The following is a 56,028-nucleotide window of genomic DNA, read 5'->3' as shown; positions in this document are numbered from 1 at the left end:
CCGCGAATGCCGCTGCGCCGGTCATCAGGTCGAATTCGAGCAGCACGTCGCCGAGCGCGCCGAGCGCCATGACGCCCGCAAACAACCGGCCGTCGGTGCCGCGGGCGGCCATCGCGGCGGCGATCGCCAGAATCGTTACGCACGCGCCTTTCAGGGCGACGTGGAGCGCGAAGGGCAGCCCCGCGGTCATCGCGAAAAAGTAGATCGCCGCAGCGATTGCGGCGAGACTTGCGGGAAGCGCGATGCGTTGAGCCATGGCAGGATCACCCCCGAGGATCGAGTCGTGATAATGACTTAGCAGATAATCGAAAGTCGGCACGCCTGAACGAGGTTCAAGCGCGGTTCACCATGTCTGCGCTATCCATGTGTCGCATGAAGGGTTGACGCAGGCCGTCACGAACGCGACATGCTGCGGCGGCATATCCGCTTTTCCGGGCTACCCGGAGACTGCACTGGGGAGATTGTACGGATGAAAATGGTTTCACGCACGGTGCTCGGTTTCGCGCTGGCGCTCGGCGTTGCGAGCGGCGCCATGGTTGCGCCCGCAGTCGCCAAGGACAAGAAGGAAGCCGCGCCCGAGCAGCGCAAGTTCAAGTTCTCCAAGAAGGCCCAGAAGGCGCTTGGCGAGGCGCAGACCGCGCAGCAGGCGGGCGACAACGATGCGGCGCTCGTGAAGATTCGCGAAGCGGAGTCCTTGGCGGAAACGGCCGACGACAAGTACATGGCGAACGCGCTGAAAATCAACGTGGCGCTTGCGAAACAGGACAATGCGCTGCTTGGCGAGGGTCTTCAGGGCTCGATCGACAGCGGCAGCACCACGCCTGAGGAAAAACTGAAGTTCCAGCGCAGTCTCGCGGCGCTTGCCGTTCAGCGGAACGACGTGCCCGGCGCCATCAAGGTCTATGAGCAGATGGCCGCCGAAAATCCCGGCGATGCCGATATCGTCGTCGGACTGGGCGAGATGTACAATCGCGCCGGACGCACGCCGGAAGCCGTCGCGACGATCGACAAGGCGATCAAGGCAAAACAGTCGACAGGCCAGCAGGTTGAAGAATCCTGGTACAAGCGCGCGCTCGCGCTCGCTTACGACGGCAAACTCGCGAACCAGGTGACGCCGGCGTCGCTCGCGCTCGTCCAGGCCTATCCGTCGACCACGAACTGGCGCGATGTGCTCGTGATCTTCCGCGAAACCTCGGGTCTCGACGATCAGGGCAACCTCGATGTGATGCGCCTGATGCTCGATACCAATTCGCTGACCGGAGAGCGGGACTACTTCGAATATGCCGAAACCGCCGACAAGCGCGGTCTCGCGGGCGAAGCCAAGACCGTGATCGACGCCGGAACGGCGAAGGGCGCGCTTTCGTCGAGCAAGCCCTACGTGAAGGAACTCGTGAGCATCGTCACACCCAAGGTGAAGAGCGACCGCGCGTCGCTGCCGGGCCTCGAAAAGGAAGCGCGCGCCGACAAGACCGGTCGCCTCGCAAAGGCGACGGCAGACGGCTACCTCGGCTACGGCGAGAACGCCAAGGCGATCGAACTGTACCAGCTCGCGCTGCAAAAGGGCGGCGTCGACGCGCCGGAAGTGAACACCCGCATCGGCATTGCGCTTGCGCGCAGCGGCGACAAGGCGGGCGCGCAGGGGGCATTCAACGCGATCCAGGGCGGCAAGCGCGCTGAAATCGCCAAGTTCTGGCTCGCGCACCTGAACAGCAAGGGCGCCGCGCAGACGGCTTCGACCACGACCGGCAACTAAGTCGGATCGAATGTCTTGAAAGGGCGGTGCTTCGGCGCCGCCCTTTTTGTTTGCGGCTATTTCAGACGCTGCGATGTTAAGAAGTTATTTCCGATGTGAAAGTATATTGCGGCTGATTTTTAGGGGGAACTGGCCGTGGCTTTCAGACTGGCGCTCGATCCGGGCGAGAAATTTGCCATCAACGGCGCCGTCATCATCAACGGCGACAGGCACACCGTGCTGATGGTCGAAAATCAGGCCGCCGTCCTTCGCGACAGCGATGTCATCCGCGAGGATGAAGCGCGCACGCCCGCCACACGTCTGTATTTCGTCTGCATGCTGTCGTATCTCGATGCCGACGCGGCGGATACGCACTATCCGCGGTTCAGCGAGCATATGGATGCGTTCATGGCGGTGGTGGAAAACCCCCGCGTACGCCTTGTCTGCGCGCAGGTCAGCCTGGCGATGATGAACCGCGAATACTACCGGGCGCTCTCGGGCTGCCGCGAACTCATGGAATATGAAACGCTGATCCTCGGCGAAATCGACGTCGATCGCCGCCTGCAAAACCGGGCCTGAAGCCCAATTTCCGTCCTTGGCAGGCAAGGGTTTGGCCACTAGCGTTCCGGCGCATGCTGAACCACCGATCGTTCCTGCCGCTTTTCACCCTCCTTTCGCTTGCCGCGTGTGCGACCGCGCCGCAGCGGGAACGCGCCGTCACGCCCGAAGGCATCGCCGCGCACGTCGCTGAACTCGCGTCGGATGCGTATGAAGGGCGGGCGCCGGGCACGGCGGGGGAGGAGAAAACCCTCGCCTACATCGAAGCCGCGTATCGCCGCATCGGGCTGCAATCGATTTCCGGAGACGGTTATCGCTTGGCTGTGCCGCTGCTGAAGTCGGAGGCTGCGGGCGGGACCATCACTGCGGGTTCGCTCAGCATGGCAAGCGGCCGGACGATTGCGATCCGCGCCCCTTCCGCCGAGGTCAGCCGCATCGCGAAGGGCGACGTCGTCTTTGCGGGCTATGGCGTTTCGCTTCCCGAGCAGGGGCGCGACGATTTCGCAGGTGTCGATTTCAACGGCAGGATCGCGATGGTCCTCGCCGGGCTGCCGGAGGGAACCACGGAGCCGTCCGAGGCGCTCCGCCGGCAGGGCGCGCGCGCGGCGAAGCTGGCGAACGCGGCGCGCGCCGGGGCGGCCGGGGTCATCCTCCTCTACGACCTTCCCTCCGAAGACGAGGTATGGCGCGGCGCGCTTGCCGCGACGGCGCGCACCGAAATGCAGATCGAAGGGCAGGCGGCAGCGCCGTCCATTCTCCATGCCGTTGCCGGTCGCGAGGCCGGAACCGCGCTCGCGCGCGCGCTCGGCACCGATCTTGCCGCCCTCGGAACCCGGGCGGCGGCCCCCGGCTTCAAGCCCGAAGTTCTCGCCTCCGCCACGCTCACCGCCGAAAGCCGCCTGACCCGCTTCATCTCCTACAACCTCGCCGGAGTGGTCCGTGGCAGCAAGCATCCCGCCGACTACATCGTCTACATCGCCCACTGGGATCACCTCGGCCGCTGCGGAACCGGAGCAGATACGATCTGCAACGGCGCAATCGACAACGCGAGCGGCGTCGGCGGTCTCATTGAACTTGCCGAAGCCTTCGCGAACGGAAAGCGCCCCGAACGCTCCGTGCTGTTCCTCGCCGCCACCGCCGAGGAAAGCGGTCTTCTCGGCGGCAGACATTTTGCCGCTTCGGGGCCCATTGATGCCGACCGGATGGTCGCCGCGTTCGGGCTTGATACCATTGCCGCCAACGGTCTTTCCGAAGAGCTTGTCATTCTCGGGCAGGGCCTCACCAGTCTCGACGGCTTGCTGGCCGGTGCCGCCCGCGCGCAGGGGCGCCGTATCGTTGCGATGCCGGACGCGCAGAGTTTTTACACGCGCTCAGACCATTTCGCTTTCGCCGAAGCGGGCGTCCCCGCAGTGATCGCAACGGGTGTTTTCACAGGCAGCGGCTTTGGCGAGTACATGGGAAAGCACTATCATCAGCCTTCCGACGAGGCCTCGCTTCCCATCGATTACCGGGGCGCGGCGGCGGACGTGAACCTCCTGCTTGCCGTGGGTCAGGGTCTTGCGAACAGCGGTGAATGGCCCACATGGACGAAATCGTCGCCCTATCAGCGGCAGCCGTAGCAATTCCCGGGAACCGGTGGCATAAGCCCCGCCACCTCGAAAATCGGTAACAAGGAAAACGGCATGGACATCCGGCTCGGACTCACTTTCGATGATGTCCTGCTGGTGCCCGGCGAGTCCGAGGTGCTGCCGAGCGAGGCGGAGCTTTCCACGCGTGTAACGCGCGAAATTTCCCTGAACATTCCGATACTTTCGTCGGCAATGGATACCGTGACGGAGGCCGACATGGCGATCGTCATGGCCCAGGTCGGCGGTCTCGGGGTGCTGCACCGCAACCTCAGCATCGAGGAACAGACACAGGCCGTGCGTCAGGTGAAGCGCTTCGAATCGGGCATGGTGGTGAACCCGGTAACGATGCACGCGGACGAGACGCTCGGCGAAGCGCTCGACCTGATGAAGCGCCACCGGATCAGCGGCATTCCGGTCGTCGAGCGCAGCGTCAGCGGTCAGCCCGGCCGGCTGATCGGCATCGTCACCAACCGCGACGTCCGCTTTGCCGAACATCCCGAGCAGCCGATCAGCGAACTGATGACGAAGGAGAATCTCGCCACGGTTCGCCCGGGCGTGACGCACGAGGAAGCCCAGCGGCTCCTTCACCAGCGCCGGATCGAAAAGCTCCTCGTCGTCGACGACGACTATCGCTGCATCGGCCTTATCACGGTGAAGGACATCGAGAAGGCCGTGACCTTCCCCACCGCGACCAAGGATGCGGCGGGTCGCCTCCGCGTTGCGGCGGCAACGACCACCGGCGATGCCGGTTTCGAGCGTACCGAGGCGCTGATCGCCGCTGAATGCGACCTCATCGTCGTGGACACGGCGCACGGCCATTCGGTGCGCGTTGCCGAAGCGGTGAGCCGCATTCGCAAACTTTCGAACACCGTCCAGATCATCGCGGGCAACGTCGCGACGGCGGAAGCCACGCGCGCGCTGATCGATGCGGGCGCGGACGGCATCAAGGTCGGCATCGGGCCGGGGTCGATCTGCACCACGCGCGTTGTCGCGGGCGTCGGCGTACCGCAGTTCACCGCGATTCAGGACGCTGCCGAGGAAGCCATGAAATCCGGTATCCCGGTGATCGCTGATGGCGGCCTCCGCACCTCGGGCGATATCGCCAAGGCGATCGCGGCAGGCGCATCGGCCGTGATGGTCGGTTCGCTTCTGGCCGGCACGCAGGAAGCGCCGGGAGAGACGTTCCTCTATCAGGGCCGAAGCTACAAGGCGTATCGCGGCATGGGCTCGGTCGCCGCGATGGCGCGCGGCTCGGCGGATCGCTATTTCCAGCAGGATATCAAGGACCAGATGAAGCTGGTGCCCGAAGGTATCGAGGGGCAGGTGCCCTACAAGGGGCCGGCAAAGGATATCATCCACCAGCTCGCGGGCGGTCTCAAGGCGGCGATGGGGTACACCGGCGCCCGCACGATCTCGGATCTTCAAAAGCGCGCGCGCTTCGTCCGCATCACCAACGCGGGCCTTCGCGAAAGTCACGTCCACGACGTGACGATCACACGCGAAGCACCCAATTATCCGACACGTTAAGGCATGACGCCCGCCGCGCGTGTGGAGGCGGCGGTCGCGCTGCTGGACGAGATCATCGAGGCGGCGGCAGGCGGCGGCGCGGCGGCGGATACCCTCATCCAGCGCTATTTCAAGACACGGCGCTACGCGGGCTCCAAGGATCGCCGCGCGGTTCGCGATCTCGTTTACGGTGTGATCCGCGCCTTGGGGGAACGACCGGCAAACGGCCGCGCCGCCATGATCGGTTATGCGCGCGCTCAGGCGCCGGAACTGCTGGCGCTGTTCGGCACGGATGCGCGCGGACCGGCGGCCCTGGTCGAAGGCGAGCCTGAAGCGGCGCCGGGGTCGGCTCCGAAGTGGCTCACCGCGAAGTTCGCGGCCGAATACGCCGATGCGGGCGGTCTGCTCGCGGCGCTTGCCGGGCGCGCGCCGCTCGATCTTCGGGCCAACCGGCTGAAGACGACGCGAGAGGCTGTGTTGCCGCAGATACCGGGCGCCGTGCCGACGCCCCACGCGCCCGACGGCATCCGCCTCGCAGAGAGTGTCAACGTCGAAGACCTGCCCGTTTACAACGATGGTCGCGTCGAGGTGCAGGATGAAGGCAGCCAGCTCATCGCGGCCGCGTGCCGCGCACGGCCCGGCATGGTGGTCATCGATCTCTGCGCGGGTGCGGGCGGCAAGACGCTGGCGCTCGCTGCGGACATGGCCAGCAGCGGTCGCCTCGTCGCCTGCGACACGGATCGGCAGCGGCTCTCGCGCCTTGGTCCGCGCGCCGGGCGGGCGGGGGCTGTCATCGAGACACGCCTGCTCGATGGAGGGCGGGAGGAACAGGTGCTCGCCGACCTGATCGGCACGGCCGACGTGGTGCTCATCGACGCTCCGTGCAGCGGTACGGGAACGTGGCGTCGCAATCCCGAGGCACGCTGGCGGCTTACCCCCCAGCGCATTGCCCGGCTCACGGCACTGCAGGCACATCTCATCGATATCGGTGTGCGCCTGCTCAGGCCCGGCGGCAGGCTTGTTTACGCCGTGTGCTCGCTGCTTCCCGAAGAAGGGAGACTTCAGGCCGATGCTGCGGCGCAGAGACACCCGGAACTGATACCGGATGCCGGGGGCGCACAAATTCTGCGTCCCGATCGAGAGGAAACCGACGGTTTCTTCATCGCAGGTTATGAAAAGCCGTGCTAAAGCGTGCCTCAAGGGGAGAGACGTTGAGGGAAGTGTTCATGCAGTCCAAGATCATGCTTGCCGGAATTGCTGTCGCCATCGCCACGGCGTCGAGCGTCGCTTACTGCAAGACGGCAGAACCAAGCATCGCCCCGCTTTCGATGCAACTGACCCGCAGCGGTGAAACGCTCCTCAACGGCCACAAGGCGCAGGCTGCCATCGACCAGTTCGAAACCGCGCTTGCGGTCGATCCCCGGAACACGCGCGCCTATATCGGCATCGCGCGTTCCTACGATCAGATGGGTTTGCCCGGCCGGGCCGTGAAATTCTACCGCGAGGCGCTGGCGATCGATCCCAACGACCTGACCGCGCTTTCGGAGCAGGGCGAGGCGTATATGGCGCGCGGCGCCGTTGCGCTCGCGAAGGACAATCTGGAGCGTATCCGCAAACTTTGCCAGAGCGAATGCCAGAACGCGGTGACGCTTGCCGCCACGATCGAAAAGGGCCCTCCCGCTCTGGTGACTGCGGCGACGGAAAAGCCCGCGACGCCCAAGATCAACTAAGCGGGGTCCAGCAGCGCGCGAGCGTTACGAATTCATCGATGGACAAGGTTTCCGCGCGCCGGGCGCCGTCGATACCGCTTGCCGCGAGGGCTTCAAGGCCGCGGGGCAGCGCCTTCAGGCTGGCGCGCAGCATCTTGCGGCGTTGACCGAACGCCGCCGCCGTCACCCGCTCCACCGCGCTCACCGGCACATCTGCGGGCGCTTCGGCTGGCACGATGTGCACCACTGCTGAATCCACCTTTGGCGGGGGAATGAAGGCGCGCGGCGGCAGGGACAGGGCGATACGCGGCCGCGCCCGCCACTGCGCGAGGACCGCCAGGCGCCCGTATGCGTCGGTGTTCGGCGCCGCGACGATGCGCTCGGCGACCTCTTTCTGGAACATCAGGCTCAGGCTCCGCCACCAGGGCGTCCACGGATCGGCCGTCAGCCAGCGGATGAGAAGCGCGGTCCCGACGTTATAGGGCAGGTTCGCAACGATGTGGGCCGGGCCGCCGAGCACAGCGGGTTCGTCGATCCGCATGGCATCGCCTTCGATCACCGAAAGACGCCCCTCTGCCGCCTCGGCGAGTTCGGCGAGCGCCGGCAGGCACCGGCTGTCCATCTCGACTGCCGTCACCCGGGCGCCCGTGCGCAGCAGCGCCCGCGTCAGTCCGCCGGGGCCGGGGCCGACCTCATAGACACGCTCTCCGGCCAGCACGCCGGGAACGCGGGCGATCTTGTCGAGCAGGTTCGCATCGAACAGGAAATTCTGGCCGAACGCCTTCTTCGCCGAAAGGCCGTGCCGCGCGATCACCTCGCGCAGCGGCGGCAGCGCGGCGAGGCCGGGCGGCAGCGTGTCAGTCAATCGCGCGGTGGGCGGCGCATTCGTACGCCGTCCTGATCGCGGCGGCCATCGCGTGGTGGCTTGCGATGCCTTTTCCGGCGATGTTGAACGCGGTGCCGTGGTCCGGCGCGGTGCGGACGATCGGCAGGCCGAGCGTCAGGTTCACGCCTTCATCGAAGTGCAGGGTCTTCAGCGGCACCAGCGCCTGATCGTGATACATGCAGAGCGCGGCGTCATAGGTCTTGCGGGCCTGTTCGTGGAACATCGCGTCGGCGGAAAACGGTCCGAACGCGTCGATGCCTTCGGCCTGAAGTTCCGCGATCGCGGGGGCGATCACATCGATCTCCTCGCGGCCCAGAAGCCCGCTTTCGCCCGCGTGAGGATTGAGCCCGGCAACGGCAATGCGCGGGTTCTTGATACCGAAATTCCGCGTAAGGCCCTTCGCCGCAGCCCGTCCCCGGCTGACGATCAGGTCGGTCGTCAGGCGCTGCGGCACATCGGCGAGCGCCACATGGATGGTGACCGGCACGGTGCGCAGCGTCGGGCCGACAAGCATCATCGCAAGGTTCGCCGCGAACACGCCGCAGCGTTCACCGATGAATTCGGTTTGTCCCGGATGCGTGAAGCCGATCGCCTGAAGCTGCGCCTTGGAGACCGGACCGGTCGCCAGCGCGCCCGCCGCGCCGCTGCGCGTAAGCCCTGTTGCAATCTCCAGCGCGTCGAGCGCGCACCGCGCGCCGATCAGCGTCGGCTTGCCGGGTTCCACGATCTCGCTGTCGGCCACTTCGATGAGAGGCAGCGCATCGCCGCAGGTATGGACATCGTCGGGATGCTCGATCTGGCAGACCGGCCCTTTCCAGACCCCCGCAAGGGAATCGCGGTTGCCGACCCCGAAAAAGCGCGGAAGACCAAGGGCTTCGCGCTGTTCCCAGCACCGCCCGATAATTTCCGGGCCGACACCAGCGGGGTCGCCAAGCGTGACGGCGATGGGTTGGATCATCGCGCCGGGATCACCGGTAGTCGATAACAGCGTCGCGGCGAAGGTCGCGCAGATAGCGCCGGGCTGCCATGGCGACCTTGCTCTCTTCCATCTGGGCGTACAACTGATCGAACGACGGCGCGCCCGCGGCGGGCGGGTCTTCGCGTCCGCAGAGGACCAGAACGCGGATGCCGTCCTCGCGCGTGCCGAAGGGCGGCGTGCTCTGGCCGATCTGCAGAGGTTCCATGATCTGCTGAAGCTGCGGGGGCAGATCGCCGAGCTTGACCTGATCGTTCGCGACGACGTTGCCGCCGAAGCTCTCGGCAAGCGTCTCCGCGCCGCCGCAGCCGCCCATGCTCTGCGTGCCGGCCTGCAGCCGCTGCACGATCGCGGTGGCCTGCTGCTGCGTGGTGTCGGCAGGCATCGGTATGGTGATCTGCTTCACCGCCAGAAGCGCGTCCTTCGGGTCGGCGGCCAGAACCTGCCGCTTGTCGACGAGCGCGATGACCGCGAAACCGCCGGAAATCTGGATCGGATTGGAAATTTCACCGCGCGGCAGGCTTTCGACGACGGGGGCCAGTTCGGGGGAAAGCTGCGCAGGGCGCACCCAGCCGAGATCGCCGCCCACTGCGGCGGTCGAGGCTTCCGAAAACTGCCGGGCATAGGCGACGAACGAACCGCCCTGTCGCACCTGCTCGACGATCCGCTGTGCGTTCTCGCGCACCTGCTCGGCGTTTTCCGTCGTCGCCGTCAGGAAAATTTCCGCGATGCGGTATTCCTCTGTGCCCTTGGCGGCGTTCAGACGGTCGATCAGCGCCTGCACCTCGTCGTCGCCGACGTTCACGAACGGCTCGACCCGGCGGCGGAGCAGGCGGCTCCACGCGAGTTCGGCGTGAATCTGCTGCTTCAGCGAATTCTGTGACGTGGAGCGTGCTTTCAGGAATTCGTCGAACTGATCGCTGCTCATGCGGAAGTTGGAAGCGACGCGCGTGAACGCCTGGTTCACTTCCTCCTGAACGATCGTGACTTCCTGCGCGGTGGCTTCCTGAATCTGGAGCTTTTCGTCGATCAGGTTGCGCACCACCTGAAGCCGCAGGCGCGTGCGCTCGTCTTCGGAGACCTCGCCCTGATTGGCGGCAAGCACCAGATTGAGCCGCTGGTCGATGTCGGTGTCGGTGATGACATCGCCGTTGACGATAGCGGTCGCCTTGCGGACAGTCGGATCCACGGGCTGGCCGAGAATCTCGATATCCGGATCGGAGAGGCCGGCGAGCGGCGAATTCTGGGCCAGCGATGACCCTGCAGCAAGAACTGCAACACCGGCACCAAGCCAGCGCAGCGTCGAAAACCTCATCAATCTCTCCCCCGACCCGGCGGTGCCGAAGCGGTCTTGTGGCCTCTCAGGTCATGCCGCCTAGCACGCGCGGACATGAATGTCAGCGTATCCTTTACGCTCTTGGCAACCGCTAGTCCCTTGCGGCTGAACACGCGATTAGCGGCCAAGGTTTTTGAGGCTGATCGAGAAGAGGAAGGCGTTGCCGCGCCGGAAATCGCGGTCCTCCACATAGTCGCGCCGCCATGTGACGCCGAATTCGAAGCAGTCGTCCTGATACGCGATGCCGAGCCGGTGGCGCACCATCTCGAAACCGTCGGACTCGTTCAGCGGGTCTTCGGCGCGCGATGTGAGGTCGACGATCACCGACCCGATCACCGACCAGTAGCGCGCGAAGCTGATGCGGCCGCCCGCGCGCACTTCCTCGCGGTCCTCCAGATCCTCGATATTGATATCGCGGTCGAGCTTCACGTACCCGACGGTCGCATAGGTGCGCTTGTTGCCCACCGTCACGTCGATCTCGTTGCGGCGCAGCCTCAGGCTGCTCTTGTCGAGGCGGAACCTGTGCGTAACATCAAAGCTGCTGCCGACGCGCACCGTGTTGCGGCCGACGAAGTCGGAGAAGTGCCCGGAAAGGCCGGTGCCCTGCGGAAATGCGCCGGGCGCCTTGTCGAACCGGTAGCTCTGCCCGAACTCGCTTTCGATCTGCCAGCGCGGACGATCGAGCCGCCAGGTCGCGCCGTAGGTAACGCGCTGTCCGCCTTCCCATCGGTCCGAGCCCGGAAAGCGGTTCAGATCGAAAAGGTTCGTGTCGTCCAGATCGACGGCGCGGGAATCCTCGTTGGGGATGTTGTCGTTGACGTCGCTCGGTGACACGGAAAATTGCACGCGCGGCGTCAGCGTCTGGGTGCCGCCGAAGGCGGGGCCCGCCAGTGGCCATTCGATGTCGAGCGCGGCGGCGGGCAGGATGCGCCCCTCCCATCCGTCGCGCCCTGCGTAGATCGGAAGTTCGGCAAGGGCGCTGTCCGTGATGTGATACATGTCGCCGCGAACGAGGCCGGTCGCCGTCACGCGCTGGCCCCACGGGGTGATGAGGCTGCGCTTCCATTCGGCGGAGGCGGAGGCGCGCTGCGTGTCCATGCCGTCGGTGCGCGTGATCGCCGCCGTGTCCGCCGCCAGCTTCAGCCGTCCGCCGGCGATGGTGTCGCCCGGCGACCACATGTAGGTGATCAGCGGCAGCGCGATCGGCGTCAGGCCCGCCACATCCGTCTGCCGCAGCCCCTGGAACGCCCAGCCTTCGACCGCGAAATAGCTTTCCACGCCGAAGCGTTCGAGCTGGTAGAAATTCCTCAGCGTATCGTCGCGGGAGACGTCGTAGCGGCGCAGGAACGTGTCGTCGGTGGCGAGGCGAAGGCCGAACGTCGATCGCCAGTTGCGGCCGTGCTGAAGGCGGCCGCTGCCGTAAATGTAGCCGCGAAATTTTTTGTTCGGGATGCCCGTTCCGTCGGGGTCGGGAAAATCCAGCTCGGAGGAGTACGTGCCGATACCGCCGAAACGCAGCGGGCCCGATGCCGTCTGGTGCCGGTAGTCGAGGGACAGCGCCGGGTTGACCTCGGTGTAGATGATCGGCGCGATGGTAAGGTCGTTGCTGTCCGACAGGCGGAGGAAATAGGGCAGTTCCAGCGAAACGCCGAGCGAGCGGTCGATGGTGACGGACGGCACCAGAATGCCGGTCGCGTTGCGGCCCGGCCCGTCGGGGTGCGACAGGCTCGGCGAATAAAAGATGGGGATGCCCAGGAATTCGAGGCTGGCATCCTTGTAATACACACGCTTGCGGTCGGGATCGTGCCGCACGCGCAGCGCCTTCACCTGCCACAGCGGCTCCTTGGGGCAGCCGTCCGTGCCGACGATATCGCACGGCGAATAGACTGCGCGGTTCACCGTGGTGCGGCCGTCCTCGCGAATGCCGTCGCGCGCGGCAAGCCGTCCGCCGTCCTGCAGCACGAGCAGGATGTTCTCGACCGCGCCGTCGCGCAGCGATTCGTCGAGTTCCACGCGCCCGCCGAAAGCCTCGTTGCCGTCGGGGTCGATCACCTTCACCGCGCCGCGCGCCTCGACCTTGCCGGTCCTGCGATCGTATTCGACCTCGTTGGCGGTCAGACGGTAGCCGTCCCGCGTCACGACCACGTTGCCGCGCGCCGTCACCAGTTGCGTCTCGTCTTCGTAAGCCATCGTGTCTGCGGCGAACTCGATCGCATCGCCGGCTTCCAGCGCCGGGCCGCCGTCGACGGCGGGGGCAGGGGTGGGGGCAGGGGCGGCGGCAGGGTCGGTCTGCGCCAGCGCAGGCACAGCACAACCGGCAAGCGCGGAGGACAGGAAAAAGACGGCAAGGCGACGGGACAAGAAAGCGCTCTCCGAACGGGCGGACAGCGCCTCTTACCCGCGCCGCACCCGCGGCGGCAAGCAGGGTGCTTCGATACGCCGTGAATTGCCGTCAGCCTGCCGGGCGGCTAGAACGCGCGAAATGCCTTTTCTTCCGGGAGAGTTCTTCTGATGCGCATCGAGTTCGGGGTTACGTCGCACACGCCGGGGACCGGTCTTGTGGTCTTCGCGGCGAAGGACGCGGTGCTGTCGGGCGCGGCGCAGGTGCTCGATCAGGCGCTCGGCGGCGCGATCACCAACGCGATGAAGTGGGCGCGATTCGAAGGCGATGTCGCGCAGATCATCGAGCTGCTGGCGCCTTCGGGGACGGACGCGTCGCGCGTGCTCGTGATCGGCACGGGCAAGCCCGGCCACGCCGACGCCGCCGTGTTCGAACGGATCGGCGGCGCACTCACCGCGCGGCTGCTCGCGGCGGAAACGAAGATCACCGTTGATTTCGGCGGCCTGTCGGATCTTGCGATCGATACGCCCAAGGCGGCCGCGCACCTTGCGCTCGGCGCGTCGCTGCGCGCGTGGCGGTTCGACAAGTACCGCACGAAGCTGCCCGAAAAGCAGAAGCCGACGCTTGCCGACATCGCGATCGCCAATGCCGGCAGCGCCGGGCAGGAATGGGTGCGGCTGGAACCGCTCGTGGAGGCTGTCGGCTTCGCCCGCGGTCTCGTCGCCGAGCCGGGCAACGTGATTTATCCCGAAAGTTTCGTGGAGCGGTGCCGTCCGCTCGCCGATCTCGGCGTCAGGATCGAGGTGCTCGACGAGAACGAGATGCGCGCTGCGGGCATGGGCGCGCTGCTCGGCGTCGCGCAGGGCTCGGCCAAGCCGCCGCGCCTGCTCGTGATGGAGTGGGACGGCACCGGCGGCAAGGCGAAGACCTCCACGGTGCTGGTGGGCAAGGGCGTTACCTTCGACACCGGCGGCATTTCCATCAAGCCTGCGGGCGGCATGGAAGACATGAAGTGGGATATGGGCGGCGCGGGCGCCGTTGCGGGCGCGATGAAGGCGTTGGCGCTGCGCCGCGCCAAGGCGCGCGTCGTCGGCATCTGCGGCCTTGTGGAAAACATGCCCGACGGCAACGCCCAGCGCCCCGGCGACGTCGTGACGACGATGTCGGGCCAGACGGTCGAGGTCATCAACACCGACGCCGAAGGCCGCCTGGTGCTCTGCGATGCGATCACCTGGGCGCAGAAGCGCTTCAATCCCGAGGTCATCGTCGATCTCGCGACGCTGACCGGCGCCATCATCATCAGCCTCGGCCACGAATATGCGGGCTTGTTCTCGAACAGCGACGAGCTTGCGAAGCAGCTGGTCAGCGCGGGCATCGCGACGGGCGACAAGCTGTGGCGTTTCCCGCTCGGCAGCGCCTACGACAAGATGATCGATTCGCCGATCGCCGATATGAAGAACGTCGGTACGCGCGACGGCGGCTCGATCACGGCGGCGCAGTTCATCGGCCGCTTCGTGAACGACGGCGTGAAGTGGGCGCATCTCGATATCGCGGGCATGGCGTGGTCCTCCAAGGCTGCCGCGACATGGGAGAAAGGCGCGACCGGATACGGCGTGCGCCTGCTCGACCGTTTCATCGAGGATACGCTGGAAGCGTGATCGGGGCGGCGCCAACGTCGGTCGGCTTCTATCACTGCACGCGCTCGCGGCCGTTCGACGTCGTGCCCGTTCTTGCGGGCAAGGCGGTCGAGGCCGGGCACCGCGTGCTCATCCATTCCGCCGACAGCGGCGAACTCGATGCGCTCGACAGCCACCTGTGGACCTACGATCCCGGCAGCTTCCTGCCGCACGGGCGCGACAATCCGGCGGCCCAGCCCATTTTCCTGACGGACGATTTCGCGCCCGCGAACGGCGCCGACCTGCTCATCTCGCTCGGCGGCAAGCTGCCCGGCGACCCTGCGGCATTCGCGCGCGTGCTTTACCTCTTCGACGGCAACGACGAAGATTCGCTCGCCGCAGCCCGCGCGCACTGGCGCGCCTTGAAGGCGCGCGAGGGGGTCGAGCCGGTCTATTGGACGCAGGGCGAGAAGGGCGGTTGGCAGAAAGCCGGGTAAGCGCGGCTTGCATTCGCACCTGTGCCCGGATATTGGGCGCGCAACTTCCTGAAGCCATACACACGCCCTATCTGGAGACCCTTCATGGCGCTGCAGCGTACCTTTTCGATCATCAAGCCCGACGCGACGCGTCGCAACCTCACCGGCGCCGTCACGAAGATGCTGGAAGAGGCAGGCCTTCGCGTCGTCGCCTCGAAGCGCATCCACATGACGAAGGAGCAGGCCGAGGGCTTCTACGGCGTGCACCGCGAGCGTCCGTTTTTCGGCGATCTGGTCTCGTTCATGATGTCCGGCCCTGTCGTCGTGCAGGTTCTCGAAGGCGAAGATGCCGTCGCGAAGAACCGCGAAGTCATGGGCGCCACCAACCCGGCGAACGCCGAGGAAGGCACGATTCGCAAGGCGCTTGCCGAATCGATCGAGGCGAACACGGTGCACGGCTCCGACAGCCTTGAAAACGCGAAGATCGAGATCGACTTCTTCTTCAAGCCTGAAGAAATTGTCGGCTGACCCTCAGGGCTTCCAAAGCCCGTCGAGTTCCGAAAGGCCGTCCTCCTGGGCGGCCTTTCTTCGTATCAGGCCTCTCAGCTTGAGCGTGCGGCCCAGAATGGCGCGGGATTGGATGTGGTACACGATATCGTAGATCGCCGTTTCGGTGCGCGGTCCGTCGGCCGCTTCGCACCGGCTGGTGATCGCGACCGGCAAACGGCCGTCGCGCACATCCTTGTCCAGCGCCTTCAGCAGCGCGCTTTCGAACCAGTCCGCTTCGATGCGGTGTTTGAGCACGGTGCTTTCCGGCCCCACGCCGAGGGCTGCGGGAAAGCGGATGTCCGTGCTTTGCAGCGCGCAGTCCGCCGCCTTGAAGTCGAGCCCGGCGCCGCCGGCGTCGGTTGCGATCAGCCCTATCGATTTCGGCGTCGGGGCCTTTTCCGCGCTCCGCTCGGCCTCGGCGGATTTCCGCTCGTCGTAGTTGTTCCACAGCGTCAGCGCCGAGATCACGACCGCGACGACGGCGACGGTCTCGCCGAGCGAAAGCCAGCGCCGCCGGATGCGGGCGCTTTCGGCGGCTTTCTCGGACGGTGCTTCCGGGATCTCCGGCAGATCAGAAGGCATCGGCGAGCTTCCGCGGCGCAGACATGCGCCAGCTTTTCACGAGCCAGTCGTTCACATGGTCCCAATCGGGCGCGCCCTGGTCGAGCCGCAGACCGATCCAGCCGTAGGGGCCGAGATAGGGCGGCCGATAATAAAGCGCAGGGTCGGCCTCGATCAGCATCGCCTGCTCTTCAAGCCCGCTCGTTTTCACGAGCAGCGCAGTGATGCCGCAGCCGTGGTGATCGTCGCTGAAATAGGCGAAGAACTTGCCCTTCTCGACATAGAATCCCGGCGCGCCGTGCGACAGCTTTTCAGCGGCTGCGGGCAGGGCGAGCGCCCGCTCCCGGACCTTTTCAAGCAGATTTTCTGGATCGGATGACATCGGCGGCACATTTCGCAAGCGCTGCGGGGTACAGGCGATGTTCCTCTTTCAGGACACGCTCTGCAAGCGTTTCCGGCGTGTCGCCGGGAAGGATCGGCACGCGCGCCTGCGCCACCACGGGGCCGTCGTCCAGCTCCGGCGTCACGACATGTACAGAGCAGCCCGCTTCGCTGTCCCCGGCCTCGATCGCGCGCGCGTGGGTGTCGAGCCCTTTATATTTGGGCAGCAGCGACGGGTGGATGTTGAGAATGCGACCCTTCCACCCATCGACGAATTCGCTCGAAAGCAGCCGCATGTAGCCCGCAAGCGCGACCATCTCGACGTTCGCCCCGCGCAGCGCCGCATCGATCAGCCTGTCGAATTCGGCGCGTTTCATGCCGCGATGATCGTGCGCCCAGATGGCAATGCCCTTGCTGTCGGCGAAGGCGAGGCCGGCGGCGTCCGGGTTGTTGGAGGCGACGAGCACGACCTCGAAGGGGCAGTCCGGCGCCTCCGTGGCGGCAAGGATGGAGGCCATGTTGCTGCCGCGGCCGGAGATCATCACCCCGACGCGGAGTTTAGGCGACATGCACGGCTTCCCACGCCTCGCGGCTGCCCCATGTTTCCGCGTTGCCGACGACGGTGCAGCCCGTGTCGCCCGCATCGATCGCGCCGATCACGTGGGCGGTTTCTCCCGAAGCGGCGAGGGCGGCGAGCGTGGCTTCCACGTCGCCCGGCGCCACCACGGCGACCATGCCGAGGCCGCAGTTGAAGGTCCGCGCCATCTCCCCGGCGGCGATGTTGCCTTCGCGCTGGAGCCACGCGAACGCGCTCGGCAGCGCCCAGGCGCCGCTGTCGATGCGCGCGTGCGCGCCCTTGGGCAGCACGCGCGGCACGTTTTCAAGGAGCCCGCCGCCGGTGATGTGTGCAAGCGCCTTGATGCGCCCCGCACGGATTTCGGGAAGCAACGCCTTCACGTAGATGCGCGTCGGCGTCAGCAGCGCCTCGCCCAGAGAGCGTGCGGTGTCGAAGGGGGCAGGGCCGTCAAGCGCGTGCCCCTTGTCGGCAACGATGCGGCGCACGAGCGAATAGCCGTTCGAATGAAAACCCGATGACGCGATGCCGATCAGCACGTCACCCACCGCGACATGTTCGCCGGTCAGCTGCTGGCCGCGCTCGACGGCGCCCACCGAAAAGCCCGCGAGATCATAGTCGCCCGCGCCGTACATGCCCGGCATTTCAGCGGTCTCGCCGCCGACAAGCGCGCAGCCCGCGATGCGGCAGCCTTCGGCGATCCCCGCGACGACAGCCGAGGCGACGCCCTGTTCGAGCTTTCCGGTCGCGAAATAGTCGAGGAAAAACAACGGCTCAGCGCCCTGAACGACAAGATCGTTCACGCACATGGCGACAAGGTCGATGCCGACCGTATCGTGCTTGCCCGTGTCGATGGCGAGCTTCAACTTGGTGCCGACACCGTCTGTGGCCGCGACGAGCAGCGGATCGTTGAACCCGGCGGCCTTCGGATCGAAGAACGCGCCGAAGCCGCCGATTTCGGCGTCCGCGCCGGGGCGCGCCGTCGCCTTCACCAGCGAAGAGATCGCCTTCACGAAGGTGTTTCCGGCGGCGATGGAGACGCCTGCGTCGGCGTAGCTGTACGATTTGCCCGTGGTCATCGCGCGGCCATAGCGCCGAAGCGAGAAATATTCGACTCCCAATTCGCGCCGCGTTTGGCATAGAGGCGCCGTGACCTTCAAACGCAAGCTCAACGGATGGATGGCGGCGGCGCTTGTGGCGCTCGCTGCGGCTGTCGCCGTGCCGCTGCTCGCGCAGGATGCCGATCGCCCTGAACCACCCGCCGAAGCCCCCGCCGCGGGCGGCAGCGCGTTCCTCGTCAGCGACATCGATGTGGATGTGGTGGCCGGTTCGGCCGAAGCCGCGCGTGTCGCCGCGTTCCGCGAGGCGGCGCGGCAGGCATGGCCGCAGCTTTACGCGCGGATGACCGGCATTGCGGCGTCGGGCGCGCCCAAGCTGCCCGACAGCGCGATCGAGGCGATGGTGAGCGGCATCGAGGTGCAGGCAGAGCGTTTTTCCGACACGCGCTACGTCGGCAAACTCGGCGTCGTGTTCGACCGGGTTCGCGCCGGGGAGCGGCTTCCCGCGAACGCCCGCGTCCTGCAATCCGCGCCGATGCTGCTGCTGCCCGTGCTTGCGGACGGCGGCGTCACCTCGGTTTACGAGGGCCGCTCGCCGTGGCTGCAGGCGTGGTCGCGCTTCGGCACGGATTCGAGCCCGATTTCCTATGTCCGCGCGGGCGGCAACGCGTCCGATGCGCTGCTGCTCACCGGCTGGCAGGCGCGCCGCGACAATCGCGGCCTGTGGCGTTCGATCCTGTCGCGCTACGGCGCGGAGAACCTGCTGGTGGCGGAAGCCTGGCTCGATCGCACGTATCCGGGCGGGCCGATCGTCGGCACCTTCGTTGCGCGTCACGGGCCGGATTCGGATGTGCTGACGCGCTTTCGCCTGCGGGCCGGGGCGGCGGGCGAACTCGATGCGATGCTCGACACCGCCGTGCGCCGGATCGATTCCGCTTATGCGCGCGCGCTTCAATCGGGTGTGCTGCGGGCGGATCCGACCCTCACACTGGCGCTCGAACCGATTTCCGTCTCTCCGCAGCTTGATGCGGCCGACACGCTGGGGTCGATGGGCACCACGGTCAGCGTCGCCACGCCCGACGCGGCGAGCTGGAACGCGATCGAGGCGGCGCTCGGCAGCGTGGCGGAGGTGGACAGCCTCACTCTGATGGAGCTTTCGATCGGCGGAATGTCGCAGGTCCGCATCGGCCACGTCGCGGATTACGCGATGCTGCGTTATGCGCTCGATCAGCGCGGCTGGCGGCTTGACGGCAACCGGCTTCGGCCACGCGCGGAGGGCGAGGCGGCCCTGCCGCGCCCGGTGGTGACGCTGCCGTCGCTGCCCGTGGCGGACGACGCCGTCACCGAAAGCGAAGGCCCGCGCGATCTTATGCCCGTGCCGGAGGATCCGCAGTGAGCGACGGCGCCGCCCTCGCCGGTCGGCGGCGTATCCCGATCCGCTGGATTTTCGTCGCGGCGATCATCCTGTGGTTTGCCTATGCGACGCGCGGCGTGCTGGGCCCGTTCATTGCCGGGCTGGTCATCGCGTACCTGCTCGATCCCGTGGCGGACCGGCTGGAAGCGCGCGGCGTGCCGCGATGGGGCGCGGCGGCGCTGATCCTCGTGGCGTTCTTCGCCGTCTTTGCGCTGCTCATCCTCGCGATGGCGCCGCTCGTGGCGGGCCAGTTCCAGCAACTTGTCCAAAACCTTCCGCAACTCATTCGATCGCTTGAACCTTTGGTCGAACGCCTTTCAGAGGCGGCGGGCGATGTCGTCGCGCTCGAAACGCTTACGAACGATCTGATGCACCGCGTCGCGGCGTGGCTCAGCACGCTTGCGAGCAGTGTCCTCAGCGGCGGGCTTGCCGTCTTCAACCTGCTGGCGCTGTTCGTGATGATGCCCGTTGTCGCCTTCTATGCACTGCGCGATTACGATGTGCTGACGACGCGCATCAATGCGTGGTGGCCCCCGCGTTACGCGCCGACCATCAGCCGCCTGCTCGGCGAATCGGATGCCGCGCTGGCGGGTTTCGTGCGCGGACAGTCGCTGGTCTGCCTGTCGCTCGCGGTCTTTTATTCGGTCGGCTGGAGTCTCATCGGGCTCAACTATGCGCTCGTGCTCGGCATGCTTGCGGGCCTGCTGGGCTTCGTCCCGTATCTCGGCGTTGTCATCTCGGTGGGTCTCGGCCTTCTCGTCGGGCTGGGTCAATGGGGCCCGGACGTGCTCAATCTGGGGCTGATCGTCGGCATCTTTTTCGTGGGCCAGATTCTCGAAAGCATGGTGCTCACGCCCAATCTCATCGGCAATCGCATCGGGCTTCATCCGCTCTGGGTGCTATTTGCCGTGTTTGCGGGCGGAGAGCTTCTGGGCATCCTCGGCGTGTTTCTTGCCGTGCCGGTTGCCGCCGTGCTCGGCGTGGTCATGCGCTGGCTGCTCGGCGAGTATCTGAAGAGCCCGCTCTTCACGGACGACGATCCCCCGCCTGAGGACGTGACCGTTTCTCCATGAGCCAGTTCGCGCTGCCGCTCGATTACCGGTCAGCCGACGGGGAAGCGGATTTCTACATTTCGGAGGCGAATGCCGAAGCGGTCGCCATGCTCGACCGCTGGCCGGACTGGCCCTCGCGCAGCCTCGTGCTCGTCGGCCCGGAAGGCGCGGGCAAGAGCCACTTGCTGCGGCTGTTCGCGAGCCGCCGCCCCGGCGCCGCGCAGCTTTTCGATGATGCCGACGCGCCCGGTCGCGATGAAGCCGCGATGTTCCACGCCTGGAACGCCGCGCAGTCGGGCGGCCCGGCGCTGCTTGTCGCGGCAAGGACATCGCCGGGCGAATGGGGTATCGGGCTGGCCGATCTCGGCTCCCGCCTCGGCGCGGCCGGCGCGGTCCGCATCGCTGCGCCCGATGATGCGCTGCTTGCGGAAATCGTTGCAAAATCTTTTCGCGAACGTGGCCTGCGCGTTTCACCAATTGTCATAGAGTATATGATACAGCGGATCGAACGCAGCTTTGCCGCCGCCGCAACCGCTGTCGCCGCGATCGACGCCGCCGCTCTTGCGGGGCGGCGCGCCGTGACCGTGCCGCTGGTGCGCGAGGCGATGCGACTGGGTGATACGGCGGACGGAAACAAGCGTGGCGAGACGGAACGGCATCAAGAACATCGGGAACGGTAACGCGCGGTATTTCAATCGGGAGCTTTCGTGGCTGGCCTTTAACGCCCGTGTGCTCGAAGAGGCCGAGAACCCGCGCCATCCGCTGCTTGAGCGCCTGCGCTTTCTGTCGATTTCGGGCGCCAATCTCGATGAGTTCTACATGGTCCGCGTGGCGGGCCTGCACGGGCAGGTCGAGGAAGGTGTCGAACTGATCAGTCCGGACGGCGCAACCCCCGCACAGCAGCTTGCCGCCGTCACCGAGCGCGCCGAGGCGCTGATGCGGCAGCAGCAGGACGTGTGGCGCGCGCTTTCCGAGGAGCTTGCCGGTGCGGGCTTTCACGTTCTGAAGGGGCCGGAGCTTTCCGCCGACGAGGAACGCTGGCTGGAAACCTATTTCCGCGAACAGATTTTCCCCGTGCTGACGCCGCAGGCGATCGACCCCGCGCATCCGTTTCCGTTCATTCCCAACCGCGGCCTCGCGCTGACCATGGAACTCAGCCGCGAAGCGGACGGCGAGGAGATGCTCGCGCTGGTGATGATACCCGCGCCCCTCGCGCGCTTCGTGCGCCTGCCGGGGTCCCAGTCACGCTACATTTCGCTCGAAAATGTCGTGCGCATCTTCGCGGACGACCTCTTCCCCCATTTCAGGATCATCGGCGACGGCGTGTTCCGCGTCATCCGCGACAGCGATATCGAGGTGGAGGAGGAAGCCGAGGATCTCGTGCGTTTCTTCCAGACCGCGATCGAGCGCCGCCGCCGGGGGCGCGTCATCCGGCTGAAGATCGAGGAGGGGACGCCGCCGCGTCTCAATCAGATGGTCCGGCACGCGCTCCACATCGATAGAAAGGGCGTAACGCCGGTCACCGGCATGATCGGCATCGCCGACCTCGCGCAGCTCGTCGAGGAAGACCGTCCCGACCTGAAGTTCGAGCCCTACTCGCCGCGCTTTCCCGAGCGTATCCGCGAATACGGCGGCGATTGCTTCGCGGCGATTCGCGCCAAGGATATCGTCGTCCATCACCCCTACGAGAGTTTCGATGTCGTGCTCGCCTTTCTCAGGCAGGCGGCGGAGGATCCCGACGTCGTGGCGATCAAGCAGACGCTCTACCGCGCGGGCAAGCAGTCCGCCGTCGTGCGCGCGCTCGTCGACGCGGCGGAGGCGGGAAAGTCCGTCACGGCGGTCGTCGAGCTCAAGGCCCGCTTCGACGAGGAACAGAACCTCGTCTGGGCCGCCGCGCTGGAACGCGCCGGCGTGCAGGTCGTCTACGGCTTCATCGACTGGAAGACGCACGCCAAGATCTCGCTCGTGGTCCGTCGGGAAAACGGCAGTCTTCGCACCTATTGCCACCTCGGCACGGGCAATTATCACCCGGTGACGGCGCGCATCTACACCGATCTCAGCTTCTTCACCGCCGATCCCAAACTCGGCCGCGACGCCGCACAGATCTTCAACTACGTGACCAGCTATGTGGAGCCCCGCGGGCTGGAGGCGATGACGATCTCGCCCTCTGGCATGCGGCAGAAGCTCACGGCGCTGATCGATGCGGAAATCGCCAATGCGGAGGCGGGGCGGCCGAGCGGCATCTGGGCAAAGATGAACTCGCTCGCGGATCCCGCGATCATCGACAAGCTCTACGAGGCGAGCGGGGCGGGCGTCCCCATCGAACTCGTGATCCGGGGCATCTGCTGCCTGCGCCCGGGTGTGCGCGGGCTTTCGGAAAATATCCGTGTCCGCTCGATCGTGGGCCGCTTTCTCGAACACAGCCGCATCGTCGCGTTCGCGAACGGCAGCGCGCTGCCTTCGCGCAAGGCGCTGCTGTTCACCTCTTCGGCGGACTGGATGCCGCGCAATTTCGACCGCCGCGTCGAGTTGCTCGTCCCGATCGAGAATTCGACGGTTCACGCGCAGATTCTCGGTCAGGTCATGCTCGCGAACCTCAAGGATACCGAGCAGACGTGGGAACTTCACCCCGATGGGACATATGAACGCATCTCGCCGCCGGGCGAATCGTTCAACCTGCACCGTTATTTCATGACGAATCCGTCGCTTTCGGGCCGCGGCGCCGCCATCAAGGCGGCAGCGCCGGTGCCCCGGCTCTATCTTTCCGATCCCGACGCGGACGTTCCGGCGGCCCCCGCCGAATAGACTCGCGGGGAGCCAGCCGTTATTGCCGGGCGCATGACGGTGACAGGGGCAAGTGAATGGCGCTGAGCGCGACGAACGACCTCCGCCGGGCCGGGGATATTCCGGTCAGTGCCGTCATCGACATCGGTTCGAACTCGATTCGCCTGGTCGCCTTTCGCGGCGACCGGCGCACGCCGCTGGTGCTGTTCAACGAAAAGGTCATGGCCGGGCTCGGCAGGGGCGTTGCCGATACCGGCGCGATCACGCCCGAGGGGTTTGAAACGGCGCGCGCGGCGCTCACCCGCTTCCGCCTGCTGTGCGACGACATGAATGTCGTGCAGATGTACGCCTTCGCCACGGCGGCGGTGCGCGATGCCGCGAATCGCGATGCTTTCCTCGATATGGCGAAGAGGCGCTGCGCGCTCGACGTGCGCGTGCTCAGCGGCACGGAGGAGGCCCGGCTGGCCGCGTACGGCGTCATCGCAGGCATCCCCGACGCCGACGGCGTGGTCGGTGATCTCGGCGGCGGCAGCCTGGAACTCGTTCGCGTGAAGAAGGGCAAGCCGCACAGCCATCTCTCGCTGCCGATCGGCGCACTGAAGCTCGCGGCGGCCCGCAAGGTCGGCGGCCGGTCGCTGGCCGGGCTCGTGAAAACCGCGCTCGCCGAGGTGAAGTGGGCGGGGCAGGGGAAGGGGCTTCCCTTCTACATGGTGGGCGGCTCATGGCGCGCGCTGGCGCAGCTTCACATGCACCTCACCGATTATCCGCTGCCCGTTGTCCATCAATATGCGATGGATGTGGGCGCGATCGATCACATGGCGCGCGCGCTGCTGAACCTCAGCCCGAAGCGCCTCCGCGCGATCCCGCGCCTGTCTTCGGCGCGTATTCCCCAGCTTCCCGGCGCCGCGCTGCTGCTGCGCGCCGTGGTGAAGCGGCTCGGCAGCAGCGGCGTCATCGCGTCGTCCTACGGCATTCGCGAGGGCATTCTTTATGCCGATCTTCCCAAGGCGGTTCAGCGCGAAGACCCGCTGGTCTCCGCGGCCAGACAGGAAGGCGCCATCCAGGGGCGCTTCCCGCTCCACGCCGAAGCGCTGATGGGGTGGATGAACGGCCTGTTCGCGCCGGAAACGGCGGAGCATACGCGCCTGCGTCTCGTCGCCTGCATACTTGCCGATGCGGCGTGGCGTGCGCACCCGGATTTCCGCGCGGAGCGGGGCCTGGAACTGGCGCTTCACGGCAACTGGGTCGGCATAGACGGGCGCGAGCGCGCCGTGCTCGGCGCCGCGCTGTTCGCGGCCTACGGAGGCTCGGCGAACGATCCGGCCATCACGGATCTGCTGCGTCTCGCGACGCGCGAGGAACTCATGCGTTCGTTCAAGTGGGGGCTCGCCCTGCGGCTCGGCCAGCGTCTGACGGCAGGCACGGCACGCCCGCTTGAAAAAAGCCGCATCTACCGGGAAAACGGCCAGCTCGTCCTCACGCTGACCCCGCGCTACCAGCCGCTCTATGCGGAGGCCGTGGCGCGCCGGCACGAGGCGCTCGCGGCGGCGATGGGCCTCACGGCCGTGTTCGCCGCCGAAAAAACCTAAGGCGCGGTGTTGCCGAATAGGAATACGTGTGCAAGCTCAGGGGCGCTCTTTGAAAGGCGCTCGGCAAGCCCCGCGTTGATGTAGATACCGCGCCGGATTCACCGAGCGCGGAATCTCTGAAGCCCCTCCTCTTCAGGGGAGGGGTTGGGGTGGGGCGTTCCCGCCACGCTCCGCGCACGGGGAGAAGCCGCGCGTTGGAATAACCTTTGTAACCTTCGGCCGCGCGATCAGGCCACCTCGGTCATCCGCAGCTTGCCGTTCTGAACCGCGAAGCTCAGCCGTCCTTCGACAAGCGCCACCGCGTCACGGCCGAAAACTTCGTAGCGCCAGCCGTTCAGCAGCGGCAGCCCCTCGCGAACCCCGGCGGCGAGCGCTTCGAGATGATCCGACTTTCCGATCAGTTTCGGCGCGACATCAGCCTCTTTGCAGCGAATCTTCAGAAGCAGCTTCAAAAGATCGGCGACCAGAACCGAGTCGGATCCGAGCCTGGGTTTGCCCGCATCGCGCTCGGGCATTTCGCTCTCGGGCAGCGGGACCGCACCGGCCAGCGCCTCCATCAGCCGCGCGCCCATGTCGTTTGTAACCCACGTCTTGGACAGTCCGCGAACGCGGCCCAGCGCCTCCTGATCGGCGGGCGGATGCGCTGCGAGGTCGGCGAGCGTTTCGTCCTTCACGATGCGCCCGCGCGGCAGGTCGCGGCGCTGCGCTTCGATTTCGCGCCAGGCGGCGATCGCCTTCAGGCGGCCGAGCGCTTCGGCCTTGCGGCTCGGCAGGCGAATGCGCTGCCAGGCAGTCGACGGGTCGTTGACGTAATTCTCGGGCGTCGTCAGGCGCGCCATCTCTTCGTCGAGCCAGTCGCCGCGCCCGGTCTTCTTCAGGCGTCCGAGCAGCTTGGGAAACAGCTCGATGAGATGCGTGACGTCCCCGATCGCGTAGTCGAGCTGGCGCTTGTCGAGCGGGCGGCGCGCCCAGTCCGTGAAGCGGGCGCCCTTGTCCAGGTTGGCGCCGGTGAACGAGGCGACGAGATTGATGTAGCTGACCTGTTCGCCCATGCCGAGCGCCATCGCCGCCACCTGCGTGTCGAACACGGGCGAGGGCGTCTTGCCGGTCATGTTGTGGATGATCTCGATGTCCTGCCCGCCGGCATGGAAGATTTTCAGCACGTCGGACTCGACGAGCAGCGCCAGCATGGGCGCAAGGTCGAGCCCGCTTGCCTTGGGGTCGACTGCGGCCGCCTCATCGGGCGAGGCGAGCTGGATCAGGCAGAGATCGGCCCAATAGGTGTTCTCGCGCATGAACTCGGTATCAACGGCGATATAATCGGCGGTGGCGAGCTGGGCGCAGAAGGCCGCGAGCGTTTCGGTATCGGTAATCAGCGGATGGATTTTCATGGACGGTTCTATTAGGGCGGTCGGCGCTTCCATGCCAGCGCCTTGACAAAACAAGTGTGCGGGCATGTGTCGGGCCTGCCACAAACACCGGAATCGAGTAAAAATGCACGTCTATCGCACGCACCATTGCAGCGCCCTCCGCAAGGCCGATGTCGGCACTACCGCCCGCATTTCGGGCTGGGTCCACCGGAAACGGGACCACGGCGGGCTGCTCTTTGTTGACCTTCGCGACCATTACGGGCTGACGCAGGTGGTGTGCGATACGGATTCCCCGGCGTTTTCCGTGCTCGACGGCGCGCGCGCGGAAAGCGTGCTGACGGTGACGGGCAAGGTCGTCGCGCGTTCGGACGCGACGGTGAACCCGAATCTTCCCACCGGCGAGATCGAGCTTTGGGCCGCTGAAGTCACGGTGCAGTCGGCTGCGTCCGAGCTGCCGATGCCGGTGGCGGGCGACACCGAATATCCCGAGGATATCCGCCTGAAGTACCGCTATATCGATCTGCGGCGCGACCGGCTGCACCGCAACATCATGCTGCGCTCGAACGTCATCGCGTCGCTGCGCCGCCGCATGATCGATCAGGGCTTCACCGAGTTCCAGACCCCGATCCTCACCGCCTCGTCGCCCGAAGGCGCGCGCGACTTCCTGGTGCCGAGCCGAATGCATCCGGGCAAATTCTACGCGCTGCCGCAGGCGCCGCAGATGTTCAAGCAGCTACTGATGGTCGCCGGCTTCGACCGCTATTTCCAGATCGCGCCCTGCTTCCGCGACGAAGACGCGCGCGCCGACCGTTCGCCGGGCGAGTTCTACCAGCTCGACTTCGAGATGAGCTTTGTCACGCAGGACGACGTGTTCAACGCGATCGAGCCCGTGCTGGCGGGCGTGTTCGAAGAGTTCGCGAACGGCAAGTCCGTGACCCCGGCGGGCACGTTCCCGCGCATTCCCTACCGCGAGTCGATGCTGAAATACGGCAACGACAAGCCGGACCTTCGGAACCCCATCGAGATCGTCGATGTCACCGATCATTTCCGGGGTTCGGGCTTCGGCATTTTCGCGAAGATGGTGGAAGGCGGCAACGTCGTCCGCGCCATTCCCGCGCCGAAGGCGGGCGAGCGCAGCCGCAAGTTCTTCGACGACATGAACGACTGGGCGCGCAGCGAAGGCTTCGCAGGCCTCGGCTACATCAACATCAAGGACGGCGTCCCCGCAGGCCCCATCGCCAAGAACCACGGCGAGGACGCGACCGCGAAGCTCATCGCCGCGCTCGGCCTAGGGCCTGACGACGGCGTGTTCTTCGCGGCGGGCAAGGAAGCCGACGCGGCGCGGCTCGCGGGCCGGGCGCGCACCAAGGTGGGCGAAGACCTCGGCCTGATCGAAGCGGGCGCCTTCAAGTTCTGCTGGATCGTCGACTTCCCGATGTTCGAATACGACGAGGACGCCAAGCAGGTCATCTTCTCGCACAACCCGTTCTCGATGCCGCAGGGCGAGCTTGAGGCGCTGGAGACGAAGAACCCGCTCGAAATCCTCGCGTGGCAGTACGACATCGTCTGCAACGGCATCGAGCTGTCGTCGGGCGCGATCCGAAACCACAAGCCGGAAATCATGTACAAGGCGTTCGAGATCGCCGGTTACAGCCAGGAACAGGTCGATACGAACTTCTCGGGCATGATCAACGCCTTCAAGGTCGGCGCGCCGCCGCACGGCGGGTCGGCGCCGGGCGTGGACCGCATCGTCATGCTGCTGGCGGACGAGCCGAACCTGCGCGAGGTCGTGCTGTTCCCGATGAACCAGAAGGCCGAGGATCTGATGATGAACGCCCCGGCGAGCGTCTCCGACCGGCAGCTCAAGGAGCTGTCGATCAGGCTCGACCTGCCGAAACCGAAAGCCGGATAAGCCCATGAAACCGCCGTCGCTGCACCGCCTGCCGCCGCTCGAAAAGGTATCGAACGGCCGCTACGACGCGGCGCTGAAGACGGTGCAGGATCGGCTCGCGGCGGTACAGGCGAGTTGCATCGGCCGCCGCCGCCGCGCCGTCGTGGCCGTTGAGGGTCTGGACGCTGCGGGGAAGGGCGGTTTCATCCAGCGTCTGACGGCGCCGTGGGATCCGCGCTTTTACGACGTGCAGCCGATCAAGGCGCCCGATGCCGAGGAGAAAGCGCACCATTATCTCTGGCGCTTCTGGCAGAAGCTGCCCTCGCACGGCGAAGTGAATATTTTCGACCGCACCTGGTACGGTCGCGTGCTCGTCGAGCGGGTGGAGGGCTTCGCGAGCGAAGCCGAATGGCGCCGCGCCTACGACGAGATCAACGCCTTCGAGAAGATGCTCGTCGATGACGGGGCGGTACTCATCAAGCTGTTCTTCACGGTCAGCCAGAAAGAGCAGGACGAGCGGCTGGTCGAGCGCCTGGAAGCACCCGCGAAGCGCTGGAAGGTTTCGCCCGAGGACTTCCGCAACCGGCTGAAGCGCGATGCCTATGTGGAAGCCGCCGAAGACATGTTCGCCCGCACGCATACGCCCCATGCACCGTGGACGATCATCGACGGCGAGCACAAGAAGTCAGCGCGCATCGCCGCGCTGAACCTCGTTGCCGATCGGCTGTCCGAGGGGCTAGACCTGTCGCCGCCCCCGCTTTCGGCGGATATCGTGAAGTCGGCGAGGGCTGCATTCGGCAAGAAGCTGAACCTCGGCTAACACGGGCCTTCAGACACGGTTCAACGTGCCGGGCGCAATTGTGTTAGCACTTGGGTCAGGAGTGCTCGAAATGCGTGTTCAGAAAACAGGTTTGATGGCGGGAACGCTGGTTGCGGCGTTGCTTGCCCTGCCGGCAGCGGCGCAGGATCGCGATCGCGAACGTCCGCAGCGCGAACGCGGAATGCAGGTCAACCGCGACGCCCCGCGCGCGCCTGAAGCCAGGCAGCGTGTGCCCGAGGCAAGGCCGCAAACCACGCCGCCGCAGCAGCGCGTTGCCCCTCCCGAGCGCAGGCCGGAGGCTCGAATCGAGAGACCTCAGCCGAACACGTCGCGCATGGAAACGCGGCAGCGAACCGAAGCCGTGCAACAGCGTATGAACGGCGTGATCGGTCGCGACAATCCGCGCGGCGACAACAATCGCGGCGACTGGGACAAGAACCGCGATCGAAGCGACAATCGCAACTGGGATCGCAATCGCGACCGGGATCGCAATGATGACTGGCGCGACCGCGATAGAGATCGGGACCGCGACCGCTGGCGCGACAACAATCGTCGCCCCGTCGTGATCGTGCGACCGAGCCCGACCTACCACTACAGGCCGCATTGGTGGGGTTCCAATAGCTTCTATTTCGACAACCGCTACCACGGACACTATGATTACAACTCGTGGTATCGGCCCGGCTACGGCTTCTACGGATCGCAGTACGGCAGCGGCTGGGCCACGCTTGACCCGTGGCTTCGGCAGGATCCCGCAGCCAAGCACTGGGTGATGTGGAACTTCGACCGCAACCGCAACGGCCAGCTTTCAAAGGACGAGGCGCGCACAGCGAACAGGGAATTCGCCCGCCTCGCAGACCGCAACCGCCGCCTGAATGACGGCGAGATCCGGTTCGGCGTCGAGGAACTGCGCGACGAGTACCGCTACAGCTTCAACCGCTAAAGCATCGTGCGGAAACGTGGGAACCGGCTTTCCGCACGATGCGTCAACAGAGACCTACAGCAAGCTGCGTGAGTCTGAAATCACGCAGCTTGCTGTAGGGTAGGCGATCGAAACGATCTCCAGTTCCTGCAAACCGCTCGGCAGGCGGACAGTGCGGAGATCGCCTACGCCCGCGCCTTTCAGAGCGATGGCGAGCGGCGCGCGCCACGAGATGTGGCCGCGCGGCGTGTCCGTTTCATCTTCGCCGACGATGGTGACCGTGCGCTGCCGGTCGTCCTCGTCGGCGACGGTCACGGTGGCGCCGAAGAACACGCGGGCCTTGTCGGGCTGTTTGGCCGGATCGACGACACGGGCGTTCTTCAGCCGCTTTGAAATGCGGGTGAGTTCCCGGTCGATTTCGCGCAGACGCTTGCGGCCGTAGATATAGTCGCCGTTTTCGGAACGATCGCCGTTGCCGGCCGCCCACGAGACGATCTCCACGATCTTCGGACGCTCGACCTCGAACAGGGCCCGGTGCGCCTCGATCATGGCCTTCATGCCCGCAGGCGTGATGTAATTGAGGGTGTCCGCCATCGGCTCAGCCCGGCCTGTTCTTGCCCATCCACGCCGACAGCGTGTTGGTGGAAGGCTGGCCCGCCCGCGCGGGGCTCAGCCGGTCGTAAACGACCGCGTTTTCCAGCACGGCGCGCACGTAGCCGCGTGTCTCCATGAAGGGAATCTCCTCCACCCAGCGCACCGCATCGACGCTCGGCAGCCGCGGGTCGCCGTTCGCATTGATCCATTTGCGGACGTTGCCCGCGCCTGCATTATAAGATGCGATCGCCAGCATATGGTTGCCGCCCCACTGGTCGACGAGGTTGAGATAGTAGGTCGATCCGAGCTGGACGTTGTAGTTGGGGTCGCCGAGCAACGCTTCGGGCCGGTAGCTCATGCCCATCTTTCCCGCCGTCTCGCGCGCCGTGCCCGGCATCAACTGCATCAGCCCGCGCGCGCCTGCGCGACTGATGGCGGTCGGATCGAAGCGGCTTTCCTGGCGGGTGATCGCATGGATCATCGTCCAGTTGTTCATCAGCACGCCGCCGACCGGCAGTTGCGGGTAGGCAAAGCGGAGGATGGCGGGAGGCCCGTCCACCAGTTCGCCCCGGCTCGCGATCAGCGCATAGTCGGCGCGGCCGAGTTGCTGCGAGAGTTCGCTGACGAGATATTCTCTGGCGGAGGTTTTCGCGCCATCCGCAAGTGTTTTCAGAAACAGCGTCTGCTTGCCCCGGTCGCCGACCATGCCGAGAAGCCGCGCCGCCTCGACGCGGTCATCCGCCGCGAAGGTCTGGCGTTCGGCTGACGGTACGGCGGGGTCTGCGGTCGCCGGGATCGCCAGCGGACGCCCGAGCCGTTCGGCGGCCAGTTGACCGTAGAAGGTGAGGGGGAAGCGCGACGCGGTCTCGAGGTTGCGATTCGCGTCTATGGTGAGCCCTGCCGCCTCTGCGGCACGCGCTGCCCAGTAATGTCCGCGCGAGCGCGTGCCGGAAAACTGTGCTGCCGCCGCGAAGTTTTCGAAATGGCGAACGGCGTCGCGCGCCCGGTTCAGCTTGTGGAGCGCTGTCCAGCCCGCGAGCCATTCGAGGCTGGTGAACGTGTCGCGCTCGGCCGCGCTGTAGCTGGTGAGCGCGCGGTCGAAGGCAAAGCCGCCGTGATTGTGGGCAATCTCGAACGCCAGGCTGTGCTGATTGTCGTTCACCGCGCCGCGGGCGGCTGAAAGAACCTCGGTCATCCAGGCATTGCGGTCTCCCGCGCTGCCGGGCGTAATCGCGGCGCGCGCGAGAAGCTGGCGCGCCGCGAGGCTGTTGCCGCTGGCGCGCAGGAAAGCGCTGCGATCCGCGAGAAGGCCGGGATTGTTTTCGAAGCCGGTGCCTATCTTGCCCAGTGCCAGATTTGCATCGACCGCTGCAGGTGCCGAGGCTGCGCCTCTTGCGGCGGCGGCGCGCTGGAGCGCGATGCGGGCTTCCGCCAGTGTGCGGTCGCTGCCCGCCAGAAACGGCAGCATCCGGGTCGCGGTCGCCAGATCACCCTGCCAGAGCAGACGGTCGATGCGGAAAACGTGATCGTCGCGGCTCAGAATGCCGCCGAATGCCGCCAGAAATCCGTTTTCAAGTGCGGGTCCGATGCCGCCGATGCGCCAGGCCTGCTTCGCTTCCGTATTGGCGGCGTTGGTCATGCCCGCGGCCTTCAAGGCTTCCGCATGACGATAGCGGCCAATACCCGAAAGCGGCAGAAACACGCGGAAGAACGTCAGCCGGGCGGCCATCGGCGTCGTATCGGTGATGGTGCCTTCGGCGCGTCGGCGCAGGTCGTCGGTGCCCGGCCAATCCGCGTTGCCGCGCAGAAAGTCCGAAAGCTCGGAAAACGTCGCCGTGTACTCCGGTCGCCGCAGCCTGTCCCAGACGAGCAGCTTCTGGGAGACCGATGCATTGCTGGCGATCGCCGGGACGGGGCGGAACTCTCTGCGCGCCTGCGCTTCCAGTCCCGCTTTCAGCGCGCTCGTATCGGGACGAGACTGGGCGCTTGCGGGCGGCGCGCCCAGAGCGGCGGCGGAAAGCAGGGCAAATCGCAGAAGAACGCTGGTAAGACTGGACACGGACTTTCTGAGCCTCCTATGACGCCACAAACAGGCCGATCGCCGCCGGTGCATGCAAGGGTGCAGCAAAGGTAGGCGAGGAGGCAACGGGCGAGAGCAACATGACAGCGAGATTCTACGGTTCCATTCCGGCACTTGTCACCCCGTTCCGCGATGGGTCGGTGGATTTTGCGACGTTCGAGGCTTTCGTGGACTGGCAGATCACCGAAGGCAGCACCGGACTCGTGCCCTGCGGAACCACCGGCGAATCGGCGACGATGACGATCGACGAGCACAACGCCGTGATCGCCGCCTGCATCAAGGCCGCCGCGGGCCGCGTGCCGGTGATCGCAGGCTGCGGCTCCAACGATACGGCTTGCGCCGTTTCGCACGCCCGCCACGCCGAGAAAGCCGGTGCGGACGCGGCGCTTGTCGTCAGCCCCTACTACAACAAGCCGAACCAGGAAGGCCTGTATCAGCACTTCAAGGCCATCGCCGATGCGACCAGCCTGCCGATCATCCTCTATAACATTCCCGGGCGGAGCGTTGTCGATATCGCCCCCGCGACGATGAAGCGGCTTTCCGAAATCCCGAACATCGTCGGGGTGAAGGACGCAACCGGCCTGATCCAGCGGATTTCCGAGCAGCGCCTCTCGTGCGGCACGGACTTCATCCAGCTTTCGGGCAACGACGACATGACGCTGGGCATCATGGTGTCGGGCGGGCACGGCTGCATATCGGTGACGGCGAACGTCGCGCCGCGCCTGTGTGCCGATTTCCAGACCGCGTGCCTCGAAAAGCGCTGGGACGACGCGCTTGCACTTCAGGACCGGCTTTACCCGCTCCACGCCGGCCTCTTCTCCGATGCAAGCCCCGGGCCCGCGAAATATGCGCTGTCGAAGCTCGGCAAATTGAAGGAAGAGCTGCGTTTGCCGATGGTCCCCGCCGGAGAGGCGGCCCGCCACATCGTGGATGCTGCAATGGCACACGCCGGGATCGGTTGATGGCGCGTCCGCAACGGGCGGGGAGCTTCAGCAAGGTCAAGACCGTCGCTGAAAACCGCAAGGCCCGCTATGAATACGCGATAGAAGACGTTTTCGAGGCCGGCATCGCCCTTACCGGTACGGAGGTGAAGTCCCTGCGTTTCGGAGAGGGCACGATCGCGGAGTCCTATGCCGAGGTTAACGCCGAGGAAGTGTGGCTCATCAACGCCAACATCCCGGAATTCAGCCACGGCAACCGCTTCAATCACGAACCCCGGCGACCCCGCAAGCTGCTGCTCCACAGCCGCGAAATCGCCAAGCTGCACGGTGCCGTCGCCCGTCAGGGGATGACATTGGTGCCCCTCTCCATATATTTCAACGAACGGGGTCGTGCGAAGGTCGAACTGGCACTGGCCAAAGGCAAGAAGCTGCACGACAAGCGGGCGACCGAGCGCGACCGTGACTGGAAGCGCGATCAGGCGCGAATCTTAAGAGATCGCGGTTAGGGTTTTTGAATGCGGTTCATCAAATGGCTGAAGGAAAAGCACCCCTCGCGAGAGGCGATGCTGGGCAACCGCTGGATGCGGCCCTTCGCCAATACCATCGGCAATCCCGTTATCTGGCACTTCAACCGGAAATCGGTGGCGCGCGGCGTTGCCCTCGGGATGTTCTTCGGCCTGTCCATACCCTTCGCGCAGGCCCCCGCCGCTGCGCTCTTTGCGGTGCCCTGCCGCGCCAACCTTGCCGTTGCCGCGTTCGTTACGTTCATCTCGAACCCGCTGACGACGCCGTTCATCGCCATCGGCGCGTACCAGATCGGTGCCTGGTTGCTGAACAGGCAGGATGGCGGACTGCTTGCGAACATGACCGCAGACCACTGGGCCGAAGATCTGATGGTGGTCGTCACCAATGCGCCGCTGCCGCTCGCGATCGGGCTTTTCGTGATCGCGACGCTGGGTGCGGTGATCGGGTATTTGGGCATCCATCTGATCTGGCGGCTGTGGATTCATCAGCGCATGGAAATCCGCCGGAAGCGGGATGCACGGCGAGCGGGAGACGGCGATGGACGGGTTCCGGGAAAAACTGGTTGAAACGAAAAAGGCGTGGGCGCGCGCCGGGCGCCTGCTGACCGGCAAGACCGCCGAGCACGGCGCGGATCGCCTCCCGCCCGGGCAGCGCCTTGTCGAAAACTGGCCGGTGCTTGATCTTGGTATCCAGCCCGATGTGCCCAAGGCAGACTGGCGGCTCGCCATAGACGGCGCGGTCGAAAACCCCGTCACGTGGGATTGGGACCAGTTTCTTGCGCAGCCGCAGAGCGAGGACGTGTCCGACATCCACTGCGTCACCCAGTGGTCGCGCTACGACAATCGCTGGAGCGGCGTCACGACGCGCCATATCGCGGATGCCGTGAAGCCGCACGCGGATGTGAAGCACGTGCTCTTCACCAGCTACGACGGCTACACGACGAATGTCGATTACGCGCACTTCCTCGAAGAGGATTGCCTCGTCGCTCATGCCCATGATGGCCAGCCGATAAGCCGCGAACACGGCGGTCCCGCCAGGCTCGTGATTCCGCGCTACTATTTCTGGAAAAGCCCCAAGTGGGTAAAGCGCATCACCTTCACCACCGAGGACAAGCCCGGCTTCTGGGAAGTGCGCGGCTATCACAACGTCGGCGATCCGTGGCTGGAGCAGCGCTACAGTTAAATCCTTGACGCGCGGAAGTTGCCCCGTCATGGACGGCAGCACGTGTCGGGGAGTGGCGCAGCCTGGTAGCGCATCTGCTTTGGGAGCAGAGGGCCGGAGGTTCGAATCCTCTCTCCCCGACCATATTTTCAATCACTTAGACGAAATCAAACGCGGCCAACCGACAATCTGGGTTACGTTTTGGGCTACACCATCAAGCGAAACGCCCGCCGTGTCAGGGCGGGCGCTGTGTGGTTGATGGTGACGGTGAATTTAGAGCGCGTCGGCTTCGAAGTCGGCGGCGAGACCATTTCGATCGCGCAGGCGAGTGTGGACTTGCCTCGGAAAAGTGGAGAGTTTTCCTTGTCTGAAAGGTGCAGGACGAGGGCTTCGCGATCGGCCGGCGACGGACCGCACGACTGATGCGCGAAAACGACATCAAAGCCCGGCAGAAGCGACGGTTCAAACGGACCACTGACAGCCAGCATGCCTAGCCTGTGGCGCCCAATATCATCGATCACGGGTCCGGATCAGAAGTGGGGCGCTGACATCTCTTATGTCTGGACACGGGAGGGCTGGCTCTACCTGGCCGTCGCTTGACAAATATAGGAGCCTCAATGCCATGGTCGAGACGTTCTTCAAGACGCTGAATTCCGAGCTGATCTGGCGGTCGATCTTCTACACCCGTACTGAAACCGACAGGCCATTGCCCGCTACATCGACGGCTTCTACAATCCTGTCCGCCGACACTCGACGCTCGACTTCCTCAGCCCCGTCCAGTTCGAACGAAGGGCCGTCAACTGAGGCCATGACTCTCCACTTTACCGAAGCAAGTCCAAGGCACGGTTTCCCAGCCGTTAGGTTGCTTTTCTCTTTTTTTCTGCCCATTTTTCTTTTATTGAAAATCTGCAGAGTTTCAGAAAAGGTGGGCGCAATGGGGTTTGCATTTGTACGCCTATGGATGAGCGCGCTGGCTTTTCTTTGCGTCGCGGCGCCTGCTCAGGCTGACCGCTTCGATCCGGTCCGCGAGACGATCCGGGAGCAGTTGGTCGAAAATGGTGTCCCTTCCGTTGCCGTTGCCGTCCTGCAGGACGGGAAAGTGGTTTGGGAAGAGGGCTTCGGCTGGGCGGATCGTGAGAAGCGGATCGCGGCGGATGCGCATACGATGTATTCGCTCGCTTCGATTTCCAAGCCGATCACCACGACCGGGCTGATGACTTTGGTGCAGAGCGGCAAGATTGATCTTGACCGGCCCGCCGATGATTATCTTGGCGCCGCAAAATTGAACGCGCGCGTCGGGGATGCGCGCGCAGCGACGGTCCGGCGGGTTGCGGGGCATACGTCCGGATTGCCGCTGCATTATCAGTTTTTCTATGAAGACGAACCCGTCGCACGCCCGCCGATGGGAGAGACGATCCAGCGCTACGCCAATCTCGTTTCGGCACCCGGTGCGCGGTATCAATATTCCAATCTCGGGTTCGGCATACTTGATGAGATCATCAGCCGGACATCGGGGCTGAGCTATGCCGATTTCATGCGGCGCGAGGTGTTTCTGCCGCTTGGGCTTACGCGCACATCGGTCGATATCGGGCCCGGTCTCGAAGCGTTCGCGGCGACCCGCTATGGCAGGAATGGCGAACCCATTCCATTCTACACGTTTGACCATCCGGGTGCTTCCGCAGTTTTTTCGAGCGCCCATGACCTGATCCGCTTTGCTGGGTTTCATCTCAAGAACCGTCTGCCGGGGCAGAAGCCGATTCTGAACGCCGCTTCGATCGACGAAATGCAGCGTCCGGTCGATCCGCAGGCGGTGCGCGAGGACGGCAGCGGTTACGGCGTCGGCTTCAACGTGCGGACGAAGGACGGTTACCGCGTGGTTTCGCACAGCGGCGGCATGGGCGGCGTGGCGACGATCATGCAGATTTTTCCGGACCGCAATATTGCTCTTGTGGTTCTCACCAATTCCAGCAGCCCCGCGCCGCGCATCATCGCAGACAAGATCGCCGCGATCATGCTCCCTGGCTGGAAGCCGTCGCCTATCCCTGCAGAGCCGCAAACGCTGCCGTTCGCGCCGACACCGGCGCTTGCCGGAACATGGAAAGGCACGTTGTCGACGCCGGAGAAGACGCTGCCGGTCGAGCTTGTCTTCCAGCCCGACGGATTGATCCGCGCTGCGTTCGGCGAGCAACTTCCGACCCTCGTTTCGAAGGGGCGTTTCGAAAACGATGTCTTCAGCGGTGATCTCAATGCCCGCGTTCCGAACACGGATGTTCAGCGCTTCAGCTATTTCGTCCGCCTCACGCTTGAGCTGGATGGCGCGACGCTGCGCGGGGCCGCGACAGCGATCGGAGATATGGACAATGACCGCGTGAGAAATGCTGTCGCGCACTGGTTGTCGCTGACCAGACAGCCGTGAGCGCGAGTGGTTAATTCGCGTTTCCCATGTTCGCTTCCGACTGATATCAGCGGCGCTGGTCAGGTTCGGAAATATGAGGGGCGTGAACTGCGTCCCGTGTGAGGTTGTGGGAATCGTATGGCCGAAACCTTTTCCCCGGCGGGACCACCGCGGGTGCAGTTGGCGTTACCTTCGCCGCTGGAGACTGAATTTCGTTCCACTCTCGATGCTGCCGGTGTCGGCCATGTGAGGATCGCGGCGGCGGCACTTTTCGGAGAGCCGCCGGCCCCCCTGGCGAAGCTGCCGCTGATCGTCGCGGCGGAGAGGGGCCTTGTCGCCGGAACGGACCGCCCGTTGGCGGATGTCCGAATTCTATCCAGAATAGCACCAATTATAGTCATTCTGGACGACGATGCGTTGGACGACGCGATATCCATTATGGATATTGAAGGTGTCGAACTGGCCGCATGGCCGCTGGAAGCCGAGGGCACCTTGAGCATTCTCGAACGCATCGACATCGCGCAGGGGTACATCGCAGGTGTGCGGGAGACCGGACGCGATGCCTTCGTCCAGATCGGCATGCTGAGCGACGAGGTGAGCCGGATCGCGGACCAGCTCGCGCGCCTCGCGAGCCGGCAGGATGGCGCAGTGTTGCCGGACGTGGCGATCCACCGGAGTGCTGCGGAAACGGCGCGGAGTATCCGCGAGATCATTCGCAAGCGGCAGGCGCGGAAGCAGTTTTTCCCCGCAGAGCTTTTCGCCGATCCGGCCTGGGACATCATGCTCGACCTTGCGGCCGCGCGTCTCGAAGGCAAGCAGGTCAGCGTTTCCAGCCTTTGCATCGCCGCCGAAGTGCCGACCACGACCGCGCTGCGCTGGATCAAGGGCATGACCGACGCGGGCATGCTCGCGCGGCGCAACGATCCAGGCGATGGCCGCCGGAGCTTTATCGACCTTTCCGACGAAGCGGCCGAGGCGATGGAGCGCTATATCGGCCTTGTCGAGAGCGGAGCGATCTGACCTAGAAGGGGAGCAGGTTCTTCTTCTTGGAAAAGCGCAGATAGCCCGCGTTCACCCCGAGCCGCCAACCGACACCCAGCTTGATCGGCACAATCACGACGTCGCCGCGCTGCACATATTGCGCCGATAAACCGCCGATCAGGTAGGCTTTCCCTTCCGCCGCCGGATAGGCGCGCAGCAGTTCTTCCGTATCGTAGAGCTTGTAGATGAGAATGAACGTCTTGCTGCCGTCGGCGCCGACATCGAAGCCGATCGACGGGCCGCGCCAGAAGATCGGCATTTCGCCTTCGACCTTGTGGTAGAGCTTGCCTTCGCCGTAGCGCACGCCGATGCCGATCGCCGCGCCGCCCTCGCGTCCCGCGATATAGGCGTTCGGCTGACCGAGATCCTTGAAGATCGTTTCGATCATGCGTGCGAGGCCTTCGGCGCCGCGCCCGAAGACGTTTTCGGCGGCCGTGAGCACTTCGCTTTCGCTGAACACGGGCTGGAGGTCGCCGTCGCCCACCACGCCGGGAGCAGTCGTTGCGGCGGGCGCTGCGGCGACGCCGCTTTGAGCCGACGGCGCATCCGACGGGGATCCGGGTGGCGGCGGAGGCGGCGGGGTGGCGGTTGCGGGCGCCGCGGGCGCTGTCGATTGCGGCACTTCGGCGGCCATCGTGCCGTAGGCGGCTTCGGTCTGCGGAACAGGAGCGAGATCGGCGCCGGCATCCTGAGCGCGCGCGGTCGCGGCGAGGAGCATCATCGAAAACGCTGCCAATCCGGCCCGGCCCATACGAAACATCAAACCTCTTCTCCCGCTTCATTGTCGGTTTCGGGCAGACCATGCGACGGGGAGTCCCCGAAATCAATGGCGCCTGCAGCAGCCCTACTTGAAAGCCCCACGGCTTAACGCGGCTTGAACCGCAGGAGGGCGCGCTCTTGTCACCCGGGGCCGGGCATGTTGAAATGCGGGCAAATGAGTCCGACTCGGCGACGGACGGCCAGATTGGGGAGAACAACGTGACGCTGCAGGACGATATCGCGCGCGTTTCGGTACGCACCATGACCGACATCCGCCCGGCGGCGGAAGCCTTGCGCGACATGGTGGAGCGCAACGCGCCGGCGTTCCGGATCGCCCTTACCGACAATATCTGTTCGAAGCGGCCGATGGTGGACGACGAGGGCAACACGCTTTCATCTGAAGTGTTCGGCTTCGTGAGCGACGAGGAGCGGCAGTGGAGCGAGCACCGCGTGGCGCTGAGTTCGCCGCTGCTTCGCGCCTGCCGATACGAAAGCGAGCCGTTCTGGGCGAACGAGGCGGGCTTTCGGACGCAGCAGCCGAACCCCTATCTCGACGGCATCGACCTTTCCAACTTCGACAAGCGCGCGATGTGTCATGCGGCGGTCGTGATTCCCGTGCATCTGCCGTTCGGGCAGATCGGGGTCGCCGTGATCGGGTCGGCGCGAAACCTGTCTGAACTCGACGAAGTTTACGAAAGTTACGCCGACGAATGGGCCGTCTGGGTGCACCGTTTCCTCGCGGGCTATGTGAAATTGATGCGGACGCGCAAATGGCTGCCGATGGACTGCCAGCTGACCAAGCGCGAGGTCGAGTGCCTGCGCTGGGCGGCTGTGGGCAAGACCGACAAGGAGATCAGCCTGATCCTTGCGCGAAGCCACGCCACGGTGCGCTTCCATATCCAGAACGCGGGCGAGAAGCTGGACGCGGTGAACCGCAGCCAGACGATCTTCAAGGCCGCGCAGCTCGGCTATCTGGGACTCGCCGCCTGACGCTTTCCACTTCGCGAAGTGAGCGAAGTGGAGGCCAAAACGAATATTCGGTGCGCGGCGGCAAATGATACCTGCGCTTCAAAGAGCAATCGGCACTCTCTTCACAGGTTTTCCTATTTTGGAAGGGGTTGTGAGGGACGCACTATCCCGCCCCGAAACCGCCGCCGCCGGGGGTTTCGATTTCCACGGCATCGCCTGACTGAACTTCGGCGCGCGCGGTTGCGGCCAGCGGCTCGATCATGCCGTTTGCGCGGATGACGCGGCCTGTGCCGGACTTTGCGTCCGCGCCGCCGGCAAGGCCGAAGGGCGCGATGCGGCGGCGGTTGGCGAGCAGGCTGACGGTCATCGGTTCGAGGAACGTGAGGCGGCGGACGACGCCGTCGCCGCCCTTGTGGCGGCCTGCGCCGCCGGAGCCGGGGCGGACGGCGAAGTGTTCGACGCGGACCGGAAAGCGGAGTTCGAGCACTTCGGGATCGGTGAGGCGGCTGTTGGTCATGTGCGTCTGCACGGCGTCGGCACCGCCGAAATCCGGGCCTGCGCCCGAGCCGCCCGCGATCGTTTCGTAATATTGATGGCGGGCGTTGCCGAAGGTGAGGTTGTTCATCGTGCCCTGCGCGGCGGCCATGACGCCGAGCGCGCCGTAGAGCGCATCGCAGATGACCTGGCTGGTTTCCACGTTGCCCGCGACGACGGCGGCGCCCGCGCGCGGATTGAGCATCGAGCCTTCGGGAACGATGAGCGTGATCGGGCGCAGGCAGCCCTCGTTCATCGGGATGTCGTCGTCGACGAGCGTGCGGAAGACATAGAGGACGGCGGCGCGGCACACCGACAGGGGCGCGTTGAAATTGTCGGGGAGCTGCGCGCTGGTGCCGGTGAAATCGACCGTGGCCGCGCGGCGTTCAGCGTCGATGGTGACGCGCACCGCGATCGCCGCGCCGTTATCCATTTCGTAGCGGAAACGGCCGTTTGCCAGCGCGCCGATCGCCTGGCGCACGGCGGCTTCGGCATTGTCCTGAACATGGCGCGTGTAGGCTTCCACGGTCTCGAGGCCGAATTCGGCGATCATGGCGCGCAGCGCATCGCCGCCGCGCGTGCAGGCGGCGACCTGCGCCTTCAGATCGGCGATGTTCTGGGCAGGATTGCGCGCCGGCCAGGGGCCGGATTCGAGTGTATTTCGGGTGTCTGTTTCGCAAAACGCCCCCGCCGAGACGAGCATCTGGCTGTCGAAGAGGACGCCTTCTTCACCCAGCGTTTTTGAATCCGGGGGCATCGAGCCGGGGGTGAGGCCGCCGATATCGGCCTGATGGCCGCGCGCTGCCGTGTAGAACAATATGTCGCCGCCGTCCGCGCGGGCGAACACGGGCGCGACGACGGTGACGTCGGGCAAATGCGTGCCGCCGTTCATCGGATTGTTGAGCGCGAAGGCGTCTCCGGGGCGCATCCGGCCGCCGTGCGCGCGGATGACGGCGCGCACGCTGTCTCCCATCGAGCCGAGGTGCACGGGCATGTGCGGCGCGTTCGCGATGAGTCCGCCGCTGAGATCGAAGAGCGCGCAGGAAAAATCGAGCCGTTCCTTGATGTTCACCGAGTGCGCGGTCGTCTGGAGCGCAATGCCCATTTCCTCGGCGATCGCCATGAAGCGGTTGTTGAAGATTTCCACCATCACCGGATCGGCATCGGTGCCGAGCGCGCGCTGCGCGGGGAGGGGGACGGTGCGGCGGAGGATGAGGTCGCCGCCGGGCGAAACCTCGCCGCGCCAGTCTGCGTCGATCACCGTGGTGGCGCCGTCTTCGAGGATGACGGCGGGGCCGTTTATGGCCTCGCCGGGCACGAGAGCGCCGCGCGCGAGGACGGGGGCACGGACGGGCGCGCCGTCCACGATCATGGTGCAGGCGGAGGCGGCCTGCGCCGCGTTTTCCACGCGGATCGGAGGGGCGGGCCAATGGCCGACCGCTTCGACGCTCACCGCCTCGATCACCAGCGCGGCGCCCGGCATCACGTAGCCGAAGCGGGCGCGGTGCTCGGCCTCGAAGGCGGCGCGCATGTCTTCGGGCGGGGCGAGGGGGAGGGAGAGGCCGCTGTCTGCGCCGCCATAGCGAAGCTCGGCGCGGCGCGAGACGGACACGCCCGCGAGGTCGCTTGCCTGCGCGGCGAGCGCGGCGCGGGCATCGGCTTCAAGCGTGTCGGCGAGGGCTTCGGCGGAGGCGATGCCTTCGCCCAGCGGCGCGCCGAGCGTGCGTTCGCGCAGCGCGGTGAGATCGGCAAGGCCCATGCCGAGCGCGGAGAGCAGCCCGGCAATGGGGTGCACGTAGACTTCGCCGATGCCGAGCGCGTCGGCGACCTTGCAGGCGTGCTGACCGCCCGCGCCGCCGAAGCTGGAGAGCGTGCAGGTGGTGACGTTGTGGCCGCGCTGGATGGAGATTTGCCGCACGGCCTTCGCCATGCCGTCGATCGCGATGGCGATGAAACCCTCGGCAAGCGCCGCGCCGGTGATCGGGCGTCCGGCGGCGGAGACCTCGGCGGCGAGCGCATCGACATGGCGGACGACGGTGTCGCGGTCGAGCGGCTGATCGCCGGAGGGGCCGAAGATCGCCGGGAAGTGCGCGGGCTGGATGCGGCCGAGATAGATGTTGCAGTCGGTGATCGTCAGCGGCCCGCCGCGCCGGTAGCTCATCGGGCCGGGGTTCGCGCCCGCCGATTCCGGGCCGACGCGCAGGCGCGCGCCGTCGAAGCGGCAGATCGAGCCGCCGCCCGCCGCGACCGTGTGGATGGCAAGCATAGGCGCGCGGATGCGCGTGCCCGCCACGACGGTTTCGTGCGTGCGATCGAAGCTGCCGGTGTAGAGCGAGACATCGGTGGAGGTTCCGCCCATGTCGAAGCCGACGACGCGGGTGATGCCCGCCGCCCCGGCGGTCTTTGCCATGCCGACGATGCCCCCCGCCGGGCCGGAGAGGATGGCGTTCGCGCCGGTGAATGCGCCTTCGCCCGCAAGGCCGCCGCTCGACTGCATGAACATCAGGCGCGTCGCGGGATCGAGCTTGCCCGCCACCTGCCGCACGTAGCGGCGCAGTGCAGGGGACAGGTAGGAATCGGCCACGGCGGTGTCGCCGCGCCCGACGAGCTTGATGAGCGGGGCAATCTCGTGGCTGACCGAAATCTGCGTGAAACCAGCGGCTTCCGCGAGGGTCTTGAGACGGCGTTCATGGTCCGGGAAGCGGTAGGCGTGCATCAGCACGATGGCGACGGCGCTCATGCCGCGCGCGCGGGCGGCGGCAAAGCCTGCGGCGGCGGCGGCTTCATCGAGAGCGTGGACGATCGCGCCGTCCGCCCCGATGCGCTCGGCGATCTCCAATACCTCTGCATAGAGCGGCGCGGGCTTTTGAATCGCGCGGGTGAAGAGTTTCGGGCGGGCCTGATAGCCGATGGCGAGCGCATCGGCGAAGCCGCGCGTGATCGCGAGCAGCGTCGGCTCGCCCTTGCGTTCGAGGAGCGCGTTGGTGGCGACCGTGGTGCCCATCTTCACCGACGCGACCGACGCATCGGGCGCGCGGCCGAGCAGGCGGGTGATGCCCTCTATGGCGGCGTCGGCGTACTGCTCCGGGTTTTCCGAGAGCAGCTTGGCGGTTTTCAGCGTGCCTTCAGGCGTGCGCGCGACGATATCGGTGAACGTGCCGCCGCGATCGATCCAGAATTGCCAGCCCTGCGCCATGCAGCCGGGTTACAGGATGCCGCCGCCGATCGAAAGACGAACCGCTGCCAGAATCAGCACGAAGATGTTGAGATTGCGGCCGCCGTTGCTGTCCGACAGGACGCCGATGCCCGCGCCGAGCGCCGCGATCGGCAGGGCCAGCCAGTTGATGATGCCGATGAAGGGGAACAGCCCGATAATGCCCACCGTCAGCGCGACAAGGCCGATCAGGATGGAAATGAGATTCAGCATTGCGGGTTCCAGTGTATCGTTTGACTATAACACCAATTTAGGTTGTCTCGCGGACTTGGCAAGATGCGCGGCGAGATGATTGACCCGAAAGACCTCCGCGAGCTGCTGATCGCCCATGCCCGCGCGCGCGAAAGCGTGACCTATGCGGAGGCGCTCGGCGCGTTCGGATATCGCTTCTCGCGGCCCAAGATGCGCGCGCTGTGCGTGATCCTGGGCGATGTCGATGCGCACGCACGCGGGCTGGGCGAGCCGGACATGGCGGTGCTCGTCGTGCGCCAGTCCGACGGGCTGCCGGGGCAGGGCTGGTGGGTGGCGGGCGGCGCGGAAGGGTACAAAGGTCCATGGGAAGGCCCGGACGCGCGGCGGCATGTGGCGAAGCTGCAGACGCGGGTATTTGATTACTGGGCGGGGCGGTGATCCCGTCCTGAACTTGTTTCAGCATCCATAGGACAGCGTCGCTGAACCGGCGCATGGACCCTGAAACAAGTTCAGGGTGACGCTGAGGCTAGAGGTGACGCGGACTTTGGGGTTCCGCCGCTTACATTACAGCTCGCGCGCGGCGAAGGTGTTGCATTGCTCGGCATCGCCGGTGTCGTAGCCGCGCTTGAACCAGCTCATGCGCTGCGCCGACGTGCCGTGCGTGAAGCTGTCGGGGACCACGTAGCCCTGCGACTGGCGCTGCAGGCGGTCGTCGCCGATGGCGTTGGCGGCGGCGAGGGCTTCCTCTATGTCGCCGGGTTCGAGCTGCTGCTGCACCGTGCGCGCCCAGAGTCCCGCGTAGCAATCGGCCTGCAGCTCCATCTTCACCTGCAGCGCGTTCGCCCGGGTCTTGCCGACGCGCGCCTGTTCCTGGCGGAGCTGAGCGGAAAGGCCGGTGACGGTCTGCACATGGTGGCCGACCTCGTGCGCGATCACATAAGCCTGCGCGAAATCGCCGCCCGCGCCGAGCTGGGTTTCGAGCTGATCGAAGAAGCTGGTGTCGATGTAAATCTTCTGGTCCGCCGGGCAATAGAACGGCCCGGTCGCAGACTGCGCCGCGCCGCAGCCGGACTGGCCCTGACCCGCGTAGAACACGAGCGTCGGCTCCGGATAATCTTCGCCCGACTGCTGGAAGATGCGGTTCCACGTGTCTTCGGTGTCTGCAAGCACGGTGCAGGAGAAGCGGTGGATGTCGCTGCGTTCGCAGCCCTGGCCTTCGCCGGGGACGGCGGACGGCACCTGCTGCTGCGCGGGAACACCGCCCTGCTGCGACATGCCCCCGAGAAGCTGCATCGGATCGACCCCGAAGACGAGCGCGAGCACGACGACGATAACGAGACCGCCGCACCCCATGCCGCCCTTGCCGCCGATCGGCAGCCTGCCGCCGCCCATCGGAAAGCCCATGCCGCCGCGCCCGGTCTGGTCCTCGACGTTGTCGCTCATTCTGCGGCCGCGCCAGCGCATGGATCGTCTCCCCGATTGTTCGTGGGCGAAGGTAGCTGTTCGCCCGGCGGGCGTAAACTATTCCGCGACGGCCTCTTCTATCACGGCGTAAATGCGCGAGAGGTCCGTCTCGTCAGTGCAGTAGGGCGGCATCAGGTAGACGGTGTTGCCGAGCGGGCGGAGCAGCACGTCGCGCTCGCGGAAGGCCGCGAGGAGGCGGGGGCCGAGCGCGGAGAGGTAGTTGCCGGCCGTGTCCTCCACCTCCACCGCCGTGATCGTGCCGATCTGGCGGGCGTTGCGGATGCGCGGGTGGGCGGCGAGTTTCGCGAGGTGCGCGCTCTGCCGCGCCGCGAGGTCGGCGATGCGCTCAAGCACCGGCTCCTCCCGCCAGATGCCGACGTTGGCGACGGCGGCGGCGCAGGAGAGCGGGTTCGCGGTGAAGCTGGACGAATGGTAGAAGAGCTTCGCGCGGTCCTGAGACAGATGCGCCTCGAAGATCGGCGGGGTCGCGAGCGTGACGGCGAGCGGCACCGCGCCGCCGGTGAGGCCCTTCGCGAGGCAGAGGATGTCCGGCACGATACCGGCCTGTTCGCAGGCGAGCAGCGTGCCGGTGCGGCCCCAGCCGGTCATTACCTCGTCGGCGATGAAGATCACGCCGTGGCGGCGGCAGATGGCGTGCATCTCCGCGAGCGTGCCCGCGCCGTACATCATCATGCCGCCCGCGCCGAGCACCAGCGGCTCGACGATGAAGGCGGCGGGGCTCTCCGTGCGGCACAGGCGTTCGAGCGCGTCGAGCGTTTCCTGCTCGCGGCCTGCGGCGGGGAAGGGGACAGTGCCGACGTCGAAGAGCAGCGGCGCGTAGGCGGCGTTGTAGACGCCGCGCTCGCCCACCGACATCGTGCCGATCGTGTCGCCGTGGTAGCTGTGCTCCATGACGAGGATGCGGTGGCGCGCGCCGCGATCGCGCCAGTAGCCGAGCGCCATCTTGAGCGCGACCTCGACGGCGGTGGAGCCGCTGTCGGAAAAGAAGACGTGCGCGAGCGGGGCGGGGAGCATCTCCACGAGCGCCGCGGCGAGCGTTTCGGCGGGTTCGTGCGTCCAGCCCGCGAAGATCATCTGGTCGAGCTTGCCCGCCTGATCGGCAATGGCGGCCATGATGCGCGGGTTGCAGTGGCCGTGCGTCGTCACCCACCACGACGAGATCGCGTCGATGATGCGGCGGCCGTCGTCTGTGTAGAGCGCGCAGCCTTCGGCGCGGACGATGCGGGGGATCGGCTCGCCGAGACCGTGCTGCGTGAACGGGTGCCAGACGGGCGAGGTCATCGGAAATCCTCCAGCCGGAACGCGGACGCGAAGGCGGACGACAGAGACGGTGCGGTGAGGGGCACGCGGGGGAGGCGGCCGAGACGCCTGACGTTGCCGATCGCGCAGATGGTGGCTTCGCTGTCTTCGTTGGCGTCGCCGGAAAAGGCGATGCCGAGGATGGGCACGCCGCGCGACCGGAGGGCTTCGATGGTGAGCAGGCTGTGGCTGATCGTGCCGAGCTCTGTGCGGGCGACGATCACCACCGGGAGCGCCCAGCGCGCGAAGATGTCGGCATAGAGGATATGGCGTGTGACGGGCACGAGCGCGCCGCCTGCGCCCTCCACGACGAGCGGATCGTGCGGGGGAAGCGGGAGGCCCGGATCGATCTCGATGCCGTCCAGCTCGGCGGCGCGGTGCGGGGAGCAGGGCGTGGTGAGGCGGTAGGCTTCGGGGAGGATGTAGCCTGCCGGAAGGCCCGACAGCGCCGCGACGCTCTGCGCATCGCTGCCGTCTTCAAGCCCCGCCTGCACCGGCTTCCAGTAGTGCGCGCGCAGCGCTCCGGCGAGCGCGGCGGCGAAGACGGTCTTGCCGACGCCGGTATCCGTGCCGGTGACGACGATGCGGCTCATGCAAGCGCGCCTTCGAGAACGGCGGCGAGCGCGGATATGTCGTCTTCGGTGGCGTTCAGCGTGAGCGTGATGCGCAGGCGCGAGGTGCCCGCCGGAACCGTGGGCGGGCGGATGCCGCGCACATCGAACCCGGCCGCCTGCACGGCGGCGGCGGCGCGCATGGTGCGGGCGTCGTCGCCGAGGATGACCGGCATGATCTGCGAGCCGGAGATGAGCGCGCCGTGCGGGCCGAGCACGCGCTCCGCATGCGCGATGAGCGCCGCCAGCCGGGCGCGGCGATCGTCGGCGCTTTCGATGATGCGCAGCGCGGCGCGCACCGCCGCCGCCATGAGCGGCGAGGGCGCGGTCGAGAAAATGAAGCCGCGACCGCGATTGACGAGGAAATCGGTGACGACCGCAGGCGCGCAGACGAGCGCGCCTTCGCAGCCGAGCGCCTTGCCGCAGGTGTGCAGCGTGATGACGTTTTCGCGCCCTTCGAGCGCCGACGCGAGACCGCGCCCGGCGGCCCCGAACACGCCGGTCGCATGCGCCTCGTCGATGATGAGCACGGCGCCGTGGGCTTCGGCAAGCGCGGCGAGATCGGCGAGCGAGGCGCGGTCGCCGTCCATGCTGTAGAGGCTTTCCACCGCGATCCACACGCGGCCCCTGCCGCCGGAGGCGCGCCATGCGGCGATGGCGTCTGCCACGGCGCCGACATCGTTATGCGGCGCGGCGCGGGTTTCGGCGCGGGTAAGGCGCAGGCCCTCGTGAACGCTGGCGTGGATGAGTTCGTCGTAGACGACGAGGTCGCCGCGCTGCGGCAGGGTGGAGATGATCGCCGAGTTCGCGGCGTAGCCGGTGCTGAACCACAGCGCGCTCTCCGCGCCGAAGAACGCCGCCGCCTCCGCCTCCAGCGCTTCGTGCTCGGCATCGTTGCCGCGCAGCAGCCGCGAACCGCCCGAGCCCGTCGGCACGCCGCGCGCCAGCGCATCGGCGATGGCGGCGCCAAGCGCGGGATCGCCGGACAGGCCCAGATAGTCGTTCGACGAGAAATCTATGCCCGTGCGCGGGATGAGTCTGCGCCGCCGCGCCGCAGCTTCGAGCGCGGCAAGATCGGCGACATGATTGGCATAGTGCGACATCGCGCGCTGACTAGACGAAGACGCACAGGGGGACACGCGTTTTTTGTGTCTTGCAGGATCGCGTTTTTCTCCCCATCTTTCGAATCGAGTTCAACAAAGCGAAAGGAGGTGACCGATGTCTCATGGTTCAGCGATGGGGTCGGTTCAGCTCGTTCGGGAATATCGCGCCTGAGGCCACGGCCAAGGGAGTAGACGGGTTCCCGGGCCGGAGTACCGGCCGCTGACCCATGCGAAAGGCCGCGTCGGATATCTCCGGCGCGGCCTTTTTCTTTTTCTTCCGCATCGCAGCAGTTTGGGATGAGGCGAGCCTGCGCCGGGACGGGCCGTTCCGTGCGTTCATTTCGGGCGGAACCTTCGGTCTATGCTGCAGTTGCTAATGTGAGGGGCGCGTTCCGCCCACAACGAGAGGGAGAAGAATGAAGTATTCCATGTTTCTGAAAGCCGCCGCTGTTTCGGTTCTGATCGCTGCGCCGGACGGCACAGGTCGCGGATCCTGCTGCCGCGCCTGCCGCTACACCCGCTCCAGTAGACGCTGGGGCGACCGCGCCGGCCACCGCACCGGCGGCTGAAGTGGCGACCGCTGTTGCGGTCGATCCGACCTCGGTTATCGGCAATGTGCTCGCGACGCCGGAGCTCAGCACGCTCGCGCAGGCGATGAGAGCGGCGGAACTGGTCGATGATCTTTCCCAGCCCGGCCCGTTCACGGTGTTCGCGCCGAATAACGACGCCTTCGCGCGGCTTGGCGCGGCGACGGTGCAGCAGCTTATGCAGCCCAACGCCAAGGAGCAGCTTTCGGGTCTCATCAATTACCTCGTGATCCCCGGCAAGATGACGCAGGCCGATGTCATGGCCGCGATCGAAGCGGGCGGCGGCAAGGCCGAGGTAAAGACCGTGCAGGGCAGCGTGCTGACCGCAACGCTGGATGCCGGTATCGTCAAGCTGACCGACAGCCAGGGCAACGCGACCTATATCACCAAAGCCGACGTTCAGGCCTCGAATGGTGTCGTTCACGTCGTCAACGGCATTGTGGTTCCGGCGCAGGGCTGACACCGCCCGGCGCCCCGCAAGCGCGTAACATTCAAGGCTTTACAGGAATGCCCCGTGCCCTTATGCGGCGTGGGGCATTTCTATTTCTGGGTGAATTCGCCCTTTTATCCCCGATATCCCCGTTATCCACAGGCGGCCGAGGCCATTTTTCGCTTGGGCGACTCACGGATTCGTGAGACCTTGCAGATGTGGTCGGAAGGCGGCGGAAGCCCGGAAACGAGCGGAAACCCCCGGAAAATCACCAGGGTCACGGTTGAATTCCCGTATGCAGCGCGCAAGCGAAGCCTTCAGGAAACACTGCTGATCCCCGATGCCGGACCTTCCGGTCCGCAACGCCAGCCCGTGCGAAGCACAGGTGACGCGAGCGGTCGGCGAACGACATCGAAATGCGAAACCGTTCGATCCCCCCGGGACCGTCGGAGACGCAAGCCCCGAAGCCCGGGCACAGGCCGGATGGCCGATGTGCGGGACCAACGGAGCGAGTGGGGGCTGGCCGAAAGGCCAGCCCCCGTTTGCTTTGGACAGGGATTTCGCCCAGGCCGGGCTGTAAAGCGCGGCTTTCTGCGCTTCCGGTGCTCACGTACCTTTGGTACGCTCCGCTCCGGTTCTCGAAATCCACACTTTTCGCCTCGGCCTGAACGAAATCCCTTCGTCCAAAGTGCTTCCTCGGGTCATTCGACCTCGCGTTTCAGGATTTCCTGGCGGACGCGGACGGAGCGGGTGGCGATGCCGGTTTCGATGAGGAAGATGACGAGGCCCGCCACGATCAGCGCCATCGCGGCAATGAACAACGCCGCGACGATCGTGCCGACCGCCGCATCGGCAAGATCGCCGACGAACAGCACGCCGATGACGAGGCAGACCGCAAGCGCGCTCGATACGCACGCGTAGATCGCCCAGTGAACGAGCACCATGCGGCGATCGAGAACGACAAGCTCGGCCATCGCGCGGGCGCGCATCGTTTCATCGTAGCCAGTGATATCCCTTTCCAGCGCGCGTGCGCGGTCCACCACGCGGCCCAGCCGGTTCGCCATCACATTGAGCAGCGCCCCGATCCCCGCGATCAGGAAGACCGGCGCGATCGCGAGCTGAACGGCGTGGCCGATGTCGGCGATCTGCACGCCGGTGAAAGGGGAAGGATTCATGGCGCGGAGCGTGCCCAGACCCGCTCTCCGCGTCAATCCATCGGATTTGACGGAACCTTTCGCGGCGCAGTTCGTGGGTTTTCCATACCCCACGCGAAACACGAGGAGACCGATCATGCCGAAGACCGATACCACCAAAACGCAGAAACTGCCGAAGCGCGTCGCGGGCGTGAAGCTTTCCAAGCCGATGCGGATTCGGGGCGGAAAACTGCTTGCGGCGCTGAAGCATCCCGTCGTCGCGCCGCTCGCGCTTGCCGCCGTTGCGGCCGGGGCCGTCGCGCTCAAGGACAACGATCGTGTGCGCTCCGCCGCAGGCAAGGCCCGCACCAAGGCAGGCGAGGCCGCATCCGGTCTCGGCCACGGCGCCGCCGTGATCGGCTCCGCCGTGGCGGCGAAGGCAAGCGCAGGCAAGCGCCGCGTCGGCGAGGCCTATCAGCACGCCAGCGAAGCCTATGACGCGAGCCACGGCAACGGCACCGGCAACGGCAAACCGGCGAAAAAGCCGGATCAGCGATCGGGTCGGACGGCCTCGAGCGGGCCATCAATCGCTCAATAGGTGCATGTCATGAAAGCTCAGTCGCCGCGTTCGTTTCGAGCGCGGCGGCTGAGCGTTCCGATACCTTACTCCGCCGCCGCGCTCTTCAGTTCGGCGGCTTTCGATTTCCGTTTGGCCTTGGGTTTCGCTGCCTTCAGCGGGGCGGCGGGTTGTTTTTCCAGGAGGGGTTTCAGGTAGCGGGCGGTGTAGCTGGCTGCGACGTTCGCGACGGTTTCCGGCGTGCCTTTGGCGACCACGTTGCCGCCTGCGTTGCCGCCTTCGGGGCCAAGGTCGATGATCCAGTCGGCGGTCTTGATGACCTCCAGATTGTGCTCGATCACGACGATGCTGTTGCCCTGCTCGACGAGCGCGTGGAGGACTTCCAGGAGTTTGCGCACGTCTTCGAAGTGAAGCCCGGTGGTGGGTTCGTCGAGGATGTAAAGCGTCTTGCCGGTGGCGCGGCGGGAGAGTTCCTTGGCGAGCTTGACGCGCTGCGCCTCGCCGCCCGAGAGCGTCGTCGCCTGCTGGCCGACGTGGATGTAGCCCAGCCCGACCTCGACGAGCATGCTCATCTTGTCGCGGATGGCGGGGACGGCCTTGAAGAATTCGGCAGCGTCTTCCACTGTCATATCAAGTACATCGGCGATGGACTTGCCTTTGAACTTCACCTCCAGCGTCTCGCGGTTGTAGCGCTTGCCCTTGCAGACGTCGCAGGTGACGTAGACGTCGGGCAGGAAGTGCATCTCGATCTTGAGCATGCCGTCGCCCTTGCACGCCTCGCAGCGGCCGCCCTTTACGTTGAAGCTGAAACGGCCGGGCTTGTAGCCGCGCGCCTTCGATTCGGGCAGCTCGGCGAACCAGTCCCGGATGTTGGTGAAGGCGCCGGTGTATGTGGCGGGGTTCGAACGCGGCGTGCGGCCGATGGGCGACTGGTCGATGTCGATGACCTTGTCGAGATGTTCGAGGCCCTTCACATCATCGACCTGCGCGGAGATGACGCGCGCGCCGTTCAGCGCCCGCGCGGCGGCGGCATAGAGCGTGTCGATCGTGAAGGTGGATTTGCCTGATCCCGACACGCCGGTGATGCAGGTGAACGTGCCGAGCGGGATCGAGACGCTGATGTCCTTGAGGTTGTTCGCGCGCGCGCCCTTCACGGTGATCTTCTTGCCGCTGCCCTTGCGGCGCACCTCGGGCACCGGCACCGCGCGGCGACCGGAGAGATAATCGCCCGTGAGGCTGTTCGGGTTGGCGAGGATATCCGCGAGCGTGCCCTGCGCGACGACATGACCGCCGTGCGCGCCCGCGCCGGGGCCCATGTCGATGACATGGTCGGCGGTGCGGATCGCGTCTTCGTCGTGCTCGACGACGAGGACGGTGTTGCCGAGATCGCGCAGGCGCTTCAAGGTTTCGAGCAGGCGGTCGTTGTCGCGCTGGTGGAGGCCGATCGAGGGCTCGTCGAGCACGTAGAGCACGCCCGAGAGGCCGCTGCCGATCTGGCTGGCGAGGCGGATGCGCTGCGATTCACCGCCCGAGAGCGTGCCGGATTTGCGATCCAGATTGAGGTATTCGAGCCCGACGTTGTCGAGGAAGCCGAGGCGCTCGACGATTTCCTTGAGGATGCGCTCGGCGATCTGGTTCTGCTGGTCGCCGAGTTTGGCGGGGAGCGCCTTCGCCCAGCGGAAGGCGTCGCCGACCGGGCGGCGTACGGCGTCGGCGATGGTCTCGCCCGCGATCTTCACGGCGAGCGCTTCGGGCTTCAGGCGCGCGCCGTTGCAGGTTTCGCACGGCGCAGCGGACTGGAAGCGCGAAAGCTCGTCGCGCATCCACTGGCTGTCGGTGTCGCGCCAGCGGCGATCGAGATTGTTGATGACGCCCTCGAAGGGCTTCTTCACCTCGTAGGATTTGCGGCCGTCTTCGAAGCGCAGCGTGATCGGGATGCCGCCGGTGCCGGTGAGCACGACGTCGCGGATCTCCTCGGAAAGCTCGTTCCACGGCGTGCGCAGCGAGAAATCATAGGCGCGCGCGACCGAGCGCAGCACCTGCATGTAATACGGCGAGGGCGGGTTGGACTTCGCCCACGGCACGACGGCGCCCTTTTCGATGCTGAGGTTCTGGTTCGGCACGACCAGCTCGGGATCGAAATAGAGCTTCTCGCCGAGACCGTCGCACGCGGGGCAGGCGCCGTGCGGGGAGTTGAACGAGAACAGGCGCGGCTCGATCTCGGGAATCGTGAAGCCGGACACGGGGCAGGCGAACTTCTGCGAGAAGAGGATGCGTTCGCCGTCACCCTTTTTGCCGTCGACCATCTCGACCACGGCCAGTCCTTCGGCGAGGCCGAGCGCGGTTTCGAAACTGTCGGCGAGGCGGGCTTCAAGCCCCTCCTTCACGACGAGACGGTCCACGACCACGTCGATGTCGTGCTTGTATTTCTTGTCGAGCGCGGGCGCCTCTTCGATCGGATAGACGGTGCCGTCGATCTTCACGCGCTGGAAGCCGGTGCGCCGCCATTCGGCGATCTCCTTGCGGTACTCGCCCTTGCGGCCGCGCACGACGGGCGCGAGCAGCATAAGGCGGGTGCCTTCGGGCATCGCCATGACGCGGTCGACCATCTGGCTGACCTGCTGCGCGGCGATCGGCTCGCCGGTGGCGGGCGAATAGGGGATGCCGACGCGTGCCCACAGCAGCCGCATGTAATCGTAGATCTCGGTGACGGTCGCCACGGTCGAGCGCGGGTTCTTCGACGTGGTCTTCTGCTCGATCGAGATGGCGGGGGAGAGGCCGTCGATATGATCGATATCGGGCTTCTGCATCAGCTCCAGGAACTGCCGCGCGTAGGCGGAAAGCGACTCGACGTAGCGGCGCTGGCCCTCCGCGTAGATCGTATCGAAGGCGAGGCTCGATTTGCCGGAGCCCGACAGGCCCGTCACCACCGTCAGCGTTTCGCGCGGAATTTCGAGGCTGATGTTCTTGAGGTTGTGCTCGCGCGCGCCGCGGATCGAAATGTGGGTCAGCATAGGGAGGGCTGTCGTTTCCTGTTTGTTCCGGTCGGACACTAGCCGCAAAACGGCGCCGGGGGAAGACAGCAGATGGGGGTGGCGGATGCGCTTGGCAAGGCGGCGCAGCGGTGGGTGGATGCCGACGCGCGGGAACCCGTCAGCGGGTCTTTTTGTGTTTGTCGATCAGGACGGCCTGTTGCCACCGGCCCGGCGCCTTGTCCGTGCGGTGGATACAGCCCGCCCAGCAGCACGGCCGCTTCTTTCCCTCCCGCAGTTCGTCGCAGGTCCGCTCTATCCGGCGTTGACGCGTTGCCGCCTGCCTGGCGTCATCGACCCAGCAGATGAATTCGTTCCGACCGAGCGGCGTGAGCTTTTCCCATAACGCCAGGATCGCAGGATCTGATCGCACTGCGGCTTGAAGGTCGTCACGAGCCTCGTGGACAGTGCCGTGGAGAAAAGCGTTCGTCAAAAGAGCTCCGGGTAAGCGCGGCCGATTCCATTTTGATCGCCGGATCATCGAATGTCCAGAATGGCGCGCCCGGCAAGGCGGTGTGCCGTGCGGCTGGCGCTTCGGGCAAGCGGGGTTTATGCTTGCGTTGCTCGAAGCGGCGATGAGGGGAATTCGCATGCGTTTGATCGTGGCGGCGACGGCGTTTTCCTTCTGTCTGGGCTCAGCCGCTGCATTTGCGCAGCGCGCGGGCACGCTAATTTCGGCCGAGCCTGTGGTGGAGACGCCGGGCGGATCGCAGGCCTGGAAAATCGCGTACTGGACGACGAACGCGGACGGGAAGCGGATCCGCGTGACGGGCATGGTCGTTGCGCCGCGCGAGGCCATGCCTTCGAAGGCGCGCGACGTGCTCGCCTGGACGCACGGCACGCTGGGCGTGGCGACGCGCTGTGCGCCGTCGCTCAGCCCCCTGTTCTGGACGCATTCGCCGTGGATGGCCGGTATTCCCAAAGGCTATGTCGTGGTGGCGCCGGACTATCCGGGTCTCGGCAGCGATGGCGTGCATCCGTATCTTGTGGGGCGGGATACGGGGCGTTCGGTGCTCGATGCGGTGCGCGCGGCGCGGTCCATCAAGGGCGCCGCGGCGGGCAACCGCTTTGCCGTGTGGGGCGAATCGCAGGGCGGTCACGCGGCGCTCTGGACCGGGCAGATCGCGCGCACCTATGCGCCTGAACTGAAACTGGTCGGTGTCGCCGCAGCGGCGCCGCCGACCGACCTGATCCAGAACGTGCGGACGGTGCCGAACAAGACGGTCGGCGCGCTGATGACCGCCTTTATCGGTTACAGCTGGTCGAAGCATTACGGCGCGCCTTTGTCCACGCTCGGCGGAACGCAAACGCAAGGCATCATCACCCGGCTAGCGCAGAACAACTGCGTCGCGCTGGAGGCGAAACCCAAACTGCTGACCATCGCGGGAATTCTTACGCTGCAAAGCCGCCTGAAGGACAAGGACATGGGCACGATCCAGCCCTGGGCCCGGCTGGCGCGCACCAACAGCCCGGCAACCACGCAGTTCGGCGTGCCGATGCTCATCGCCCAGAATCCCAAGGACGATCTGGTCGAGCCCTCGGTAACTGTTTGATCCCAGGCTTTGATGGTGCATTATTCAGCCAGCAATGGAAGGATGCGCTATGGGACAGATACTCCATGGGAGCGCCACAACGACTGA

50 protein-coding genes, 1 tRNA gene and 2 pseudogenes (1 of these 53 only partly in view) are annotated in these 56,028 nt (G+C 65.9%); 31 read left to right on the top strand and 22 right to left on the bottom strand.

All coding sequences use genetic code 11. The features are described 5' to 3' along the window. A protein-coding gene (locus GGQ98_RS04835) for a lysoplasmalogenase family protein (protein ID WP_184065927.1) crosses the window boundary here: on the bottom strand, nucleotides 1-256 show its beginning. It extends 386 nt beyond the left edge of the window; only the first 256 of its 642 coding nucleotides appear in the window; the start codon lies at nucleotides 254-256; its stop codon lies off the left edge, out of view. Nucleotides 257-469: 213 nt separating this feature from the next. Here GGQ98_RS04835 and GGQ98_RS04830 point away from each other — a divergent pair, with 213 nt between their 5' ends. The 6 genes from GGQ98_RS04830 to GGQ98_RS04805 all read left to right on the top strand — a co-directional run bounded on the left by GGQ98_RS04830 (nucleotide 470) and on the right by GGQ98_RS04805 (nucleotide 7,154). After that, entirely contained in the window at nucleotides 470-1,753 is a 1,284-nt protein-coding gene (locus tag GGQ98_RS04830; protein WP_184065925.1) for a tetratricopeptide repeat protein, read from the top strand. Between the two features lie 135 nt (nucleotides 1,754-1,888). Further along, nucleotides 1,889-2,311, top strand: coding sequence for a flagellar biosynthesis repressor FlbT (locus GGQ98_RS04825; RefSeq protein WP_184065923.1), 423 nt, complete (start codon nucleotides 1,889-1,891; stop codon nucleotides 2,309-2,311). Between the two features lie 53 nt (nucleotides 2,312-2,364). After that, nucleotides 2,365-3,909 carry a M28 family peptidase gene (locus GGQ98_RS04820; protein WP_184065921.1) on the top strand — a complete coding sequence of 515 codons (1,545 nt, stop codon included), beginning with the start codon at nucleotides 2,365-2,367 and terminating at the stop codon, nucleotides 3,907-3,909. Between the two features lie 63 nt (nucleotides 3,910-3,972). Then, nucleotides 3,973-5,445 (top strand): IMP dehydrogenase, encoded by a 1,473-nt coding sequence (guaB, locus tag GGQ98_RS04815; protein ID WP_184065919.1) that lies wholly within the window; start codon nucleotides 3,973-3,975, stop codon nucleotides 5,443-5,445. Nucleotides 5,446-5,448: 3 nt separating this feature from the next. Beyond that, entirely contained in the window at nucleotides 5,449-6,612 is a 1,164-nt protein-coding gene (locus GGQ98_RS04810) for an RsmB/NOP family class I SAM-dependent RNA methyltransferase (protein WP_184065916.1), read from the top strand. 38 nt (nucleotides 6,613-6,650) lie between these two features. Beyond that, nucleotides 6,651-7,154 (top strand): tetratricopeptide repeat protein, encoded by a 504-nt coding sequence (locus GGQ98_RS04805; protein WP_184065914.1) that lies wholly within the window; start codon nucleotides 6,651-6,653, stop codon nucleotides 7,152-7,154. On the opposite strand, the gene rsmA is transcribed toward GGQ98_RS04805, so the two are convergent. The 4 genes from rsmA to GGQ98_RS04785 all read right to left on the bottom strand — a co-directional run bounded on the left by rsmA (nucleotide 7,147) and on the right by GGQ98_RS04785 (nucleotide 12,692). Further along, a complete protein-coding gene (gene rsmA, locus GGQ98_RS04800) occupies nucleotides 7,147-7,998 on the bottom strand; it encodes a 16S rRNA (adenine(1518)-N(6)/adenine(1519)-N(6))-dimethyltransferase RsmA (protein WP_243451703.1) in 852 nt (283 codons plus the stop codon). The genes GGQ98_RS04805 and rsmA overlap by 8 nt on opposite strands. Beyond that, entirely contained in the window at nucleotides 7,991-8,977 is a 987-nt protein-coding gene (gene pdxA / locus GGQ98_RS04795) for a 4-hydroxythreonine-4-phosphate dehydrogenase PdxA (protein WP_184065912.1), read from the bottom strand. Before pdxA ends, rsmA begins: the two co-directional genes overlap by 8 nt. A 10-nt stretch (nucleotides 8,978-8,987) precedes the next feature. Continuing rightward, nucleotides 8,988-10,310 (bottom strand): peptidylprolyl isomerase, encoded by a 1,323-nt coding sequence (locus GGQ98_RS04790; protein ID WP_184065910.1) that lies wholly within the window; start codon nucleotides 10,308-10,310, stop codon nucleotides 8,988-8,990. A gap of 138 nt (nucleotides 10,311-10,448) precedes the next feature. Next, nucleotides 10,449-12,692: an LPS-assembly protein LptD gene (locus GGQ98_RS04785; RefSeq protein WP_243451702.1), complete on the bottom strand. Its 2,244-nt coding sequence runs from the start codon at nucleotides 12,690-12,692 to the stop codon at nucleotides 10,449-10,451. A 150-nt stretch (nucleotides 12,693-12,842) separates the two neighbouring features. Here GGQ98_RS04785 and GGQ98_RS04780 point away from each other — a divergent pair, with 150 nt between their 5' ends. The 3 genes from GGQ98_RS04780 to ndk all read left to right on the top strand — a co-directional run bounded on the left by GGQ98_RS04780 (nucleotide 12,843) and on the right by ndk (nucleotide 15,292). Then, nucleotides 12,843-14,330, top strand: coding sequence for a leucyl aminopeptidase (locus tag GGQ98_RS04780; protein WP_184065908.1), 1,488 nt, complete (start codon nucleotides 12,843-12,845; stop codon nucleotides 14,328-14,330). Then, nucleotides 14,327-14,785 (top strand): DNA polymerase III subunit chi, encoded by a 459-nt coding sequence (locus GGQ98_RS04775; RefSeq protein ID WP_184065906.1) that lies wholly within the window; start codon nucleotides 14,327-14,329, stop codon nucleotides 14,783-14,785. The genes GGQ98_RS04780 and GGQ98_RS04775 overlap by 4 nt, the downstream gene beginning before the upstream one ends. 84 nt (nucleotides 14,786-14,869) lie before the next feature. Further along, nucleotides 14,870-15,292, top strand: a complete 423-nt coding sequence (ndk, locus tag GGQ98_RS04770) for a nucleoside-diphosphate kinase (protein ID WP_184065905.1) — start codon at nucleotides 14,870-14,872, stop codon at nucleotides 15,290-15,292. A 3-nt stretch (nucleotides 15,293-15,295) separates the two neighbouring features. Here the strand turns inward: ndk and GGQ98_RS04765 are convergent, their stop codons facing one another. From GGQ98_RS04765 to purM, 3 genes and pseudogenes are all read right to left on the bottom strand, one after another. Next, nucleotides 15,296-15,895 carry a hypothetical protein gene (locus GGQ98_RS04765; RefSeq protein ID WP_184065902.1) on the bottom strand — a complete coding sequence of 200 codons (600 nt, stop codon included), beginning with the start codon at nucleotides 15,893-15,895 and terminating at the stop codon, nucleotides 15,296-15,298. Further along, a pseudogene (gene purN, locus GGQ98_RS18300) lies at nucleotides 15,885-16,824 on the bottom strand (phosphoribosylglycinamide formyltransferase). Before purN ends, GGQ98_RS04765 begins: the two are co-directional and overlap by 11 nt. Then, complete coding sequence (purM, locus tag GGQ98_RS04750) at nucleotides 16,814-17,908, bottom strand: phosphoribosylformylglycinamidine cyclo-ligase (RefSeq protein WP_184065894.1); 1,095 nt, start codon at nucleotides 17,906-17,908, stop codon at nucleotides 16,814-16,816. The pseudogene purN and the gene purM overlap by 11 nt, the downstream one beginning before the upstream one ends. Nucleotides 17,909-17,978: 70 nt before the next feature. On the opposite strand from purM, the gene GGQ98_RS04745 reads away from it, so the two are divergent. The 5 genes from GGQ98_RS04745 to GGQ98_RS04725 are packed head-to-tail and all read left to right on the top strand — an operon-like array spanning nucleotide 17,979 to nucleotide 24,726. Next, nucleotides 17,979-19,283: a heavy-metal-associated domain-containing protein gene (locus GGQ98_RS04745; protein ID WP_184065891.1), complete on the top strand. Its 1,305-nt coding sequence runs from the start codon at nucleotides 17,979-17,981 to the stop codon at nucleotides 19,281-19,283. Further along, nucleotides 19,280-20,374: an AI-2E family transporter gene (locus GGQ98_RS04740; RefSeq protein ID WP_184065888.1), complete on the top strand. Its 1,095-nt coding sequence runs from the start codon at nucleotides 19,280-19,282 to the stop codon at nucleotides 20,372-20,374. Before GGQ98_RS04745 ends, GGQ98_RS04740 begins: the two co-directional genes overlap by 4 nt. Then, entirely contained in the window at nucleotides 20,371-21,033 is a 663-nt protein-coding gene (locus GGQ98_RS04735; RefSeq protein WP_184065885.1) for an HdaA/DnaA family protein, read from the top strand. Before GGQ98_RS04740 ends, GGQ98_RS04735 begins: the two co-directional genes overlap by 4 nt. Then, nucleotides 20,993-23,158 (top strand): RNA degradosome polyphosphate kinase, encoded by a 2,166-nt coding sequence (locus tag GGQ98_RS04730; protein WP_184065882.1) that lies wholly within the window; start codon nucleotides 20,993-20,995, stop codon nucleotides 23,156-23,158. Before GGQ98_RS04735 ends, GGQ98_RS04730 begins: the two co-directional genes overlap by 41 nt. Before the next feature lie 56 nt (nucleotides 23,159-23,214). Then, entirely contained in the window at nucleotides 23,215-24,726 is a 1,512-nt protein-coding gene (locus tag GGQ98_RS04725) for a Ppx/GppA family phosphatase (RefSeq protein ID WP_184065881.1), read from the top strand. A gap of 227 nt (nucleotides 24,727-24,953) precedes the next feature. Here GGQ98_RS04725 and rnd read toward each other — a convergent pair whose 3' ends face one another. Beyond that, a complete protein-coding gene (gene rnd, locus GGQ98_RS04720) occupies nucleotides 24,954-26,117 on the bottom strand; it encodes a ribonuclease D (protein WP_184065878.1) in 1,164 nt (387 codons plus the stop codon). Between the two features lie 103 nt (nucleotides 26,118-26,220). Here rnd and aspS point away from each other — a divergent pair, with 103 nt between their 5' ends. The 3 genes from aspS to GGQ98_RS04705 all read left to right on the top strand — a co-directional run bounded on the left by aspS (nucleotide 26,221) and on the right by GGQ98_RS04705 (nucleotide 29,747). Further along, complete coding sequence (aspS, locus tag GGQ98_RS04715; RefSeq protein ID WP_184065875.1) at nucleotides 26,221-28,008, top strand: aspartate--tRNA ligase; 1,788 nt, start codon at nucleotides 26,221-26,223, stop codon at nucleotides 28,006-28,008. Nucleotides 28,009-28,012: 4 nt separating this feature from the next. Then, nucleotides 28,013-28,807, top strand: coding sequence for a polyphosphate kinase 2 family protein (locus GGQ98_RS04710; protein WP_184065872.1), 795 nt, complete (start codon nucleotides 28,013-28,015; stop codon nucleotides 28,805-28,807). 70 nt (nucleotides 28,808-28,877) lie between these two features. After that, on the top strand, nucleotides 28,878-29,747 hold the full coding sequence (locus GGQ98_RS04705) for a hypothetical protein (RefSeq protein WP_184065869.1): 870 nt from the start codon (nucleotides 28,878-28,880) through the stop codon (nucleotides 29,745-29,747). A gap of 54 nt (nucleotides 29,748-29,801) precedes the next feature. On the opposite strand, the gene greB is transcribed toward GGQ98_RS04705, so the two are convergent. Together greB and GGQ98_RS18780 are read right to left on the bottom strand one after the other, a co-directional pair. After that, a complete protein-coding gene (gene greB / locus GGQ98_RS04700; RefSeq protein WP_184065866.1) occupies nucleotides 29,802-30,320 on the bottom strand; it encodes a transcription elongation factor GreB in 519 nt (172 codons plus the stop codon). A 4-nt stretch (nucleotides 30,321-30,324) separates the two neighbouring features. Next, nucleotides 30,325-32,379, bottom strand: coding sequence for a transglycosylase SLT domain-containing protein (locus tag GGQ98_RS18780; protein ID WP_184065863.1), 2,055 nt, complete (start codon nucleotides 32,377-32,379; stop codon nucleotides 30,325-30,327). Nucleotides 32,380-32,480: 101 nt separating this feature from the next. Here GGQ98_RS18780 and dapA point away from each other — a divergent pair, with 101 nt between their 5' ends. The 5 genes from dapA to GGQ98_RS04670 all read left to right on the top strand — a co-directional run bounded on the left by dapA (nucleotide 32,481) and on the right by GGQ98_RS04670 (nucleotide 35,171). Next, a complete protein-coding gene (gene dapA / locus GGQ98_RS04690; protein ID WP_184065860.1) occupies nucleotides 32,481-33,362 on the top strand; it encodes a 4-hydroxy-tetrahydrodipicolinate synthase in 882 nt (293 codons plus the stop codon). After that, nucleotides 33,362-33,847, top strand: a complete 486-nt coding sequence (gene smpB / locus GGQ98_RS04685; RefSeq protein WP_184065857.1) for an SsrA-binding protein SmpB — start codon at nucleotides 33,362-33,364, stop codon at nucleotides 33,845-33,847. Before dapA ends, smpB begins: the two co-directional genes overlap by 1 nt. A gap of 9 nt (nucleotides 33,848-33,856) precedes the next feature. Further along, complete coding sequence (locus GGQ98_RS04680) at nucleotides 33,857-34,432, top strand: DUF2062 domain-containing protein (RefSeq protein WP_184065854.1); 576 nt, start codon at nucleotides 33,857-33,859, stop codon at nucleotides 34,430-34,432. Beyond that, the gene (locus GGQ98_RS04675) at nucleotides 34,404-35,048 is read left to right on the top strand and encodes a sulfite oxidase-like oxidoreductase (protein WP_207791262.1); all 645 of its coding nucleotides are present in this window, start codon (nucleotides 34,404-34,406) and stop codon (nucleotides 35,046-35,048) included. Before GGQ98_RS04680 ends, GGQ98_RS04675 begins: the two co-directional genes overlap by 29 nt. Before the next feature lie 46 nt (nucleotides 35,049-35,094). Then, nucleotides 35,095-35,171, top strand: a tRNA-Pro gene (locus tag GGQ98_RS04670). A gap of 62 nt (nucleotides 35,172-35,233) precedes the next feature. Here the strand turns inward: GGQ98_RS04670 and GGQ98_RS04665 are convergent. Next, nucleotides 35,234-35,515 carry a hypothetical protein gene (locus GGQ98_RS04665; protein WP_184065848.1) on the bottom strand — a complete coding sequence of 94 codons (282 nt, stop codon included), beginning with the start codon at nucleotides 35,513-35,515 and terminating at the stop codon, nucleotides 35,234-35,236. Here GGQ98_RS04665 and GGQ98_RS04660 point away from each other — a divergent pair. The 3 genes and pseudogenes from GGQ98_RS04660 to GGQ98_RS04650 form a co-directional block, all read left to right on the top strand. Then, nucleotides 35,399-35,831, top strand: a pseudogene (locus GGQ98_RS04660) (IS3 family transposase); the annotation flags it as partial. The gene GGQ98_RS04665 and the pseudogene GGQ98_RS04660 overlap by 117 nt on opposite strands. A 4-nt stretch (nucleotides 35,832-35,835) precedes the next feature. Further along, nucleotides 35,836-37,443, top strand: a complete 1,608-nt coding sequence (locus GGQ98_RS04655) for a serine hydrolase domain-containing protein (protein WP_341534139.1) — start codon at nucleotides 35,836-35,838, stop codon at nucleotides 37,441-37,443. Nucleotides 37,444-37,860: 417 nt separating this feature from the next. After that, nucleotides 37,861-38,442: a helix-turn-helix domain-containing protein gene (locus GGQ98_RS04650; protein WP_184065841.1), complete on the top strand. Its 582-nt coding sequence runs from the start codon at nucleotides 37,861-37,863 to the stop codon at nucleotides 38,440-38,442. A gap of 1 nt (nucleotide 38,443) precedes the next feature. On the opposite strand, the gene GGQ98_RS04645 is transcribed toward GGQ98_RS04650, so the two are convergent. Continuing rightward, complete coding sequence (locus GGQ98_RS04645; RefSeq protein ID WP_184065838.1) at nucleotides 38,444-39,223, bottom strand: DUF1134 domain-containing protein; 780 nt, start codon at nucleotides 39,221-39,223, stop codon at nucleotides 38,444-38,446. Between the two features lie 218 nt (nucleotides 39,224-39,441). On the opposite strand from GGQ98_RS04645, the gene GGQ98_RS04640 reads away from it, so the two are divergent. After that, on the top strand, nucleotides 39,442-40,212 hold the full coding sequence (locus GGQ98_RS04640; RefSeq protein WP_341534134.1) for a helix-turn-helix transcriptional regulator: 771 nt from the start codon (nucleotides 39,442-39,444) through the stop codon (nucleotides 40,210-40,212). 142 nt (nucleotides 40,213-40,354) lie between these two features. Here GGQ98_RS04640 and GGQ98_RS04635 read toward each other — a convergent pair whose 3' ends face one another. Then, nucleotides 40,355-43,921, bottom strand: a complete 3,567-nt coding sequence (locus tag GGQ98_RS04635; protein WP_184065832.1) for a hydantoinase B/oxoprolinase family protein — start codon at nucleotides 43,919-43,921, stop codon at nucleotides 40,355-40,357. A 9-nt stretch (nucleotides 43,922-43,930) separates the two neighbouring features. Then, nucleotides 43,931-44,152, bottom strand: coding sequence for a hypothetical protein (locus GGQ98_RS04630; protein WP_184065829.1), 222 nt, complete (start codon nucleotides 44,150-44,152; stop codon nucleotides 43,931-43,933). Between the two features lie 75 nt (nucleotides 44,153-44,227). On the opposite strand from GGQ98_RS04630, the gene GGQ98_RS04625 reads away from it, so the two are divergent. Then, nucleotides 44,228-44,569, top strand: a complete 342-nt coding sequence (locus GGQ98_RS04625) for a ribose-phosphate pyrophosphokinase (protein WP_184065827.1) — start codon at nucleotides 44,228-44,230, stop codon at nucleotides 44,567-44,569. Between the two features lie 126 nt (nucleotides 44,570-44,695). On the opposite strand, the gene ypfJ is transcribed toward GGQ98_RS04625, so the two are convergent. The 4 genes from ypfJ to GGQ98_RS04605 are packed head-to-tail and all read right to left on the bottom strand — an operon-like array spanning nucleotide 44,696 to nucleotide 48,629. After that, complete coding sequence (gene ypfJ / locus GGQ98_RS04620; protein WP_184065825.1) at nucleotides 44,696-45,595, bottom strand: KPN_02809 family neutral zinc metallopeptidase; 900 nt, start codon at nucleotides 45,593-45,595, stop codon at nucleotides 44,696-44,698. 57 nt (nucleotides 45,596-45,652) lie between these two features. After that, nucleotides 45,653-46,897 (bottom strand): adenosylmethionine--8-amino-7-oxononanoate transaminase, encoded by a 1,245-nt coding sequence (locus GGQ98_RS04615; RefSeq protein WP_184065823.1) that lies wholly within the window; start codon nucleotides 46,895-46,897, stop codon nucleotides 45,653-45,655. Next, the gene (gene bioD / locus GGQ98_RS04610; RefSeq protein ID WP_184065821.1) at nucleotides 46,894-47,508 is read right to left on the bottom strand and encodes a dethiobiotin synthase; all 615 of its coding nucleotides are present in this window, start codon (nucleotides 47,506-47,508) and stop codon (nucleotides 46,894-46,896) included. Before bioD ends, GGQ98_RS04615 begins: the two co-directional genes overlap by 4 nt. Further along, nucleotides 47,505-48,629: an 8-amino-7-oxononanoate synthase gene (locus tag GGQ98_RS04605; protein WP_184065819.1), complete on the bottom strand. Its 1,125-nt coding sequence runs from the start codon at nucleotides 48,627-48,629 to the stop codon at nucleotides 47,505-47,507. Before GGQ98_RS04605 ends, bioD begins: the two co-directional genes overlap by 4 nt. A 416-nt stretch (nucleotides 48,630-49,045) precedes the next feature. Here GGQ98_RS04605 and GGQ98_RS04600 point away from each other — a divergent pair, with 416 nt between their 5' ends. Continuing rightward, a complete protein-coding gene (locus GGQ98_RS04600) occupies nucleotides 49,046-49,198 on the top strand; it encodes a hypothetical protein (protein WP_184065817.1) in 153 nt (50 codons plus the stop codon). 1 nt (nucleotide 49,199) lies between these two features. Beyond that, nucleotides 49,200-49,676, top strand: a complete 477-nt coding sequence (locus GGQ98_RS04595; RefSeq protein ID WP_341534133.1) for a fasciclin domain-containing protein — start codon at nucleotides 49,200-49,202, stop codon at nucleotides 49,674-49,676. Nucleotides 49,677-50,347: 671 nt separating this feature from the next. On the opposite strand, the gene GGQ98_RS04590 is transcribed toward GGQ98_RS04595, so the two are convergent. Next, nucleotides 50,348-50,821, bottom strand: a complete 474-nt coding sequence (locus GGQ98_RS04590) for a DUF2721 domain-containing protein (protein WP_184065814.1) — start codon at nucleotides 50,819-50,821, stop codon at nucleotides 50,348-50,350. Between the two features lie 115 nt (nucleotides 50,822-50,936). On the opposite strand from GGQ98_RS04590, the gene GGQ98_RS04585 reads away from it, so the two are divergent. Further along, complete coding sequence (locus GGQ98_RS04585; RefSeq protein WP_184065811.1) at nucleotides 50,937-51,377, top strand: hypothetical protein; 441 nt, start codon at nucleotides 50,937-50,939, stop codon at nucleotides 51,375-51,377. Between the two features lie 65 nt (nucleotides 51,378-51,442). Here GGQ98_RS04585 and uvrA read toward each other — a convergent pair whose 3' ends face one another. Continuing rightward, nucleotides 51,443-54,370 (bottom strand): excinuclease ABC subunit UvrA, encoded by a 2,928-nt coding sequence (gene uvrA / locus GGQ98_RS04580; RefSeq protein ID WP_184065808.1) that lies wholly within the window; start codon nucleotides 54,368-54,370, stop codon nucleotides 51,443-51,445. 139 nt (nucleotides 54,371-54,509) lie between these two features. Beyond that, nucleotides 54,510-54,821 carry a YdeI/OmpD-associated family protein gene (locus GGQ98_RS04575; RefSeq protein WP_184065805.1) on the bottom strand — a complete coding sequence of 104 codons (312 nt, stop codon included), beginning with the start codon at nucleotides 54,819-54,821 and terminating at the stop codon, nucleotides 54,510-54,512. 157 nt (nucleotides 54,822-54,978) lie between these two features. Here GGQ98_RS04575 and GGQ98_RS04570 point away from each other — a divergent pair, with 157 nt between their 5' ends. Beyond that, nucleotides 54,979-55,941: a lipase family protein gene (locus tag GGQ98_RS04570; RefSeq protein WP_184065802.1), complete on the top strand. Its 963-nt coding sequence runs from the start codon at nucleotides 54,979-54,981 to the stop codon at nucleotides 55,939-55,941. Nucleotides 55,942-56,028: the final 87 nt, after the last annotated feature.

It is taken from the genome of Sphingosinicella soli (assembly GCF_014199685.1).
Taxonomy (GTDB): Bacteria; Pseudomonadota; Alphaproteobacteria; order Sphingomonadales; family Sphingomonadaceae; genus Sphingosinicella; species Sphingosinicella soli.
The sequence above is the reverse complement of the archived record's forward strand: the minus strand, read 5'-3'. Positions and strand labels throughout refer to the sequence as shown.

What these genes read in the sequence shown, in the direction of transcription:
- GGQ98_RS04830 (WP_184065925.1), top strand. Translation starts at nt 470, where the DNA reads ATGAAAATGGTTTCACGCACGGTGCTCGGTTTCGCGCTGGCGCTCGGC.
- GGQ98_RS04820 (WP_184065921.1), top strand. Translation starts at nt 2,365, where the DNA reads ATGCTGAACCACCGATCGTTCCTGCCGCTTTTCACCCTCCTTTCGCTT.
- guaB (WP_184065919.1), top strand. Translation starts at nt 3,973, where the DNA reads ATGGACATCCGGCTCGGACTCACTTTCGATGATGTCCTGCTGGTGCCC.
- GGQ98_RS04810 (WP_184065916.1), top strand. Translation starts at nt 5,449, where the DNA reads ATGACGCCCGCCGCGCGTGTGGAGGCGGCGGTCGCGCTGCTGGACGAG.
- GGQ98_RS04805 (WP_184065914.1), top strand. Translation starts at nt 6,651, where the DNA reads ATGCAGTCCAAGATCATGCTTGCCGGAATTGCTGTCGCCATCGCCACG.
- pdxA (WP_184065912.1), bottom strand. Translation starts at nt 8,977, where the DNA reads ATGATCCAACCCATCGCCGTCACGCTTGGCGACCCCGCTGGTGTCGGC.
- GGQ98_RS04790 (WP_184065910.1), bottom strand. Translation starts at nt 10,310, where the DNA reads ATGAGGTTTTCGACGCTGCGCTGGCTTGGTGCCGGTGTTGCAGTTCTT.
- GGQ98_RS04780 (WP_184065908.1), top strand. Translation starts at nt 12,843, where the DNA reads ATGCGCATCGAGTTCGGGGTTACGTCGCACACGCCGGGGACCGGTCTT.
- ndk (WP_184065905.1), top strand. Translation starts at nt 14,870, where the DNA reads ATGGCGCTGCAGCGTACCTTTTCGATCATCAAGCCCGACGCGACGCGT.
- GGQ98_RS04765 (WP_184065902.1), bottom strand. Translation starts at nt 15,895, where the DNA reads ATGCCTTCTGATCTGCCGGAGATCCCGGAAGCACCGTCCGAGAAAGCC.
- purM (WP_184065894.1), bottom strand. Translation starts at nt 17,908, where the DNA reads ATGACCACGGGCAAATCGTACAGCTACGCCGACGCAGGCGTCTCCATC.
- GGQ98_RS04735 (WP_184065885.1), top strand. Translation starts at nt 20,371, where the DNA reads ATGAGCCAGTTCGCGCTGCCGCTCGATTACCGGTCAGCCGACGGGGAA.
- GGQ98_RS04725 (WP_184065881.1), top strand. Translation starts at nt 23,215, where the DNA reads ATGGCGCTGAGCGCGACGAACGACCTCCGCCGGGCCGGGGATATTCCG.
- rnd (WP_184065878.1), bottom strand. Translation starts at nt 26,117, where the DNA reads ATGAAAATCCATCCGCTGATTACCGATACCGAAACGCTCGCGGCCTTC.
- aspS (WP_184065875.1), top strand. Translation starts at nt 26,221, where the DNA reads ATGCACGTCTATCGCACGCACCATTGCAGCGCCCTCCGCAAGGCCGAT.
- GGQ98_RS04710 (WP_184065872.1), top strand. Translation starts at nt 28,013, where the DNA reads ATGAAACCGCCGTCGCTGCACCGCCTGCCGCCGCTCGAAAAGGTATCG.
- GGQ98_RS04705 (WP_184065869.1), top strand. Translation starts at nt 28,878, where the DNA reads ATGCGTGTTCAGAAAACAGGTTTGATGGCGGGAACGCTGGTTGCGGCG.
- greB (WP_184065866.1), bottom strand. Translation starts at nt 30,320, where the DNA reads ATGGCGGACACCCTCAATTACATCACGCCTGCGGGCATGAAGGCCATG.
- dapA (WP_184065860.1), top strand. Translation starts at nt 32,481, where the DNA reads ATGACAGCGAGATTCTACGGTTCCATTCCGGCACTTGTCACCCCGTTC.
- smpB (WP_184065857.1), top strand. Translation starts at nt 33,362, where the DNA reads ATGGCGCGTCCGCAACGGGCGGGGAGCTTCAGCAAGGTCAAGACCGTC.
- GGQ98_RS04680 (WP_184065854.1), top strand. Translation starts at nt 33,857, where the DNA reads ATGCGGTTCATCAAATGGCTGAAGGAAAAGCACCCCTCGCGAGAGGCG.
- GGQ98_RS04675 (WP_207791262.1), top strand. Translation starts at nt 34,404, where the DNA reads ATGGACGGGTTCCGGGAAAAACTGGTTGAAACGAAAAAGGCGTGGGCG.
- GGQ98_RS04665 (WP_184065848.1), bottom strand. Translation starts at nt 35,515, where the DNA reads ATGCTGGCTGTCAGTGGTCCGTTTGAACCGTCGCTTCTGCCGGGCTTT.
- GGQ98_RS04655 (WP_341534139.1), top strand. Translation starts at nt 35,836, where the DNA reads ATGACTCTCCACTTTACCGAAGCAAGTCCAAGGCACGGTTTCCCAGCC.
- GGQ98_RS04650 (WP_184065841.1), top strand. Translation starts at nt 37,861, where the DNA reads ATGGATATTGAAGGTGTCGAACTGGCCGCATGGCCGCTGGAAGCCGAG.
- GGQ98_RS04645 (WP_184065838.1), bottom strand. Translation starts at nt 39,223, where the DNA reads ATGTTTCGTATGGGCCGGGCCGGATTGGCAGCGTTTTCGATGATGCTC.
- GGQ98_RS04635 (WP_184065832.1), bottom strand. Translation starts at nt 43,921, where the DNA reads ATGGCGCAGGGCTGGCAATTCTGGATCGATCGCGGCGGCACGTTCACC.
- GGQ98_RS04630 (WP_184065829.1), bottom strand. Translation starts at nt 44,152, where the DNA reads ATGCTGAATCTCATTTCCATCCTGATCGGCCTTGTCGCGCTGACGGTG.
- GGQ98_RS04625 (WP_184065827.1), top strand. Translation starts at nt 44,228, where the DNA reads ATGATTGACCCGAAAGACCTCCGCGAGCTGCTGATCGCCCATGCCCGC.
- ypfJ (WP_184065825.1), bottom strand. Translation starts at nt 45,595, where the DNA reads ATGCGCTGGCGCGGCCGCAGAATGAGCGACAACGTCGAGGACCAGACC.
- GGQ98_RS04615 (WP_184065823.1), bottom strand. Translation starts at nt 46,897, where the DNA reads ATGACCTCGCCCGTCTGGCACCCGTTCACGCAGCACGGTCTCGGCGAG.
- bioD (WP_184065821.1), bottom strand. Translation starts at nt 47,508, where the DNA reads ATGAGCCGCATCGTCGTCACCGGCACGGATACCGGCGTCGGCAAGACC.
- GGQ98_RS04605 (WP_184065819.1), bottom strand. Translation starts at nt 48,629, where the DNA reads ATGTCGCACTATGCCAATCATGTCGCCGATCTTGCCGCGCTCGAAGCT.
- GGQ98_RS04600 (WP_184065817.1), top strand. Translation starts at nt 49,046, where the DNA reads ATGAAGTATTCCATGTTTCTGAAAGCCGCCGCTGTTTCGGTTCTGATC.
- GGQ98_RS04590 (WP_184065814.1), bottom strand. Translation starts at nt 50,821, where the DNA reads ATGAATCCTTCCCCTTTCACCGGCGTGCAGATCGCCGACATCGGCCAC.
- GGQ98_RS04585 (WP_184065811.1), top strand. Translation starts at nt 50,937, where the DNA reads ATGCCGAAGACCGATACCACCAAAACGCAGAAACTGCCGAAGCGCGTC.
- uvrA (WP_184065808.1), bottom strand. Translation starts at nt 54,370, where the DNA reads ATGCTGACCCACATTTCGATCCGCGGCGCGCGCGAGCACAACCTCAAG.
- GGQ98_RS04570 (WP_184065802.1), top strand. Translation starts at nt 54,979, where the DNA reads ATGCGTTTGATCGTGGCGGCGACGGCGTTTTCCTTCTGTCTGGGCTCA.